The sequence below is a fragment of the Clostridium sp. AF36-4 genome (assembly GCF_003435975.1).
Lineage (GTDB): Bacteria > Bacillota > Clostridia > Lachnospirales > Lachnospiraceae > Eubacterium_F.
Window position 1 is genome coordinate 115,343 of sequence record NZ_QTVH01000002.1, and the last position, 57,671, is coordinate 173,013.

At 41.6% G+C, this 57,671-nt stretch carries 49 protein-coding genes and 2 tRNA genes (2 of these 51 running past the window's edge); 46 read left to right on the plus strand and 5 right to left on the minus strand.

Translation table 11 applies throughout. The features are described from left to right. Positions 1-208, minus strand: partial view of a hypothetical protein gene (locus DW005_RS01735; RefSeq protein WP_117477925.1) — the 5' end (the start) only. The gene continues 344 nt to the left of window position 1, outside the view; only the first 208 of its 552 coding nucleotides appear in the window; its start codon is at positions 206-208; its stop codon lies off the left edge, out of view. 161 nt (positions 209-369) lie between these two features. On the opposite strand from DW005_RS01735, the gene DW005_RS01740 reads away from it, so the two are divergent. The 6 genes from DW005_RS01740 to DW005_RS01765 all read left to right on the plus strand — a co-directional run bounded on the left by DW005_RS01740 (position 370) and on the right by DW005_RS01765 (position 5,240). Further along, on the plus strand, positions 370-2,385 hold the full coding sequence (locus DW005_RS01740; protein WP_117477926.1) for a beta-L-arabinofuranosidase domain-containing protein: 2,016 nt from the start codon (positions 370-372) through the stop codon (positions 2,383-2,385). A 59-nt stretch (positions 2,386-2,444) separates the two neighbouring features. Further along, a tRNA-Gly gene (locus DW005_RS01745) sits at positions 2,445-2,517 on the plus strand. A gap of 261 nt (positions 2,518-2,778) precedes the next feature. Further along, entirely contained in the window at positions 2,779-2,922 is a 144-nt protein-coding gene (locus DW005_RS01750) for a DUF6364 family protein (RefSeq protein ID WP_022377879.1), read from the plus strand. A gap of 42 nt (positions 2,923-2,964) precedes the next feature. Then, positions 2,965-3,396, plus strand: coding sequence for a hypothetical protein (locus DW005_RS01755; protein ID WP_117477927.1), 432 nt, complete (start codon positions 2,965-2,967; stop codon positions 3,394-3,396). Between the two features lie 77 nt (positions 3,397-3,473). Continuing rightward, positions 3,474-3,545 (plus strand) — tRNA-Gln (locus DW005_RS01760). A gap of 99 nt (positions 3,546-3,644) precedes the next feature. Then, positions 3,645-5,240 (plus strand): peptide chain release factor 3, encoded by a 1,596-nt coding sequence (locus DW005_RS01765; protein WP_022377877.1) that lies wholly within the window; start codon positions 3,645-3,647, stop codon positions 5,238-5,240. Between the two features lie 67 nt (positions 5,241-5,307). Here DW005_RS01765 and DW005_RS01770 read toward each other — a convergent pair whose 3' ends face one another. From DW005_RS01770 to DW005_RS01785, 4 genes are all read right to left on the minus strand, one after another. After that, a complete protein-coding gene (locus DW005_RS01770; protein WP_181974911.1) occupies positions 5,308-6,936 on the minus strand; it encodes a GDSL-type esterase/lipase family protein in 1,629 nt (542 codons plus the stop codon). A 120-nt stretch (positions 6,937-7,056) separates the two neighbouring features. Next, a complete protein-coding gene (locus DW005_RS01775; RefSeq protein WP_117477929.1) occupies positions 7,057-7,842 on the minus strand; it encodes a hypothetical protein in 786 nt (261 codons plus the stop codon). Next, positions 7,836-8,531 carry an ABC transporter ATP-binding protein gene (locus DW005_RS01780; protein WP_117477930.1) on the minus strand — a complete coding sequence of 232 codons (696 nt, stop codon included), beginning with the start codon at positions 8,529-8,531 and terminating at the stop codon, positions 7,836-7,838. The genes DW005_RS01775 and DW005_RS01780 overlap by 7 nt, the downstream gene beginning before the upstream one ends. Beyond that, the gene (locus tag DW005_RS01785) at positions 8,528-8,896 is read right to left on the minus strand and encodes a GntR family transcriptional regulator (protein ID WP_117477931.1); all 369 of its coding nucleotides are present in this window, start codon (positions 8,894-8,896) and stop codon (positions 8,528-8,530) included. The genes DW005_RS01780 and DW005_RS01785 overlap by 4 nt, the downstream gene beginning before the upstream one ends. Positions 8,897-9,525: 629 nt before the next feature. Between DW005_RS01785 and nifJ the strand changes: the two genes are divergently transcribed. From nifJ to DW005_RS01990, 40 genes are all read left to right on the plus strand, one after another. Continuing rightward, positions 9,526-13,083, plus strand: coding sequence for a pyruvate:ferredoxin (flavodoxin) oxidoreductase (nifJ, locus tag DW005_RS01790; RefSeq protein ID WP_022377872.1), 3,558 nt, complete (start codon positions 9,526-9,528; stop codon positions 13,081-13,083). Between the two features lie 181 nt (positions 13,084-13,264). Further along, complete coding sequence (locus tag DW005_RS01795) at positions 13,265-15,667, plus strand: right-handed parallel beta-helix repeat-containing protein (protein WP_117477932.1); 2,403 nt, start codon at positions 13,265-13,267, stop codon at positions 15,665-15,667. A gap of 61 nt (positions 15,668-15,728) precedes the next feature. Then, positions 15,729-16,211, plus strand: coding sequence for a transcription elongation factor GreA (greA, locus tag DW005_RS01800; RefSeq protein ID WP_117477933.1), 483 nt, complete (start codon positions 15,729-15,731; stop codon positions 16,209-16,211). A 27-nt stretch (positions 16,212-16,238) separates the two neighbouring features. Next, the gene (lysS, locus tag DW005_RS01805) at positions 16,239-17,708 is read left to right on the plus strand and encodes a lysine--tRNA ligase (protein ID WP_117477934.1); all 1,470 of its coding nucleotides are present in this window, start codon (positions 16,239-16,241) and stop codon (positions 17,706-17,708) included. 243 nt (positions 17,709-17,951) lie between these two features. Beyond that, complete coding sequence (locus tag DW005_RS01810; RefSeq protein ID WP_012739894.1) at positions 17,952-18,179, plus strand: DUF6462 family protein; 228 nt, start codon at positions 17,952-17,954, stop codon at positions 18,177-18,179. Between the two features lie 9 nt (positions 18,180-18,188). Beyond that, on the plus strand, positions 18,189-18,662 hold the full coding sequence (locus DW005_RS01815) for a DUF6462 family protein (protein ID WP_022377867.1): 474 nt from the start codon (positions 18,189-18,191) through the stop codon (positions 18,660-18,662). After that, positions 18,655-18,954 (plus strand): DUF6462 family protein, encoded by a 300-nt coding sequence (locus tag DW005_RS01820; protein ID WP_022377866.1) that lies wholly within the window; start codon positions 18,655-18,657, stop codon positions 18,952-18,954. The genes DW005_RS01815 and DW005_RS01820 overlap by 8 nt, the downstream gene beginning before the upstream one ends. Positions 18,955-19,488: 534 nt before the next feature. After that, positions 19,489-19,638: a hypothetical protein gene (locus tag DW005_RS01825; protein WP_015567903.1), complete on the plus strand. Its 150-nt coding sequence runs from the start codon at positions 19,489-19,491 to the stop codon at positions 19,636-19,638. Next, positions 19,625-19,879, plus strand: coding sequence for a hypothetical protein (locus tag DW005_RS01830; protein ID WP_055062764.1), 255 nt, complete (start codon positions 19,625-19,627; stop codon positions 19,877-19,879). Before DW005_RS01825 ends, DW005_RS01830 begins: the two co-directional genes overlap by 14 nt. Before the next feature lie 51 nt (positions 19,880-19,930). After that, positions 19,931-20,851, plus strand: a complete 921-nt coding sequence (locus DW005_RS01835) for a ParM/StbA family protein (protein WP_050755693.1) — start codon at positions 19,931-19,933, stop codon at positions 20,849-20,851. An 8-nt stretch (positions 20,852-20,859) separates the two neighbouring features. After that, positions 20,860-21,309 carry a hypothetical protein gene (locus DW005_RS01840; protein ID WP_055196091.1) on the plus strand — a complete coding sequence of 150 codons (450 nt, stop codon included), beginning with the start codon at positions 20,860-20,862 and terminating at the stop codon, positions 21,307-21,309. Positions 21,310-21,314: 5 nt separating this feature from the next. Next, positions 21,315-21,488, plus strand: coding sequence for a hypothetical protein (locus DW005_RS01845; RefSeq protein WP_015516967.1), 174 nt, complete (start codon positions 21,315-21,317; stop codon positions 21,486-21,488). 235 nt (positions 21,489-21,723) lie between these two features. Continuing rightward, positions 21,724-22,512, plus strand: a complete 789-nt coding sequence (locus tag DW005_RS01850) for a hypothetical protein (RefSeq protein ID WP_242989335.1) — start codon at positions 21,724-21,726, stop codon at positions 22,510-22,512. Positions 22,513-22,603: 91 nt separating this feature from the next. After that, complete coding sequence (locus DW005_RS01855) at positions 22,604-27,982, plus strand: SpaA isopeptide-forming pilin-related protein (RefSeq protein WP_181974912.1); 5,379 nt, start codon at positions 22,604-22,606, stop codon at positions 27,980-27,982. A gap of 69 nt (positions 27,983-28,051) precedes the next feature. Next, a complete protein-coding gene (locus tag DW005_RS01860) occupies positions 28,052-28,399 on the plus strand; it encodes a helix-turn-helix transcriptional regulator (protein ID WP_021894481.1) in 348 nt (115 codons plus the stop codon). 14 nt (positions 28,400-28,413) lie between these two features. After that, positions 28,414-29,409, plus strand: a complete 996-nt coding sequence (locus tag DW005_RS01865) for a DUF5688 family protein (protein WP_055225152.1) — start codon at positions 28,414-28,416, stop codon at positions 29,407-29,409. Between the two features lie 109 nt (positions 29,410-29,518). Beyond that, positions 29,519-30,058: a JAB domain-containing protein gene (locus DW005_RS01870; RefSeq protein ID WP_117477937.1), complete on the plus strand. Its 540-nt coding sequence runs from the start codon at positions 29,519-29,521 to the stop codon at positions 30,056-30,058. A gap of 4 nt (positions 30,059-30,062) precedes the next feature. Next, the gene (locus DW005_RS01875; RefSeq protein ID WP_117477938.1) at positions 30,063-31,040 is read left to right on the plus strand and encodes a DUF3991 and TOPRIM domain-containing protein; all 978 of its coding nucleotides are present in this window, start codon (positions 30,063-30,065) and stop codon (positions 31,038-31,040) included. 393 nt (positions 31,041-31,433) lie between these two features. Continuing rightward, complete coding sequence (locus DW005_RS01885) at positions 31,434-31,955, plus strand: multidrug transporter (RefSeq protein ID WP_117477939.1); 522 nt, start codon at positions 31,434-31,436, stop codon at positions 31,953-31,955. A 4-nt stretch (positions 31,956-31,959) separates the two neighbouring features. After that, positions 31,960-32,292 carry a plasmid mobilization relaxosome protein MobC gene (mobC, locus tag DW005_RS01890; RefSeq protein WP_117477940.1) on the plus strand — a complete coding sequence of 111 codons (333 nt, stop codon included), beginning with the start codon at positions 31,960-31,962 and terminating at the stop codon, positions 32,290-32,292. Continuing rightward, on the plus strand, positions 32,279-33,721 hold the full coding sequence (locus DW005_RS01895; protein WP_330669159.1) for a relaxase/mobilization nuclease domain-containing protein: 1,443 nt from the start codon (positions 32,279-32,281) through the stop codon (positions 33,719-33,721). Before mobC ends, DW005_RS01895 begins: the two co-directional genes overlap by 14 nt. A 29-nt stretch (positions 33,722-33,750) precedes the next feature. Further along, a complete protein-coding gene (locus DW005_RS01900; RefSeq protein ID WP_006858864.1) occupies positions 33,751-34,935 on the plus strand; it encodes a hypothetical protein in 1,185 nt (394 codons plus the stop codon). A gap of 9 nt (positions 34,936-34,944) precedes the next feature. After that, positions 34,945-35,349, plus strand: a complete 405-nt coding sequence (locus DW005_RS01905) for a hypothetical protein (RefSeq protein WP_006858865.1) — start codon at positions 34,945-34,947, stop codon at positions 35,347-35,349. Next, on the plus strand, positions 35,349-36,467 hold the full coding sequence (locus tag DW005_RS01910; RefSeq protein WP_117477941.1) for a PcfB family protein: 1,119 nt from the start codon (positions 35,349-35,351) through the stop codon (positions 36,465-36,467). The genes DW005_RS01905 and DW005_RS01910 overlap by 1 nt, the downstream gene beginning before the upstream one ends. A 6-nt stretch (positions 36,468-36,473) precedes the next feature. Then, entirely contained in the window at positions 36,474-38,669 is a 2,196-nt protein-coding gene (locus tag DW005_RS01915; protein WP_117477942.1) for a VirD4-like conjugal transfer protein, CD1115 family, read from the plus strand. Positions 38,670-38,788: 119 nt separating this feature from the next. Then, complete coding sequence (locus tag DW005_RS01920) at positions 38,789-39,505, plus strand: L-2-amino-thiazoline-4-carboxylic acid hydrolase (RefSeq protein ID WP_117477943.1); 717 nt, start codon at positions 38,789-38,791, stop codon at positions 39,503-39,505. Positions 39,506-39,674: 169 nt separating this feature from the next. Then, positions 39,675-39,887: a PF20097 family protein gene (locus DW005_RS13730; RefSeq protein WP_022313298.1), complete on the plus strand. Its 213-nt coding sequence runs from the start codon at positions 39,675-39,677 to the stop codon at positions 39,885-39,887. Between the two features lie 292 nt (positions 39,888-40,179). Then, complete coding sequence (locus DW005_RS01930; protein ID WP_117477944.1) at positions 40,180-40,566, plus strand: electron transporter RnfA; 387 nt, start codon at positions 40,180-40,182, stop codon at positions 40,564-40,566. A gap of 53 nt (positions 40,567-40,619) precedes the next feature. Continuing rightward, positions 40,620-41,462 (plus strand): hypothetical protein, encoded by an 843-nt coding sequence (locus tag DW005_RS01935; RefSeq protein ID WP_117477945.1) that lies wholly within the window; start codon positions 40,620-40,622, stop codon positions 41,460-41,462. Positions 41,463-41,474: 12 nt separating this feature from the next. After that, positions 41,475-41,885 carry a DUF4313 domain-containing protein gene (locus tag DW005_RS01940; protein ID WP_117477946.1) on the plus strand — a complete coding sequence of 137 codons (411 nt, stop codon included), beginning with the start codon at positions 41,475-41,477 and terminating at the stop codon, positions 41,883-41,885. 12 nt (positions 41,886-41,897) lie between these two features. Next, positions 41,898-42,410, plus strand: a complete 513-nt coding sequence (locus tag DW005_RS01945) for a PrgI family protein (protein WP_117477947.1) — start codon at positions 41,898-41,900, stop codon at positions 42,408-42,410. 90 nt (positions 42,411-42,500) lie between these two features. Then, positions 42,501-44,882, plus strand: a complete 2,382-nt coding sequence (locus DW005_RS01950) for a VirB4-like conjugal transfer ATPase, CD1110 family (RefSeq protein WP_117477948.1) — start codon at positions 42,501-42,503, stop codon at positions 44,880-44,882. A gap of 84 nt (positions 44,883-44,966) precedes the next feature. Continuing rightward, the gene (locus DW005_RS01955) at positions 44,967-46,898 is read left to right on the plus strand and encodes an NlpC/P60 family protein (protein WP_347461335.1); all 1,932 of its coding nucleotides are present in this window, start codon (positions 44,967-44,969) and stop codon (positions 46,896-46,898) included. Positions 46,899-46,948: 50 nt separating this feature from the next. Then, a complete protein-coding gene (locus DW005_RS01960) occupies positions 46,949-47,845 on the plus strand; it encodes a hypothetical protein (protein WP_008395327.1) in 897 nt (298 codons plus the stop codon). 27 nt (positions 47,846-47,872) lie between these two features. Further along, on the plus strand, positions 47,873-48,091 hold the full coding sequence (locus tag DW005_RS01965; protein WP_117477949.1) for a DpnD/PcfM family protein: 219 nt from the start codon (positions 47,873-47,875) through the stop codon (positions 48,089-48,091). After that, the gene (locus DW005_RS01970) at positions 48,088-48,456 is read left to right on the plus strand and encodes a hypothetical protein (RefSeq protein WP_117477950.1); all 369 of its coding nucleotides are present in this window, start codon (positions 48,088-48,090) and stop codon (positions 48,454-48,456) included. Before DW005_RS01965 ends, DW005_RS01970 begins: the two co-directional genes overlap by 4 nt. Before the next feature lie 14 nt (positions 48,457-48,470). Next, entirely contained in the window at positions 48,471-56,003 is a 7,533-nt protein-coding gene (locus tag DW005_RS14385; protein WP_117477951.1) for a helicase-related protein, read from the plus strand. A gap of 13 nt (positions 56,004-56,016) precedes the next feature. Further along, complete coding sequence (locus DW005_RS01980) at positions 56,017-56,634, plus strand: class D sortase (protein WP_117477952.1); 618 nt, start codon at positions 56,017-56,019, stop codon at positions 56,632-56,634. Continuing rightward, positions 56,627-57,025 carry a hypothetical protein gene (locus DW005_RS01985; RefSeq protein WP_117477953.1) on the plus strand — a complete coding sequence of 133 codons (399 nt, stop codon included), beginning with the start codon at positions 56,627-56,629 and terminating at the stop codon, positions 57,023-57,025. The genes DW005_RS01980 and DW005_RS01985 overlap by 8 nt, the downstream gene beginning before the upstream one ends. 3 nt (positions 57,026-57,028) lie before the next feature. Continuing rightward, positions 57,029-57,671, plus strand: partial view of a SpoVG family protein gene (locus DW005_RS01990; RefSeq protein WP_117477954.1) — the 5' portion only. 47 nt of this gene lie beyond the right edge of the window; the window shows 643 of its 690 coding nt (coding positions 1-643); the start codon lies at positions 57,029-57,031; the stop codon falls past the right edge of the window.

A 57,671-nucleotide genomic window follows, 5' to 3' on the forward strand; every position in this document is an offset into this window, starting at 1 on the left:
GTCCAGGCTCCATAATTAAGTATTCATTTTCATTTACGACATACCGGTCTGTTTGGTCTGCAATGGAAAGTGTTCCGTTTGTTACTATGATTAATTCATTTTCCATTAGTTCACGTGACATATGAATCCAATCCGGCGAACCTGCCTCAAAGAATCCATTGAATTTATAGTGTACCTGCGCTGCCGTTGATATTCTAATATCTTTCATTTTTTAACGCTCTCCCTGCTTGATTTTGCGATTAATATGTTGTTAATATATAGTATAAGATAATTATCTTACTTTTTCAAACAAAACATAACCCTTTTTTTGTTTACTTATTGTCATTTTTATGTAATAGTAAGGATACAAAAACAAAGGGAGGATTTTTTATGAATCAGGATATTTCAATTTGTGTTTTGACGGAGAATGAGATGGGCTGGACTGAACCATTTGAGTTAGACAAAGTACAGATTTTAGACAATTATTATTTGTCTGCTCAGAAGTCGGATATAGCTTTCTTGAAAAAAATGGATACTGCGCGCCTACTGGCTAGATTTCGAACGACAGCAGGGATTGATACAAAGGGTGTCAGACCGTATGGCGGATGGGAAGATAGTTTGCTTGGCGGTCATTGTGTCGGCCATTATCTTACGGCTCTTGCACAGGCGGTGAAGGTGACTGGTGATAAAGAACTGAAAGAAAAATCTCAGACGTTAATTGCCGGTTTGGAAGAATGTCAGAAGAAACTTGGCACCGGGTTCCTTTTTGGGGCAAAAGTGGAAGATAAAGAGAATGTTGAGAAGCAGTTTGATATTTTGGAGGGAAAGAAAAAGGGCGAGACGTGGGTTCCATGGTATAATATGCATAAGGTTCTTGCCGGTCTTGTAGATACTTATAAATATACGGGAAATGAAACAGCTCTTTTGGTTGCGGAAAAATTGGGTGACTGGATTTATGAGCGTGTGAGTAAATGGGATTTAAAAACGAATCAAAAGGTATTGGAGACGGAATATGGCGGCATGAATGATTGTTTGTATGAACTGTATTCCTACAGTCATAATAAGCACCATTTGGAGGCGGCGCAGAAATTTGATGAGAAAGCACTTTTTTTGATGGCTGCGAAAGGTGAAAAAAACTGCCTGGATGGAAAGCACGCGAATACCCAGATTCCTAAGTTTATCGGTGCGATTAAGCGATATAATGTGTTAAAACAGCTGGGGGAGGCAAAACAGGAAGATGAAGCATATCTTGTGGATGCTGAGAAATTTTTTGAAATGGTTGTCAAACGACATTCTTTTGTTACCGGCGGCATCAGTGTGATGGAGCATTTTCGGAAAGATTATCATTTGGATGAGATTCGTACGCAGACAAATTGTGAGAGCTGTTGTGCGCACAATATGTTAAAACTTGCAAAAGAGCTATTTAAGGCAACAAGGAAAAAGGAGTATGCCGATTATTATGAGACAACTTTGCGGAATGCGATTATGGGAGCGGTAAAAACGGAGAGTGGAGCAGCATCTTATTTTACGCCGATGGCAACCGGGTATTACAAAACGTTTGGTGAGGAGGAGCCTGAGAAGAATATGTTCTGGTGCTGTACCGGAAGTGGCATGGAGAATTTCACGAAACTGGGCGACAGTATTTATTTTCGTGCCAATGATACGCTGCTTGTAAATCAATATGTCGCTTCAAAAGTGACTTGGGAGGAAAAGAATCTTGTGCTTACACAGAAGTCGGATGTGACAAAATCAGAGGAGATTTCTTTTGTGTTAAATGCATTGCATGACAAAGAAATATCGGATGTGGCGATTGCGCTTCGGATCCCGGATTGGATGCATGGGGAAGCCACGATTTATGTAAATGGCGCGGAGAAAATGACAGCAGCCGGTAATAGCGAGTATGTTTTATTGGAGCGTAACTGGGAGGATGGTGATGTGATAATGGCAAAATATCCGATGTCAGTGGAGTCTGTTGGACTTTTGGATCAGGATGCCGTGTTTGCTTTTCGGTACGGACCGACGGTTCTGGCTGCAAAACTTGGAAAAGAAAAGATGGGAGAGGCGACATGGGCGGGAATTGACCTTACCGCACCTCTTTATAAGGTAGTAGGAAATGAGTGCCGGAAAGACACAATTGCGTATGGTGAACCAAAAACGACAGAACTGCTTGATAATGAAACGCTGACGATTCAAAAAGAGACCTCTGTGAATGAGTTTGTCAGTCATATAGAACGTTATCTAGTACGTGATACGGAAAGCGAAACCTTGTCGTTTCATCTGAAAGGAACGGATGCTGATACGACATTTGAAAATGGACTACAGTTTGTTCCGTTTAATACACTAAATGATGAGCGGTATGGTATTTATTGGTATTTTGATACTGAGAAAAATAACGATAAGGAATGAAAAAAACTTCTTGACATGCAGGCAGTTATTCAGTATAATAGCACTTGTGTTTAAGAAGTGCGCGAGTGGCTCAGTTGGTAGAGCACAACCTTGCCAAGGTTGGGGCCGCGGGTTCGAGTCCCGTCTCGCGCTTTCATATTAAAAAAAGAGTGACTCTAAAAAGGAGCCACTCTTTTTTTTCTTCGAGCCCTCGGCTAATTATATAAGCAAAAAAGGAAGTTCAATTCGAGAGAGACTATAACGCAAAGCGTTATCCCGTCTCGATTCGATTGAACTTTCTTTTTTTTGTGAAAATTCCACAGAAAATAGTTGAACTCTACGTAAAAAGTGTGTATAATATAACCATATTATGTGTATAATTTACACATAGAATGAGGATTGGAGGGCTGATAGATGAAAAAACGGGTCAATATTACGTTAGAAGATAAAGTGATTCAGAGAATTGACCAGTACGCAGATGAGCATTATACCAGCCGTTCCGGTGCAATTACGATGTTGATTGTGGAGGCTACGGAGGAGCCAAAACAAAAGAAATAATGGGATACTTTGGGTTAATTGTTCAGAAAAACGGAGGATATTGTGAAAGTTACGATGGATTACGTGGTGGGAAATACCGCCATACAAATTGTGAATACGGGGAAAAAAGTAAAAATTGTTGACGTGGAAAAACAGAAGAAGAAAAGAAAGTTTATTAAACAGTGGATTATTGCAAGTGCAGCATCCCTTGTTTTGATTCTAATTTGTTTCCAAATTGTTCGTATGGAAAATCAGGAAGTGCTTTTGAATAAACAAGTGTATAAACTGGCGTCTCAGATTGATGTATTAGAAAAAGAAAATTTAGCACTGAAAAAGCAGGAGGCAGACGTGACAATTTCATATGATGATTTGTTTGCGCGTGCAAAGTCGTTAGGCATGAAATTTCCTACGAATTGTCAGGTTCAGACCTACACGGTAGAGAAGAGTACAGCAGTGCGTTTATATGGTGAAAAAAACCATAAATTGGGTAAATAAAAATTTTTTTGAAAAATTTAAAAATAATGCTTGCATTCCGAAAAGGATTCATGTATAATATCGCTTGTGGTTGTGATTGGGCTATCGCCAAATGGTAAGGCACTGGACTCTGACTCCAGCATTTCAAGGTTCGAATCCTTGTAGCCCAGCTTGAAGAGCTCTGATACATATGTGTCAGAGCTCATTTGTTGTATATCGATTGAAAATCAGCGGATGGATAGCATATCCATGACAGAATGGAGGATTTTATGAGTGATTCACAGAGACAGGAAATCGAGAAAAGACGTACTTTTGCGATTATTTCCCACCCGGATGCCGGAAAGACGACATTGACGGAGAAATTTCTTTTATATGGAGGAGCAATTAATCTAGCTGGTTCGGTAAAAGGAAGAAAAGCGGCGAAACATGCGGTTTCTGACTGGATGGAAATTGAAAAGGAAAGAGGTATTTCGGTAACAAGTTCGGTTCTGCAGTTTAATTATGATGGTTTTTGCATCAATATTCTGGATACACCGGGACATCAGGATTTCTCGGAAGATACTTACCGTACGTTGATGGCAGCAGATTCAGCCGTGATGGTAATTGACGGCTCTAAAGGTGTTGAGGCACAGACGATTAAGTTATTTAAGGTTTGTGTCATGCGCGGGATTCCAATTTTTACGTTTATTAACAAGATGGACCGTGAGGCGATGGATCCGTTTGAATTGATTGACCAGATTGAGAATGTGCTTGGTATCCGCACTTGTCCGGTGAACTGGCCGATTGGTTCCGGAAAGAACTTTAAAGGTGTGTATGACCGTAACACAAAGACCATTTCCCGATTTATTGCGGGGGACAATGGACATAAAGTAGAGATGGTAGAGGCAAGTCTTGGGGATGCCGGTTTGGATGATTTGATTACGAAAGAATACCACGATATTTTAGTTGATGAAATTGAATTGCTGGATGGAGCAAGCGATGCCTTTGATTTGGAAAAGGTTCGTGCCGGACAGCTTTCGCCGGTATTTTTTGGTTCGGCACTGACAAACTTTGGTGTAGAAACCTTTTTGCAGCATTTCCTGGATATGACAACATCTCCGCTGCCTCGTACATCCGGTGGCGAGGTGGTAGACCCATTCTCGGATGAATTTTCGGCATTTGTATTTAAGATTCAGGCAAATATGAATAAGGCCCATCGTGACCGAATTGCTTTTATGCGTATCTGCTCCGGTAAGTTTGAGGCAGGCATGGAAGTTATGCATGTGCAGGGTGGCAAAAAGATTCGTCTTGCACAGCCACAGCAGATGATGGCACAAGAGAGAAAACATGTCGAGGAGGCATATGCCGGTGATATTATCGGCGTTTTTGACCCGGGTATTTTCTCGATTGGAGATACATTGTATAAAGGAAAAACGCCGGTTCGCTTTGAAGGAATCCCAACATTTGCACCGGAGCATTTTGCAAGAGTCCGTCAGGTGGATACGATGAAGCGTAAACAGTTTATGAAAGGAATTTCACAGATTGCACAGGAAGGTGCGATTCAGATTTTTCAGGAATTTAATACCGGCATGGAAGAGATTATTGTGGGTGTTGTAGGCGTCCTGCAGTTTGAGGTGCTTCAGTACCGTTTGGAAAATGAGTATAATGTAGAAATCCGTATGGAACAGCTTCCGTATGAGCATGTACGCTGGATTGAAAATAAGGATATCGATGTAGCGGCACTTTCGGTTACGTCCGATACAAAGAAGGTAAAAGATCTGCATGACAGACCACTCCTTTTGTTTACCCATCCGTGGAGTGTTCAGACGGCGCTTGACCGAAATGAAGGGTTACAGTTAAGTGAATTTGGTGCGACAGAAGAATAGAATAAAAAAGGCGTTGGAATCATAGTTGATCTCGAACGCCTTTTTCTATATTACTTATCAATTGTATTTATTGGAAAAGATTTAAGTCAATGGCATTTGCCATCACCTGATAGCCATTATAAGGATGGATGCCATCATCTTTGTTTGTATATTTGGCTAATAAATTTTGCGGATTTGCCGGATCGGCAACGGCATTTTCAAAATCAATGATGCCATCTACGCCAGACTCGGATGAACGCATCCACTGATTGATAAGTTGTCTTACTTTTTCTGAATTTTCACTATAAAAACTGCTTGTGCCAAAAGGAAGGATTGGTGCACCATAAACTTTGATGTTGTTTTTATGACAAGTTTCAATCATCTTTTGATATTCCGGCAAAAGCAAATTGTATTTGTCCGTATTTTGAAGCTTATCCAAATCATTGACGCCAAATAAAATTATACAGTAAGCAACACCGTCGTGTTCTAATAAATCACGGTTGAATCGGTTTTTTCCCGCATCCGTTGGATACGAGCCGAGAATGGAATTTGAACCAATTCCCTCGTTTATAACAGATACATTTTCGGTTCCTTTATTTGCTTTTAACCGTTTGGCAAAGTAATCTCCCCAGCGAGTGTAGGAATCTGGTTTTTTGCCCAAGTAGGTGGCATCGGTGCCATAGCCATCGGTAATGGAATCACCAAAACAGACAACCGCTTTACTTCCATTTGCAGAGAGAAGAGATGCGTCTGCTAAAAAGAACCAGCTGGTTGTTTTCTTATAATTACTAAAAGTATTGGCTGAAACTTGATTACCGGAGACCTGGTAGGTTGTAGCACGGGCACCGCGGTGTCCGGTAATGTTTGTGGTCGGCGTTTCACCAAAAAAAGTGGAAATGGCTACATTTTCCAGTGCTTCTACGGGAAAATCAATAGCGTCAGTTTGAATTACCTTTCCTTTTGGAATAATAAAATTTTCTTTTCCTTCGAATGTTACGGTGGCATCTGTATCGGTGTTGATTTCAGGATTCGATGCCTTCACCTGCTTCGCTATGTGCATTGATTTAATCGTGACATCCCTTCCGCCATATTGGTTGCTTAAGCGGAAACGGATTTTACTTCCGGTTGTAGTTACTTTAATAACCTGTCTTACTGTAGAATCTTCTAAAGCAATTTGAGGCATTGCGTTGGATGTAACATCGCATTTTTCTTCTGCTGTACCCCAGGTAGTAACCCATGTCGGGGTAGGAGTGGCGGTTGGCACTGGAGTCAGTGTTATAGCGGGAGCCCTGTTTGGTGCCTGCGAAGGCGAAGCCGTACTGGATGGGACAGCCACATTTTTTTGTGGTGTAGCTTTTTTTGCAGCAAGAACTGTGATGCGGCAGGTAAGTTTACGGATTTTTTTCCCATGTTTGTAACGTGCAAGAAGTGTTGTCTTTCCCTTTTTTACTCCTTGAATAACAGCATATGGTTTTCCGGTTTTCTTTTGTTTTACAATTTTCGCAATTTTTTTGTTCCCTAATTTCCATGTAACTTTTGTTTTCTTTGCAATTTTTTTGATTGAAACCTTTGCTTTCTTTCCGGTATAAACCGAAACTTTTGTTTTGCTAAGTGCTGGCTTTTTTGCTGCATTAGCGGTAGTACCCGGAACTGTTTGTGACAGAGTGCTCATAAAAAGAGCCGTCAACAACAGAGGGGTGTAAATTTTTCGCTTCATAAATGCGATACCTCCATTTTTTTTCTTCATTGTACAATACCAATAAAGAATGTCAACGGCTCAGAGAACAATGCACCAATATATTCAATATTTATGCCATTTTATGCAAATATATCCGTATTATTTAATGTTTAATTTTTTTGCTGTAATCAGGTAAGTCAGTAAATAGAAGATGACTCCCAAAGCTCCATACAGGAGGCAGAACAGCAAAAGGACAACATGGATGGAGTCAATCACATCAGGGAATATCAGGATAAATGGGATTGACAACAACGAAATAACAATCTGTAATCCCTGAGAAAGTCCAAGGAAAGCACCAATGCTTAATGCGACACGGTGAGTCTGTACTAATTGACCAATCATGATGGAAAGGTACATCATCAAAATTGAGAACGAAAGGCTGATCAATATAAAAATTCCAAACAAAACCAGTGCACTAAAGTCGCTCAAGTTAATTGTCTGTAAAACGAATTCAATGCTGTGAATGATATCAGACATTGTAATTGGCGTAGCAATTAATATAACAATAAACATAGAAATCAATGCAATTCCACAGGCGAGGATATACCACACAAAGGAAACCAGCCATTTGGCAAGTAAAAGCTGGCCTGTTTTGGCGGGAAGGGTAAATGTTAAATATGCTTCCTGGGAAGTCATGGTCTTATAAAAGCGTATGGCAATTAACACCTGAGTTACAATGAGCAGGCCAAACAGCAGCAGACAGTAACCTATGATGCCGCTTCCAAATACAAGAGAAAGAGCATCGGCTGTATTTTCATCATACGGTTGTGAGCCCAAAGACATCATCAAGCTGAAAATAGGTGTTAAAACAACGATGAATCCAAACATTGGAATAAATAAACGCATCGTATCTTTAAATTCGTGTTTAATTAATTTTTTTAGCATCGGAACACCTCCCGGAATAATGTATCGACCGACTTGCCCTGCTGTTCGCGGATATCATCTACGGATGACTGCAAGCGAATCTGGCCGTCCTGCAGGAAAATAACATCATCTAAAATGCTCTCAACATCAGAAATCAGATGTGTGGAAAGAAGCACAGAGGCATTTTCACTGTAGTTCGAAATAATCGTCTGTAATATGTAATCTCTGGTTGCCGGATCGACACCTCCGATTGGTTCATCCAGACAGTACAGATTTGCATTCCGGCTCATAGTCAGAATCAACTGGACTTTTTCCTGTGTTCCTTTTGACATGTGTTTTAAACGCATATTTTCGACGATGTCTAGGCGTTTTAACATTTCCTCAGCTTTGTTTTTGTCAAAATCTACAAAAAAATCATCATAATAGGAAAATAAGTCTGATATTTTCATCCATTTAGGAAAAATTGTCTGGTCCGGCAGATAGGAAATGTGCTGCTTAGTAATAACGCCGGGACGTTCCCCTCCAATAAAAAGTTCGCCGGAACTTGGTGTGAGCAAACCGTTTATCAATTTCAAAAAAGTGGTTTTTCCGCTTCCGTTCGGACCTAAAAGCCCAACTATTTTTCCGCATTCAATCGTTACATTTACATCTCGTAATGCCGGTTTAGGACCGAAATTTTTGCAGATGTGTTTTGATTCTAATAAAATCATAAATCCTCCTTCCTTTGCTTGCGCAGGCAGGCAATGCATTCTTCTTTTGAAAATCCTAATTTTGCAAGAGCCTGATAACAGTTTTCTACAATGCCGTCCGCTAATTCATCACGCATGGACCCAATCAGTGATTCATCACTTGTTACGGTTCGCCCATTTGTCCGGCTGCCAATCAAAAGCCCCTCCTGTTCAAGAGCTGCGAGTGCTTTCTGCATCGTATTTGGATTTACCGCAGCCTCAGTGGCAAGTTCCCTTACCGAGGGAAAACGCTCACCGGGGCGGTAGTGACCGGACAGAATCTGTAACTTAATCTGTTCTACCAATTGTATATATATGGGACGTTCCTTTGATAAATTCCAGGACATAGAAAACCTCCTTTCTTATTAAGCTAAATAATTATTGTACTACTGTATTAAGTACGTAACACAATAGTACAGCGGAGGGATGAATATGTCAAGAGATGTTTGACATTTTGTGCTTCTGTAATTTGTTGAGAAAAAACTTTGCGGCTCGTGGGCGTTTCCACTAGACAAATGCGTAGGGGTATCGGCATGCCAAATACGCATGCTTGATACCCACGCATTTGTACCCACGAGCCGCAAAGTTTTTTCTCGATAAATTATGAAGACACAAAAGTTGTACAAACAATCCCATAATTTTCAGAGAACATACTTATTAGTTTTTGGTAAAGGAGAAGATTACGTCAAAGGAACAATGCCGTTTTTAGATTTCTAGTAAATTATTAAGAAGCGTTCGTGGTTTGTGGGTACAAACACGTGGGTTTCGTGCATGCGTATTTGGCATGCCGATACCCCTACGCGTTTGTTTAGCGGAAGCGCCCACAAAATGCGAACGCTTCTTAATAATTTACAAAAATTAAAAACGCATCATTGTTCCTTTGACACAAACTCGACATTTTTCGTCCTTTACTTTTCTTTTTTTTAGTGATAAAATAAAAACACGAATGAATAAATTTAAGGAGGACATTACAAAAATGGCTAGAGCAAAACAATCCATGGATGGTAATACCGCTGCAGCACACGTGGCATATGCCTATACAGAAGTAGCTGGTATCTATCCTATTACACCTTCGAGCCCGATGGCTGATTCCGTTGATCAGTGGTCAGCAGCAGGACAGAAGAACATTTTTGGCAGCAAAGTAAAAGTTGTTGAGATGGAATCTGAGGCCGGCGCCGCTGGTACTGTACACGGTTCTCTTGCAACAGGAGCTTTGACAACGACATTTACGGCTTCTCAGGGTCTTCTTCTTATGATCCCGAATATGTATAAAATCGCTGGTGAGATGTTGCCAAGTGTATTCCACGTATCCGCACGTACGGTGTCTACACATGCTTTGAATATTTTTGGTGATCATAGTGATGTATATGCTTGTCGTCAGACTGGTTTCGCTATGCTTGCTGAGACAAACCCACAGGAAGTTATGGACTTGAGTCCGGTTGCTCATTTGGCAGCTTTGGAAGGAAAAGTTCCATTCATTAACTTCTTTGATGGTTTCCGTACTTCCCATGAGATTCAGAAGATTGAGAAATGGGATTACGAAGATTTGAAAGAAATGTGCCCAATGGATGCTGTTGAAGCATTCCGTAAACATGCATTGAATCCAGAGCACCCAACTGCACGTGGTTCTCACGAGAATGGAGACGTATTCTTCCAGCATCGTGAAGCATGTAACAAGGCTTATGATGCACTTCCTGCTGTTGTAGAGAAGTACATGAACAAAGTAAATGAAAAACTCGGTACCGATTACGGTTTGTTTAACTACTATGGTGCACCGGATGCTGACCGCGTAATCATCGCTATGGGATCCATCTGTGACGTAGCAGAAGAAGTAATTGATTACTTGACAGCAAAGGGCGAGAAAGTTGGTCTTGTAAAAGTTCGTTTGTATCGTCCATGGTCTCCGGAAGCAATTCTTAAGGTGATTCCTAAGACTGCTAAGAAGATTGCTGTACTTGACCGTACAAAAGAGCCTGGTGCTCTTGGTGATCCGTTGTATCTGGATGTTGCAGCTACTCTTCGTGAGGCAGGTTTGAATGATATCATTCTTACCGGCGGACGTTATGGTCTTGGTTCCAAAGATACACCACCATCATCTGTATTCGCTGTATACAAAGAACTGGAGAAAGACGATCCAAAACCTCGTTTCACAATCGGTATTGTGGATGACGTAACAAATTTGAGTCTTCCGGAAGTGAAACCGGCTCCAATTACTTCTGCACCGGGAACAAAAGAGTGCAAGTTCTGGGGACTTGGTGGAGATGGTACTGTAGGTGCTAACAAAAACTCAACAAAGATTATCGGTGACCACACAGATAAATTTATCCAGGCATACTTCCAGTATGACTCAAAGAAAACAGGTGGTGTAACAATTTCCCATCTTCGTTTTGGTGATAATCCGATTAAGAGTCCTTACTACATCAACCAGGCTGACTTCGTAGCATGTCATAACCCGGCTTATGTAACACAGGGTATGAAGATGGCTCAGGATGTAAAACCGGGCGGTGTATTCATGATTAACTGCCAGTGGTCTGATGAAGAACTCGGACATCACTTGAACGCTGAAGCTAAGAAATATATTGCAGACAACAACATTCAGCTTTACACAATCAACGCGATTGATAAAGCAATTGAAATTGGTATGGGTAAACGTACTAACACAATTTTGCAGTCTGCATTCTTCAAACTTGCTGATGTAATGCCAATTGATGATGCGATTAAGTTCATGAAAGAAGCAGCTAAGAAATCTTACTCCAAAAAAGGTGATGCTGTCGTAGAAATGAACTACAAAGCAATCGATTGTGGTGTTGACGCAATTCATAAAGTAGAAGTACCTGAATCTTGGAAGAATCCGGAAGCAGATGCTCCTGCAAAAGAGAAGACCGGACGTCCGGAAGTTGTTAAGATGGTAAATGACCTTCTTGAGCCAATTTCTAAGATGGATGGTGACAGCCTTCCAGTATCTGCATTCGCAGGTAACCCGGATGGTCAGTTTGAGACTGGTGCTTCCGCATATGAGAAACGTGGTACAGCCGTTATGGTTCCTGTATGGAATCCGGATACATGTATCCAGTGTAACAACTGTGCATTTGTATGTTCTCACGCTACAATTCGTCCATTCCTCCTTTCTGAGGATGAGGTGAAAGCAGCACCTTCAAACATCAAACTTGCTGATACAAAGCCAAAAGCCGGCGAATATAAATTTGCAATGAGCGTATCTCCTTTGGATTGTATGGGATGTGGCGAGTGTATTACCGTATGTCCGAAAGCTGCTGATGAAGCCATCAAGATGGTACCTCAGGAGTCTCAGGCAGACGAGCAGCCGGTATTTGATTACTTGGTAGCTAACGTTGGTAAGAAAGACAGCGGATTTGCTGATACAACTCCAAAGGGAAGCCAGTTCAACCAGCCACTTCTCGAGTTCTCCGGAAGTTGTGCAGGATGTGCTGAAACATCTTATGCAAGACTTGTTACACAGCTCTTTGGTGAGCATATGTACATTTCAAATGCAACAGGATGTTCTTCTATCTGGGGTAACCCGGCAGCAACATCACCATATACAGTAAACAAAGATTCCAAGAAGGGACCGGCTTGGTCTAACTCCCTGTTCGAGGATAACGCAGAGCATGGTCTTGGAATGCACATTGGACAGAAATATCTTCGTGACCAGGCAATTGAATTGGTAGAAGAGATTGCTGCTTCCGATAAAGCATCGGCTGAATTTAAAGCTGCTGCTGCTAAATTCATTGAGACAAAAGATAATACAAGAGAGAACTCACCTGCTGCAGAAGCATTGATTGCTGAACTTGAAAAAGCTGCAAATGCAGGATGTGAGAAATCCAAAGAAGTTCTTGCCAAGAAAGATTACCTTGCTAAGAAGTCCGTATGGATCTTCGGTGGTGACGGTTGGGCATATGATATCGGATTTGGTGGTCTGGATCATGTACTTGCATCCGGCGAGAACGTAAACGTAATGGTATTCGATACGGAGATGTACTCCAATACTGGTGGTCAGGCATCCAAAGCTTCCAATATCGGTGAAGTTTGTCAGTTTGCTGCTGCCGGTAAAGAGATTGGCAAGAAGAGCCTTGCTGAAATCGCTATGAGTTATGGCTATGTATATGTAGCACAGATTGCACTTGGTGCTAATCCTGCTCAGGCTGTAAAAGCAATTGCTGAGGCAGAAGCTTATAACGGACCATCCCTGATTATCGGTTATGCTCCATGTGAGCTCCACGGTATCGCTAAGGGTGGTATGAACCACTGCCAGGATGAGATGAAGAAAGCTGTTAAGGCTGGATACTGGAATCTGTTCTCCTTCAACCCTGAGTTGAAAGCAGAAGGAAAGAATCCATTCACTCTGACATCCAAAGAGGGAGATGGTTCTTATCAGGACTTCTTGAACAACGAGGCTCGTTATACTCGTCTGATCAAGCCATTCCCAGAGCGTGCAGAAAGACTCTTCAAAGAGTCCGAAGAAGCAGCAAAAGCTCGTTTCGAGCATTTGCAGAAGCTTGTTGAGCTTTACAAATAAGAATTTGAAATTTTCTGTTTATCGAAAATTTTTGAAAAAGGGGACCATCTCAACAGATGGTCTCCTTTTTACATAAAAAGTATGATTCAAAAAAAAGGGGAAACAATAAAAAAGTGAAAAAGTGACACATTATTTTGATATATTAGGGGCTATCAAGGATTAACTGAAAGGACGAGAGAAAATGAAAAGAAAATGGAAATTATGGATGATAGCATTTGTATTATTTGTTATGACAGATATAATGATGCAGAGCAATCAAGCAGAGGCAAAAAAAAGAACATTTACGGTGAGTTCCAAAACGATACCATGTAGTTCATCTTATCGGCAGAAACCGTATTATAATAAAAAAACAAAACAGTATTATATGATAAACTCCTATATGAGGCGTTTATCGACAACAGGCGGAACGCTGAAATTAAAAAAAGGAACATATAAAATTCCAGGTACAATTTATGTACCGTCTAATGTTAAAATTGTCTGTGCAAATGGTGTTAAAATCAAAAAAACAAAAGCAACAGGAACAAAGAAAGTAAAATCAACTAAATTTTTGTTCCAAATGATTTCGGAGGAAAAGGCATCGGGAAAACAAAATACAGGAAAATATGCGGCATCAAAAAATGCATCCATTCAGGGAAATGGGAAAGTGATTTTTGATATGGGAAATGTGAATGGAGCAACGGCGGTTTTTGTTGGTCATGCATCCGGTATTACTGTGAGTGGTGTGAGATTTCGAAACAAAAAAGGCGGCAGTTATATTTGGATTGAAGGTTCTAAAAATATTTCTGTCCGGCAATGTGTCTTTGAACGAAAAAAAGATGTGTCCGGTTTGAAAAATCGAATGGCTGTAAGGCTTGAAACAAGCAATCAGACAACATCGGATTTTTCTGGTAAATGGTACAAAAAAGACAATACTGTGAACAAAAAAGTAAAGATTGAGAACAATCAATTTCTGGGGGCGGATGTTGGCATCGGTACGACGAAATCGGTTGTATTAGAAAAAAATAAGCAAACAAAAGAATATTATCAGAAAAGCATTACCATTGCAGCAAACACATTTACAAATACCAAAAAGGCTCCCATATATGCTGTCTTGTGGAAGAAACCGACAATAAAAAAGAATGTAGTGAAAAGAAATGGGGCGGAGAAACGTGCCAGTGCGGGAATGCTTGGGTTTGGAGTAGAAGAACCATCCTTTACTGCAAATCAAATTAGCGGGTGTTCTTATGCTGTGAAATTTGATAGAGCAAAAAATAGTGGGAAAGGGAAAAAATTTCCTTCCGTTATGTCTGTGATAGGAGTAACTGCGGCGAATAAAATAGCGGCTACAAAAGTAGATGATTTGAGCCATTATTATGTGCCAAATGAAACGGCGAGAATTCTTTATTTTCGCAATAGAACGGAAAAAAATTTTACGATTACGACAGCTACAGAACCGTATCAGGAAAAATACACGGATGCCTCTGATTATACAAAGCGGAAAGTGTATTATACACTTATGTCTTATATGGAACAGCTTGAGTATGCCGGTGGTGGAACGATTACTGTCAAGGCCGGCAATTATGAGGTGACTAATAATATCTGTATTCCATCCAATGTGACGATACGGATGGAAAATGGGGTGACATTTACGAAAAAAGGAACGACAGCAACCGATATTTGTTATGCCAAATCTATTTTTACCATTGTGCCGCCATCAAAAGATGGTACGGTTAAGACAATTTCCGGTTACAATGGTTCACATGATGTGAAAATTATAGGAACGGGAATGGTTCGCATGAATTGTGCGAATGTGAAAAACTGTATGGCGCTTGTTATGGGGCATGCAAGAAATATAACAATCGAGGGCATTACATTTCAAAACGAATATGGTTCGCATTTTATGGAATTAAATTCTTCTTGCAATGTAACGATTGAAAAGTGTACATTTGAAGGATTCAAGGTGTTGGATAAAAAAAGTTATAAGGAATGCATCAATGTGGATGGCACCGATTTGAATACTGACGGATTTAATTATGATTGGTCGGCTCATGATAAGACAATTTGTAAAAATATTTTAATACAGAACACTACCTTTAAAAATATTGGAACTGCGATTGGTAGTCATACGTATTCTGCGAACGGCCAGACACAGCTTTATCATGAAAATGTTAGAATTTTAAATAATACATTTGACGGTACCTATAATGCAGCAATTCGTGCATTAAATTGGAAAGATACCGTGATTTCAAGAAATTCATTTTTACGGCTTCAGGTATTAGAAGATGGCGTGTTAAATGCAAATGGAAATCAAACAAAATACGTGGCACTTCTTTTGCGAGGTGTGGTAAATCCAACGGTGACTGGAAATGTATTTGAGGATTGTAAGTATTATCCGATTCGTGTTGTGATGCGTGATTCAGCTACCGTTGACGGAGCTGTGAAAGCGGGATATGGTGACACGATATCTTCTGTCTCGGATGTAAATTGGAGTGCGATGCAGAAAAATACAGTAACAAACGTTGCGGAAAAATATCAAAAAATTGTTGTGCGCGAAAATAATGACCAGTCAGACTCAGATGCAGAGAAAAAAGCGTTTTTGCAGTAATTGACAAGCCGGCGGTGTTACGCTATAATTAAATGATGTTAAATTCGTAGGAGGTAAGACCATGGCTGAAACAAAGAAAAACATTTTGACGTATGAAGGTTTGAAAGCGTTAGAGGACGAACTTCATGAATTGAAGGTAAATCGTCGGCGTGAGGTTGCTCAGAAAATCAAAGAAGCACGTGAGCAGGGTGACTTGTCCGAGAACGCAGAATATGATGCAGCGAAAGAAGAACAGCGCGACATCGAACTTCGTATTGAAGAGATTGATAAAATTTTGAAAAATGCAGAGGTTGTTGATGACAATGACGGCGATTCGAGCGTAATCAATGTTGGCTGTACAGTAACCATCAAAGATTTGGAATTTAATGAAGAAATGGAATATAAAATTGTGGGTTCCACTGAGGCAGATAGTTTGAAAGGTAAAATTTCAAATGAGTCACCGGTTGGTAAAGCTTTGATTGGCGCACAGAAAGGTGAGACAGTAGAGGTAGAGACACCTGCTGGTATCATTAAGTACGAAATTTTGGATTTCCGTAAGAACTAGAAGAAATAGAGAAGTGAGGATTAAAAAGTGGCAGAAGATATTAATCAGTTGTTAAAAGTTAGAAGAGAGAAATTGCAGAATCTTCAGGAGGCGGGAAAAGATCCTTTCAAAATCACAAAATGTGATGTAACCCACCACTCCATGGAGATTAAAAATAACTATGATGAATTAGAAGGAAAGACTGTGACAATTGCAGGACGTATGATGTTTAAGCGTGTCATGGGAAAAGCTTCTTTTTGTAATACGAGAGATTTAGAGGGTGATATCCAGGCTTATGTGGCAAGAGATAACATCGGCGAAGATTCCTATAAGGATTTTAAAAAATACGATGTGGGTGACCTTCTTTGCATTACCGGTGAAGTGTTCAAGACAAAAACCGGTGAAATTTCGATTCATGCATCGAATGTTACATTGCTGTCAAAGAGTCTGCAGATTCTTCCTGAGAAATTCCATGGTTTGACTGATACAGATGTACGTTATCGTCAGCGTTATGTGGATTTGATTATGAATGCGGAAGTAAAGGATACGTTTATTAAACGTTCCCGTATCATCAGCACCATTCGTAAATATCTTGATGGCGAAGGATTTATGGAAGTGGAGACCCCGATGCTTGTGGCTAATGCCGGCGGTGCAGCAGCACGTCCATTTGAGACACATTTTAATGCACTTGATGAGGATTTTAAACTCCGCATTTCCCTTGAATTATATTTGAAACGCCTGATTGTCGGCGGAATGGAAAAGGTTTATGAGATTGGCCGTGTATTCCGTAACGAGGGACTTGACACCAGACATAACCCGGAATTTACTTTGATGGAATTGTATCAGGCATACACCGATTACCACGGCATGATGGATTTGACAGAAAATCTGTACCGCTATGTGGCACAGGAAGTTCTGGGCACAACAAAGATTACTTATAACGGAATTGAGATGGACCTTGGCAAGCCGTTTGAGCGCTTGACGATGGTGGATGCCGTTAAGAAATACGCAGACGTTGATTTCAACGAGATTTCCACATTGGAAGAGGCACAGGCAATTGCTAAAGAAAAAGGCATTGAATATGAGCCACATCATAAAAAAGGTGATATTTTGAATCTCTTCTTCGAAGAGTTTGTTGAGGAGCACTTGATTCAGCCAACCTTTATCATGGATCATCCGATTGAGATTTCTCCATTGACAAAGAAAAAGCCGGATAATCCAGATTATGTAGAGCGTTTTGAGTTCTTTATGAATGGCTGGGAGATGGCAAATGCGTACTCCGAGTTAAATGATCCGATTGACCAGCGCGAGCGTTTCAAAGCACAGGAAGAACTTCTTGCACTTGGTGATGAGGAAGCAAATACAACAGACGAAGATTTCTTGAACGCACTTGAAATCGGCATGCCGCCAACCGGAGGAATCGGTTTTGGTATTGACCGTATGTGTATGTTGCTTACGGACAGCGCAGCGATTCGTGATGTGCTGTTGTTCCCGACAATGAAGTCTATTGATAAGTAGGAATGCAGGAAAATCAAGGGTTTCAGAGCTTGGATGTACTAAAATATATAGTTGGTCAAGGGGTTTTGACCAAGATTTGACCAATTTTTGGCATAGTCAAAAAAAGATTAGTACAGGTTAGTACAGATTGCTTAGTCTGAAAAATTAAAGATTGTATTACTTAGAGGACATTTTCTAAAGAAATTTAGAAGATGTCCTCTTTTTGCGTTATAGGAACAATTGAAATACCGAAAGGAGAATAGCATGGAACACACAAAGACATATCAGGAATTTAAGAAGAATGGTAATACAAAGTTTGTAAGATATAGCGAAGGAGCAGAAATGTATCATATGAGCGTATCAAAGTTTATGCAAATGGCTAAGGATGCCAAAGCAATCTATAAGTTAGGACAGTTAGTACTTGTGAATTTAAAAATATTTGATGAGTACATTGAGACATTCCATATAGTTGATGATGAATTTTATAAGTAGGTGAAAAGGATGGTAACACAATTACAGCCGGATGTTAGGGCTTATCTTCATGGTGGGGAGGTAATAAAAAGATACATAAGGGTCGAAGAGGTGGCTCATGAATATGGATTTAGTGTTGAGGAAACTGAATATATAGCTAAGGCTGCAAGTTCTTTATACAAGCTTACCCGTATTCATTTGGTAAAAAAGGAAAGGTTTGATGAGTTTATGAAACACATATATAAAGTGCCGGGAACAAATAAGCAGATAATCAAAAAGTTTGCGAGAATTGGAGAAGCTTCAATTATATACAGTATAGGAAGGCATAGGTTTATCGAGTTGGCTAGAGCAGCAGGTGCTACATATAAAATAAATGAGGGGACAGGAGGGACTGTACTAGTTAATTTGGAAATATTTGATAATTACATGGAGCAATTCAGACAACCTGTAAGACCTTTGAAAGAGCCGTTATACGGACAGGAAGAAGGTGAATTGAATGAGTAACTCATATAAGTTCTATTCAGATACAAAAGACATTATGAAAAAATATGTAAATGCTACTGAGGGAGCCATTATTTATGGTATAAGTAAATCAAGGATTATGGTTTTGGCTTCAGAAGCAGGGGCAGTATATAAGGTTGGAAATTCAGCATTGATTAATACAGATATTTTTGAAATGTATTTGGAGAAATTTAAGGAACCAACAAGACCATTGCCCAAACATATTTGGAATAAATTGTCAAGCGAAGATAAAAAAGACCACAATAGTACCTGTTTTGACAAAAAAGACCCGTGATTGTCACTTTCGGCATTATAGAAACTAATGTAATATATGGACATTCCAAGAAAAACTTGGGATGAACAATTTAATAATCAGTTACAGATTTGCAAAGTAGTTTGCACTGCAGAGTATCTGTAGGTAGTAAATTTACGGGGCATGTACCTGGAAGATGAAAGTCACAGCTATCATATTAGTAGCCTGATGGATCGAAAGATGAAGGGTGAGAAGTTGGATGGAAATCTGGAAAAAGGATTCGGCATGTTGCGTAAGGATAATCAACCACAGAGGGCGAGAAGTTTGTCCTTATCCTCAAAAGGCTAAAAGAGGAGATAGTGCTTCTGATAATTCAGAAGGGCGTCGTGAAACACATTTTGTGGCTCGTCTGTAACTCCCGGAGGTGAGAACACCTCTTTGTACACGGGGCGATATAGGAGTCTAGAAGACTGGCGTGTACCTACATGCTTAGCATTAAGCATAGCCATGTAGACTATATCACTTCCAAATTCAAATTTTGTCTATATGGCAACTAATTTGAAGGAGGATAAAGTGATGATGGGATTTAGCATAGCATTTATAATTATTGTTCTTATTGTATTGTATTCATTAGCAAGGACAGCAGGTGAGTCGGACAGGATATTGGAAAATATAAGAGAGCAATCACTCCTTGGAAGGGAGGAGAGCTCTGGTGGGAACAGTTGAAAAAAGAGATAAGCATAAGAAACGCAGATTTGTATCTCCAGAAGAAAAGCTTGAAAGAGAATTAAAAGATTGTATGCATTGTAGATTCTTCTGGGGACATAACAACAGATGTGCCAATGGAACATGTTGTAAACCATCTAAGAAAAAAGAACAGAAGCTTCCAGCGGAATGTGTCGGATGTCCATATTATCAAGGGAATGGTTATTGTTTTCCTTGTATGCGAAAGCTGATAGGAAAGTAGGTGGTTAAGATGTTCAAGTGGCTGTTTAAGAAGAAAGGATGTGCAAAACATATGAATAACAAGTTAGAAGTAATCGGCATTGATCATGGTTGGTCAATGATGAAAACAATTTCTCAGGTATTTGTCACAGGAGTTAAGGAGATTACAACAACTCCGGCACTTTTCGGCGATGTACTTGAGTATGAAGGAAAGTTCTATAAGGTTGGAACTGTGAGGCAGGAAGTAAAGGATACAAAGGTCGAAGATGACAGCTTTTATCTTCTCACACTTGCAGCAGTTGCTAAGGAACTTAAAAGAAGAGGTCTTGCAGAGGCAAAGGTATTCCTTGCCGTAGGACTACCACTTACAAGGTTTGGAGCAGAGAAGAATGATTTTATCAAGTACCTGACAAAGAATAAGCGTGTAAGCTTCAAATATGAGAATGAGCCGTATTATATTGAAATGGATGATGTGGCAGTATTCCCTCAGTGTTATGCAGCAGTAGTGGACAAGATTCCTACAATGGCAAAGAAAACGCTGATAGTAGATATCGGTAGCTGGACAATCGACATTATGCCGGTAATCAACAAGTCACCGGATGAATCAAAGTGTGTGACGATACCAAAAGGTCTTATTACCTGTATGCGTTCTATCAATGAACAGTGTGTAAGACAACTTAACGGAGAGGTAGACGAGTCAGAGATACAGAATATCATGCGATATGGCAGGTCAGATATTGATGATGAATACTTTGCCATTATCAAGGCAGAGATAGAGGATTTTGTTGATAAGGTATATAACTCAATCCGTGAGTTTGGGTATAACTTAAAGACTACACCGATTGTATTTGTCGGTGGCGGGGCAGTTGTGATGAAGAATTTTGGTAGTCATGATGCTAAGAACATTTCCTATAACCTTGATGTAAAGGCAAATGCAAGAGGATATGAGCAGCTTGCCACAATGGGACTTAAAAGCACTAAGCGATTATCATAAGGAGGCAGATGATGGGAAGAAGACTTGAATATGAAGTAAAAACTTCTGTCCGCCTCAACATGAGCAATCCTCAGCATGTGAAAATCAATGATGTGATTCAGAACCTTGATCCGAAGATTTTCAAATCTAAGAACCAGTTCATTATAGATGCGATTCAGTTCTACATTGATAATTATGGAAAAGAAACTTTTGTTATCAAGAAGAAGGAAAAAGAGAGGGCTGAATATATCCGGTCAGAAGATATTGATGACATTAAGGAAGAGGTCATTGAAGCAGCAACCAATGAGGCTAGAAAAGAGGTAATAAAGCTGTTAGGCGGAGTGATATCCGGGATGAATGTTGGTCAGCCGGTAATAATGCAGGCAGCCAATAGTGAAGCACAAGAACCTACAGAAGATGTTATGGACGATGCAGATGTTGCAGGACTTGCAATGGGATGGATGTCGAAAGGAGACTGATTATTATGAGAAGAGTTATGGGAGCCGTAGGAACAGTAATTTTAGAGATACTCAAGTGGATATTGAGGATAATTCTTGGAGCGTTGAAGCTGGTCTTAGGACTTGCCAGAATAATTCTTCTTCTATTCGCTATGGTGGCAAGGATATTTCTTTCATTCGTAAGAATGGGCACATTCTGAGAGGAGGTGAGCGTATGCAGGTAAAGGGTTTATTCTTAAATTACAAGAAAAACAGAAGACTTATGCAGTATTTCTTTAAAATAAGAGAGCTGGTATAATGAAAGGAGTTTAAGATGCACAGAATACGGGACAGTCCTATGTGTCCCGTGCATTACAGATAAATAGTTCACCGCAAGGGTGGATGGCACGGAACACAAAGCCCGTCCCTCTTGCGGAGAAGGGATGGGTGATTACTATGAAGAAAATAAGTATTATCTTATTATCCGCAGTACTGGTCTTTTCAATGGCTGCCTGTAATGGTGGTAAGGAAAAGGCTGATAATCAGACAGAGAAACAGATGGAAAGCGTAAAACCAACTGAAGAAGTAGCAATGGCAACGGAAGCTGTTACAGAGGTCACAACCGAAGCTGGAAGTGAAGAGACAGAGAAAGATATTGCCGAGGTTAAGGATTCAGAAGAGAAGACTGATAAGGAAGATAACCAGTCTGCTGATAATGAAACTGCTTCAAAGCAGAAAGAAAAGTCAGAGCAGGATGACGAGCCGGAACAGAAAGCTCCTGCAAGTGGTAATAAGGAAGCTGGTGGAAATCAGAGTAATGCAGGTAATGGTGGTCAGACTACAGACAGTCCGAAAGACAATGTGAGCAATCCACAGCCTGCATCCGTGGCGTACAGTCCACAGAATGTTGTGTCACTTGCAACAGCAAAGTGTCAGGCAGGAGGGATGATTACCACACAGCAGAATTTACAGAATCATTTGAATGACGGCAGTATCACGCAGGAAGAGTACAATGAGTACTATCCTTACGATGGTATGGAAGGCTCTTATTATAGTGTGTTTGTAGAGACAGACCTCAACAAAGCAAGTACCATTGATGGACAGCGGTTATCATCTGAGGATGCAATCGCAGAATATATTGCAAGTATGTTACTTTTGGAAACAGATCCGGTATTCTACATCAGTTATGATGGAGTTTACACGACAGGCGGCACAAACTATTACGAGTTTCGATGTCACAGATAAATAAAAACGAATAGAAGCAGAAGGAAGAAAGATGTAAGCCATAAACTTATGTCTTTCTTTTTTTATGCGTAAATTAAGGAGGAAAGAGCACATGAAACAGAAACTAAAGCGTTTTATGGCAGGATTTATGGCTATGCTCACACTGGTTGGAACACTCTTTACGAATGGAACAACAGCATTTGCAGCCAGTCCGCAGGCAAATATTGCGTTCTGGAATGCGTCAGTCAAAAATTCCGGAGAAGTAAGTGAGCTGAAGCCCGGATATAATCATGGTAAGATTCTGTATTCAATTCTTGACGGAAATTCTGCATATTGTATGAATTTCGGATTAAGAGCAGATGGCGGTCAGCTTATGAACAGCTACGATGATGCGAGCACATCAATGTCAGCACAGCAGAGAAAGCTTTTAAGTTACTGCCTTTATTATGGGTTTAACAGTACACAAAAGGCGGCACCAAGCAATAGTCAGTGCAATGAGTATATCGCAACTCAGGCAATGGTATGGGTTATTGTAGCAGATATCTTTGGAACCGGAAGTGGTGATTCGGCAGCAAGAAAGCTCTGTAACACAGCACCAAGTCCTGATTCTTCATACAGCTATTATGAGAGACTCAGGGACAATATCAACAGTTCCTACAATGCAACGCTTCCAAGTTTTGCATCACGCAGAACCAGTGAGGCACCAACTTATGAATTAAAGTGGAATGAGGGAAGTCAGAGATTTGAAACAACATTATCTGACAGCAATGGTGTTTTATCGGATTTTGATTTTGGCATCAGCGGATATTCTGTTGATAAGAATGGCAACAGTATTACAATCTCTTCAACGAGCGTGAATACTACAGCTACAACAGGAACATTCACATCCAATGCTGGCAAGGTTGAGACAACATCAAGCTGTGTATTCTGGCTTACAGGAAAGAGCGGATATCAGGAGTTTATTTCTGAAAGACCGACAGCAGATCCTATCAAAGCATATATCAAGGTCAAGACAGAGAATATCGGATATGGTGAGCTTACAAAGACAGATGAGTCAAGCGGAGTGAAGCTTTCCGGTGCAGTCTATGGAATCTATTCTGACAGCGGATGCACAAACAGAATACAGACCATGACAACAGATGGAAACGGATATGCAAAGTCAGCTGCACTTGTCGCAGGTACTTATTATGTAAAAGAGATTACCGCACCAAAGGGATATGTCCTTTCCGGTAAAGTTCATACACTTACTGTAAAAGCAGGACAGACAACGGGAATCTCTGCAACAGATAAAGAGCAGCTTGGAGCAATCACAATCTATAAAGAGGGTGAGGTGCTTAGCTCATGGAATGGAAGTAACTTCACTTATGAGAAAAAGAAGCTTTCCGGAGCAGCATTTAAGGTAACTGCTGGAGCAGATATCTATAAGGCAGATGGTACAAAGGTGTATAGTGCTGGCGATGTTGTGGCAGAAAGCCTTACAACAGGAACTGACGGACAGGTGGTATTATCTGACCTTCATCTTGGAACTTATGTGGTAACTGAGATTAAGAGCATTGACGGGTATACAATCAATACCACACCTCAGACAGTAGCAGTTGAGTATAAGGACCAAACTGTGACAGTACAGTATGAATCAACTACGATTGAGAATACAAGACAGAAAGCCGATGTATCTGTCGTAAAGAAGGACTCTGACACAGAGAATCCTCTTGATGGTGGCAAGTACACACTTTATGCCGGAAATGACATCAAAAACTATGCCGGACAGGTTATTGTGACAAAGGGTACAGCTCTTGAGACAGTAACTACAGGTGAGGACGGAAAGGCAAGCTACAGCGTGGATCTGCCAATCTCTAACGGATATTATATCTCAGAGACACAGGCACCATACGCTTATATCAGAAACCAGTCTGATGTGTATAGTTTCAACTTCAATGTATTGCCTGAAACACAGGCAAAGGCATCATTCAGCCACACATTTAAGAATGACAGAACTACAGCTAAGATTCACATTTACAAGGTAGATAAGGAATCGGGCAAGGCAGTTCCACAGGGTGATGCAAGCCTTGAAGGAGCAGTTTATGGTCTTTATGCCAGAAACGATATCGTGCATCCGGACGGAGCAACAGGTGTTGTATTTAAAGCAGGGGACTTAGTTGCAACTCTTACAACAGATAAGAATGGCGAGGCAGAGGTAAATAACCTTTATCTTGGCAACTATTATGTGAAAGAAATCACACCATCAGAAGGCTATCTTCTTGATGAAGAGGAGCATGATGTAGTATGCGACTACGAGGGAGACTTAGTAGCAGAGGTATCAAGAAGTACAACTTCCGCAGAGCAGGTCATCAAGCAGCCATTCCAGCTTATCAAGGTATCGGACAATGGCGATGATACTGAAGCAGGACTTCTTGCAGGAGCAGAGTTTACAGCTTACTTAAAATCATCTTTACCTGTAAAGGAAGATGGAAGCTATGACTTTGATAAGGCAACTCCAGTAGTAATCGGTGAAAATGGAGCCACAACAATCACATCAGACGACAAAGGACATGCAGTATCCATTGCAATTCCTTATGGAACTTATGTGGTAGTAGAGTCAAAGACTCCGCATAACATGAAGACAATCAAGCCATTTGAGGTAAAAATCAGCGAGAACCATCCTGACAAGCCTCAGACATGGAGAGTATTCCTTGACAGGGAGTTTACTGCAAAGCTTCGTGTAATCAAGAAGGATTCCGATACAAAGCAGACAGTACTTGTACCAAATGCAGAGTTTAAGATCTTCAATATTGATAAGAATGAATATGTGAAGCAGTACACAACTTATCCGTCAAAGGTCGAGCATACTTCATTCTTTACTGACGATGATGGAGATTTAATCTTACCTGAAGCACTTAAAATCGGTAACTACCGTATTGAGGAAGTATCTGCACCATACGGATATGTTGTAAATGATAAGTATGTCAGCATCTCTGTTGATACTGATACAGCATTTGAAACAGATGGTGATACAAATGATGCAATCATTACTGTGGAATATTCCGATGCCCCTGCAGTCGGAGAAATGACTGTAGAAAAGAAGGGTGAGGTACTTGACGGATTCAAGGGTGGACTTCTTGCAAGCTCATATGAGAAAGAGTTTGTTTATAAGGAAGGCTCACTTGCCGGAGCAAAATTCAAAGTTTATGCTGCCGAGGATATTTACACAGCAGACAACCAGAAGGATGCAGACGGAAACCGCATTAAGTATTACAGCAAGGGAGACCTTGTGACAACTCTTACAACTGGCAAGGATGGAAAGGCAACAGCTAAGAATCTTCCTCTTGGACAGTACAGAGTTGTGGAAGTGGAAGCTCCATACGGATATGTATTAAATCCGAATGAGCAGAAAGTGACATTCACATATGTGGATGATAAGACACCTGTTATCAAGGAAAGCCTTACTTTCTCAGATGACAGACAGAAGCTTGATATGTCAGTGACTAAGCTTGATGCAGAAGATAACACACCGATTGCAGGTGCAGTATTTGGTCTTTATGCAGACGAGGATATCAAGAATGTAGATGGCAAGGTAATTATCGAGAAAGGCACACTTCTTGAGAAGACAACATCTGATGAGAATGGAAAGATTGCTTTTGTTAAGGATTATCCATTTGCAAAATATGTTGCAAGGGAGCTTGTAAAGCCTGCCGGATATGTGACAAATGAGGAAGCAGTAAACTTTGATACAAAATATCAGGGACAGGATGTTAAGACTGCTGTATATAACAGCAAGTATAAGAACACTCCTACAACCTTTGAGTTTACAAAGACAGATATCACAAGCGGTGCAGAGCTTACAGGTGCAACACTTACTGTACTTGATAAGGATGGAAATGTGGTAGACACATGGACATCTGATGCTAAGGAAGCACATGTAATCAAGAGACTTGTAGTTGGAGAGACTTACACTCTTCGTGAGGAATTTGCTCCTTACGGATACCTCAAGGCAACTGATATCCAGTTTACAGTAGAGGATACAGGCAAAGTGCAGCATGTAGAGATGAAGGATGAAGTACCTACAGGTTCCATTGTCATCAATAAGGATGGCGAATTTGTAACAGATACTACTCTTATGAAGGGTTACTGGTATGACTTTATCTTCAATTTCTTCAAGGACAGCCTTGCAGGAGTAACTTTTGATGTATATGCAAAAGAGGATATCGTAAGTGCTGACGGACTTGACACTGTATATCATAAGGCAGGAGACAAGGTGGCAACCATCGTGACAAATGATAAGGGTATCGCAAGAATTGATGACCTTCCACTTGGCAAGTATTATCTTGTTGAGACAAAGACCATTGATGGATTTGTATTAGATGATACACCGATTGAGGCAGACCTTTCCTATATCGACCAGAATACAAAGGTTGTTTTCGCAGGAATGGATGTGACAAATGAGCGTCAGAAAGTGCAGATTACTGTTACAAAGACTGATTCAGAGACAAAGAAAGAGCTTGAAGGTGCTGTATTTGGTTTGTATGCGAAAGAAGATATCGTAAATAAGGATGGAAAGGTTATTGTCAAAGCAGATACACAGATTGAGAGAGGTGTTACTGGAAAGGATGGCAAAGTAACATTTACCTCTGACCTTCCGCTTGGACAGTATTATGTCAAAGAGATTGAGGCACCAAAGGGCTATGTGAAGTCTGATAAGATTTTTGATGTGGATGCTTCATATCAGGGAGATAAGGTAAAGGTTATCGAGTTTAAGGCAGCATTTGAAAATGCACCGATCAAGGTAGAGATTTCAAAGACTGATATCACAGGCGAGAAAGAATTACCTGGAGCAAAGCTTTCAGTTATTGATGCTGATGGAAAGCTTGTTGAGAGCTGGACATCAGAGGCAGGAAAGACTCATATGATTGAGAGACTTCCTGTCGGAAAGTACACACTCAGAGAGGAATCTGCACCATATGGATATAAGGTGGCAAGTGATGTGACCTTTGAAGTAAAGGAGACAGCAGAAATCCAGAAGGTATCCATGAAGGATGAGCAGGCAGTCGGTAAGATTGTCATTGAGAAAACTGACAAAGTAACCGGAAAGCCAATCGAGGGTGTTGTATTTGAAGTAAGAGATAAGGACGGAAAGGTGCTTGATACACTCACTACTGACAAGAATGGTCATGCAGAGAGCAAGGAGCTTCCTATCTGTACTTACAACGAGGATGGAACTTTTAAGGAAGATATCCATTATACAGTAGTTGAGACAAAAGCAGCTGACGGATATATCCTTGATGAAACAGCCCATGATGTAACTCTTCGATATGATGACAATGCACCGGATGTTGTTGTAGCAACTCTTAAGCTTGTCAATGTACCGACAGAGCCTAAGCTTCCACAGACAGGCGACAATGCAAATCCGCTTCTTTATCTTGGAATTGGTGCACTTGCACTTATTACAGGTGTTGGAGTCGGACTTCGTGGAAGAAAGAAAAAGAATAAACAGTAATAATTAACCTTGCGGGGAATGTAAGCCAGTGACTTATGTTCTCCGCTTTTTTGATTTGGAGGACAAACAGTGGTAGGAGAAAGAATCAGATATTACAGAAAACGACAAAAAATGACACTCAGGGAACTGGGCGAGAAAAGTGGTTTTGAAAATAGAGGTGATGTAAGAATTGCCCAATACGAAAATGGTTCAAGAGTTCCAAAGACGGGAACGTTGAACAGGATTGCAAAGGCACTTGGTATTCCGCCAGAAGAATTATTCTGTGAGAACTGTAGAAAGTGCATGTTTCTCAAGAATTATTACAGAAAGAAAAGAAAATCTCATACCACTTTTGATATGGGAATCGAAGAAGACAACAGTTACAGAGAACACAATAATCCCGATGATGAGGGAATTTTATATGACAATTTAGATTAAGGAGGAACCGTAATATGATGAATTACGAGATTTTTAAGGAAGTAGTAAAAGAAAAGTTTATGGATTATATGCCTGAGAAATTCAAAGGAATGGAGCTTGTGGCAGAGCCAGTGGAAAAGGTGAATGTGACTCTTGATGGCATCATCTTAAGAGAAGAAGGCAGGAACATTTCGCCTACGATTTATATCAATGACATGTATAAGAAGTATCAGGACTGTGGTGATCTTGAGGAAACACTTATGGCTGCATGTGATTTTATGGAAAGGGCATATGAGCAGGCTCCGGTTGTTGATGTGGACAGCATTATGAAGGATGCTAACGAGAAGATTGTATTCCAGCTCATCAATACAGAGCAGAATAAGACATTTTTGGAACAGGTGCCGCACAGAGAGTTCCAGGATCTTTCTATTGTGTATAAGGTAATAATCAGTGCAGATAAGGATGCGGTGCAGAGTTCAAAAATTACAAATGAATTTGCGAAAAGACTTGGAATGAGCGAGGAACAGCTCTTTAAGTGTGCAGCGGAAAACACAAGAAGACTCTTCCCACCTGTCGTTCGTAGCATGAATGACATTATGAGAGAAATGTTTGCAAGAGATGGGATGCCACAGGAGATTGCAGATATGATGATAGCTGAGATTCCACCAGAGCAGACGATGTGGGTGATTTCCAATGAAAAGGGTATCAATGGTGCAGCATCCATGCTTTATGAGAATGAGCTTCATGAGCTGGCAGAGAGTTTAGAGAGTGACCTTTATATTCTCCCTTCGAGCGTGCATGAGGTTATTGCAGTATCTTCAGATATGGGAAGCCCTGAGATGCTTGCACAGATGGTAGTCGAGGTAAATATGCAGGAGGTGTCTTTGGACGAGAGACTTTCCAATCAGGTATATCACTATGATAAGGATTTAAGAAAACTCACACTTGCAACTGATACACCTAACAAGAGACTTGATGGTATCGTTGCAGAACCTCCCCTTGTATATGATGCGAAGGAAAAGTCCAGATAGGAGGCAGTTATGGAGCAGGAACTTACAATGGAAGAACTCATTGCTCTCATAAACAGCCAGAAAGGTGATTTTGTTATCCGTGTCGAGTTTGGAGAGGAGGCGGTGTCTGATGCCAAAGAAGAATGACTTCAAGCTTGATGTGGTTTCGGTAAGACTTGTAAAGGATGCTCCGATTTATTCGGAGCACACTTTTAACAATCCGGCGGATATAGCTGCTGTCATGGGAGACTGTATGTGCCAGTTTGACAGGGAAGTAGTGTGTGTGGTCAATCTAAGGTCAGATTTAAAACCTATCAATGTGCATTTTGCAAGTGTTGGTTCTTTAAATGAGGCAATGGCACATCCGAGAGAGCTGTTTAAATCAAGTATCCTAAGCAATGCGGCAAGCATGATGTTAATCCATTGTCACCCATCCGGGAACGTATTTCCAAGTAAGGCTGATACCATGATGACAGACCGCATGAACAAGCTGTGTGAACTGATGGGAATACCGCTCATTGACCATATCATAGTCGGTGGAGACAATCGTGAATTTTTCAGTTTCAGGGAAAAAGGCACGATTGATAATCCTAAGATTACCCTGAGCACAGATTACCGGACACTTGATATCAAGTCACCGCTTGTAGCAGAGCAGGGAAAGGCAAGGTGAAAGCATGGATGGAAGATTTACGGATGAAGAGCTTGCCATAGCAAAGAGTGTTGACCTGTGTGCAGTTGCAGAAAGTCTTGGGTATACAGTAAAGAGGATTGGCAAATACCACACTTTAAAAGAGATGGATTCCATCCGCATTTACAACAGAAGCCATTGGTACAGATGGTCAAGGCAGTTTGACAAAGGCAACAATGGCGGCTCACAGATAGATTTCTTACGGGTATTTTGTGGAATGAGTGTAAAAGAGGCTGTGTTCTGGCTTCTGGACTTTGCAGGATACAGAAGAATCGAGAATCCTGTAAAGCAACCACTTGTTCATCAGGTATCACAGAAGCAGGCAGAGGAGAGAAAGCCGTTTGTCCTACCGGAACCGGCAGGAGATAATTCCTATCTTATTTCATATCTGAATCAGGAGAGAGGAATCAGCAGAGCAGTCATAGATCTTTTTTTAAAAGACGGACTGATTTATGAGAGCAGGCATTACCACAATGTTGTTTTCAAGGGAAATGATAAAAATGGAGTGACAAGATTTGCAAGTATGAGGGGCGTGTTTGATAAGCAGGGCAAGCCATTCAAGTGTGATGTCACAGGCAATGATAAAAACTATGGATTTAATGTAGTAAATGTTAACAGTACAGAGCTTGTAGTATTTGAGGCAGCAATCGACCTTATGAGTTATGTTGATATCTTCACGGATTATGAATCAAATAAGCTGGCACTTGGAATGCTTGCAGATGCCCCGCTTGAGACATTTCTTCGGGAACATCCGCAGATTACTTCCATCCGGTTCTGCCTTGATGGAGATGAGCCGGGACGGAAGGCGGCAGCTGAACTTATGAGAAAGTATTATGAGCTTGGATATGAGGTAGAAGACTGCCCGCCTCCAGCCGGATATAAGGATTACAACGAGTGGCTTGTAGCGGCAAAGCTTAATCTGAACAGGATGAATAAGCGAGCAGATGAACCAGTCAGGGCATGAGAAACCGGATTTTGATGTGTGGGGGCAGAAAGCGCCCCCAAAACAGCAAAGTGGGGGCAGAAAGCGCCCCCAAAATGTCAAAGTGGGGGCAAAAAGTGCCCCCACAATTTGGACACGACAAAATCCGGACTGAAGTAAAAATAAAAGTGGGGGCAGAAAGCGCCCCCAAAATAACAAAATGGGGGCAGAAAGCGCCCCCAAAGTAGCAAAGTGGGGGCAAAAAGCGCCCCCACTTTCATAAACAGAGGGTTTTAGGGAGATTTTCTCCCTAACTAGATGGCATTAGGACAGAGATGTCTCTAATGCGTATCTAGCCGTAAACCTAAGAGATTCAGACAGGCGTGTGGGTGGAAGAGATATACAAAACACGGATAAGGGAGGTGCAGGAAAGCAATGGATAAAGAACTTACAATAATCGCAGAACCAGAGGAACTTATTGCCTGGGCAGACACATTTGATATCTTACTAAACCCTTCGATAGAAGATGCTGCAATTCTGCTTAACTATATGGAAGGACATGATTATGCCATTGGCATAGATTCAGATGGGAAGATGTACAGGCAGGATGTAGCTGAGGAGAATGGTGAAATTGAACCATACCCGATAGATGATGTTATAGATATTGTCTGTGAATGGAACTATGAACTGATACTTGATGCGGAAGCACACAGGAGTGATCCAAAGGATTTTAACGACTATAACGAGTATCAGAGCAAGTATGAAAGTCTGAAAGCAGATGAAAAGAGACTGGACAGATTGTTTGATAAAACCTGTTATGGTAAGGAACTTATAGAAGTTGCCACAGAGCTTGCAGACAGGGTTATTGCCCAGCTGGGTAATAAAGAACTGGAAAAAGTTGCTGTAACAGTAGCAGAAGGAGTAAGAGAATACAGTACGGGTAAGAGAGGAAGGTGATTCTATGGCGGATAAAGTTCATTGTATAAGGAAAACACTAAGACTTATGCCACAGGAAGCGAAGGTACTTTCTGATAAGGCAAAGGCAAATGGAATGAATGAAGCCGAATATATCAGGCTTCTAATCAGTCAGAAACCAAATGATTATCCGGAAGTAAGGAAACTTCTTAAAGAGCTTATCAATGAGATAAACCGAATCGGCATTAACATCAATCAGATTGTATTTAACAGCAATGCACAGCTGTATTCCAAGAAAGATAAGGAACAGCTTGTGACATATATGAAAAAGCTGAATCAGTCTGTCAGCGAGGCGGTGGTAAAGATTGGCAATCAGTAAGATACTTCACATGAAGGACAGCGGGAATTCTTTTCATGCAAGGCATTTGAAACGGGCACTGGATTATGTGATGAATCCTGAGAAAACGCAGGGAGGAAGACTTGTGGGAGCTGTTAACTGTCAGGCAGATATGGCTTTTGAACAGATGATGGATACAAAGAAGCAGTTTGGAAAAACAGACAAGCGACAGGGGTATCACATCATTCTTTCCTTCAAAGAGGATGAGGTGGAACCGGACAGGGCTTTTGAGATAACACAGAAGTTTGTAGCAGAATATCTTGGCGATGCCTATGAAGCGGTATTTGTGGTTCATGATAATACAGACCATGTTCATTCACACATTGTATTTAACAGTGTAAGCTTTGCGGATGGGAAAAAGTATCGCTACGAGAAAGGTGACTGGGCAAAGTATATCCAGCCGATTACCAATAAGCTGTGTCAGGAGTATGGTCTTTCCATTATAGATGTGGAGGATGGCAGCAAAGAGAAAAAGCATGAGAATTATAAGGATTGGAGCGAATATCGTGAAGGCAGCTTTGTGTGGGCAGATATGATAAAAAGAGATTTGGATGCCTGCATTTTACAGGCAAATGATTTCAGTGGATTTCTGGAGCTGCTGTCGGAAAAAGGATATGAGGTCAAGCAGGGAAAGTATCTGGCAGTCAGACCACAGGGGATGACAAGATTCAGAAGATGTAAGACTCTTGGCGAGAATTATTCACAGGAAGCTATTGTGGAGCGTATTGCTAAGGAAGATTTATCTTTTTACCAGTCACAGAATGAGGAAAAACAGGCAGCGATAGTAAAGTGCTATGTCAAAAGATACCACAGGGCGAAGATGTCAGGCTTGCAGAAAAGATATTATGCAAAGCTTTACCGGATTGGAAAGCTGAAAAAGAAGCCATACAGTCAGGTATGGAAGTATAGGGATGATATCCGAAAGATGCATAAGCTGCAGGAGCAGTATCTATTTCTGGTAAGGCATAAGATTGAGAGTGCGGAAGAACTTGTGTCGGTACTTGATAATCTGACGGATAAGAAGAAAGAAGCATCAAAGGAAAAGAGTAAGACCTATAAGGCTAAGGAAAGATTCAAAGATATTTTTGACAAGGCTGAACAGATCCGGGAGCTTAATGATGCGGAATCGTGTTATCAGAGTGGGGATACCTTCTTTGAAGATGAGCACAATGCATGGGAAAGGCTTAACACTGAACTTTTAGCACAGGGATACAGTGTGGAAGAGGTCGAGAGTCTTAGAAAGAAATATGAGAGCAAGTATGCACAGGACTGTAAGGCAGAACGGGCGGTATCAAAGGAACTTAGCCTTGGAAGATCAATATGGAAGGAACTTACTGTATCAGCTTCGGCAGAAGAGAAGCAGTATGACAAAGAAACAATAAGAGACAGAAAAGAACAGCCGGTACGTTAGGCTGTTTTTTTAGTGGTTAGGAGGCATATATGGAAGAAAAAAGAGAGCCATTAAGTGAAATGGCGATTGAGAGAAAGATACAGATTCTTCGTAATAAGCATATGGACAGTGAGGTTATTGCTCTTGTCAAAAGCGATTATGAATATGGACTGACTGATGATGAAATCGGTCTGTATCTTAACAAAAGTTATGACATTGAGCAGATGAAGGTGTTATCAAAATGTCTGCATAAGGGTGTATCAGAAGAGTTGTTAACGCTGCTGAAAGATAGCAGGATGGCAGCACCTAAGATGCAGACAGCATTGGATTACTATGAAAAAGGTGTGCCGATTGATGCAATCAGAGAGGTAGTCCAAAAAGATGATACAGCAGTAAACATGCGCAGGATGTTTGATGTCGTATTAGATAAGCTTAATAAAGCTAAAGAGCAGGTGCCACAGGATTTAGAGTATGTGAAAAGTCTTGTAGCCCAGATGGATGAAGTGGTCGAAAAAATCAATCACCAGAATGAAAGGTATGATGCCCTGAATAAGAAGCTTTCTGAAATAGAAACTTCCAAAGATGATGAGGAAGTCAGGGAGCGTCTGGTCAAGGAGAACCAGGATAAGGATGCTCTTATCAACAGTCAGCAGAATGAACTGAATAAGGCAAGCAGTACGATTGCAAGACTCAGGGATGATATTGAGAAAAAGGATAAGGAGATAAAGCGTATGGGAGACAGAATAGAGTCATTGGAAGATAAGATCATAAGTGTTGCCACAGAGAATAAGAAAGAGGCAGAAAGTAAGGCAGAGCCGCAGGAAAGCCAGTCCGTACCACAGGCAGAAAAAAAGATGGTTGATACAGTTGCAGTTCCGCAGAATATGCAGGCTGTGGCAAACGGGATTCCGGTCTATTATCAGATTCCGGTAGTTGATGGTACTGGAAATGTGGTGCAGAGACTTCCGATTGAGCGAAGTGTGAGAAAGAGCAGCAACAGCGGAGTGGCAAGTCTTTTTGCAAGACTGTCATTTAAGAAAAAGTCAAGAGCAGACATTGTAAAGCTGGTTGCATCGGGAGACCTTGTTCCGGCGCAGCTTGTGCAGATTAAGAGTGCAATAGAAAAGGGACTTACTGAGTCACAGCTTGTAGAGCTCATAAACAACAACATTTCAGCGGAAAAGATGAAGGAGATCATTGAGATTGCTGTGCTTGAAAACAGCATGGCAGATTAGGAGGAACTTATGAATTTAGCAGTAGTAAATGAAGCAGTAACAGAGATGAATGGTGTGGAGCATCAGTTTACAGAGGAAGAGAAAAACTTTGTTGTCCAGTTCGCATTCAGAAGTGGCAGCAAGGAAGACACGATTTCTCTTATTGAAGCTTTGGCACATTCAGCGGATAAGGCTGAGTCGGACGAGATTATGGTCACATACAGGTCTAAATATGATATGAAGCCTGCATGGGTGGAACAGGTGGAAAACCTGCTTGTGGCACTTGAAATGTATCGTATCGAGGAGGAGAAAGCAATCAATCATCTGGCAGATATTTTGACTGCTTATGGTATTGATGTATCAGCCGAGGAAATCCGTACTACAGAGACAGAAACGCTTAAAACAACAGTCAGAGAGAAAGTGGAGGTGCGATAATGGCAGAAGAGATTCAGGAAGCGGTGCAGATCATCCGTGTAGCTTATGATGGCATTGAGATTGCCATGAAGGTAGGAAGCGGCGGCATTGCTGCCATGCAGAAGGCAATAGATTTCTTAAAAGGGATGCTTGATTATGAAAAGTCACTTGGCAAGACATCCATGAGAAAGCTGCTCATAAAGGGTGGCGATTTACAGGTGTTGCAGTTTAATACCGAAGATATGAAAAAGGTTGAAAAGATGGCAAAGAAGTATGGAATACTCTATTCAGTACTTCCGGACTGTAACAGGAAAGACGGACTGAGTGAGGTAATCTTTCATACAGAGGCAGTTCCCCGTGTGAATATGATGATACAGAAGCTCAAGTTTGGTAAGATTGCCACATTTGACGATTATCTGAAGAATGGAGATGAAAAATCCCTTGGCAAGCTGATGGATTTTTTGAAGAAACAGCAGGGAAACGAGAAAAGCCACACGATAGAAGGTGATAAGGTTAATTCCGCCATTGACGGACTGATTGAGAAGGTCGGAATGTTTGCAATGGAAAAGAAAGCTATCAGTGTGGATCAGGTCAAAGAGAATTTCAGTATCAATGGTGAGCAGGCTGAAAGTGTTATCAGACAGCTAGAGACAATCGGTGTGCTTGGAAAGAAAAATGAGGATGGCACCCATACAGTCATGATGGACAAGGATGCATTTATCAATCGTGTCAGAGGCTATCAGGACCTTGCTGAGAGAATGAGGGCAGTTGCAGCATCAAAGAATGCGAACTTATCAGATGTGACTATCAGTAAGAAGCTGATTATCGAAGAAAATGACCATGCTGTTAAGACCAGAGTTCCCGGCACATGGGGAGAAGAGGCAAGATATGTATGGCTCCGTAAGGAAAACATCATGGAGATTCATGGTGGAAAGACAATGCTTACCTTCCTTGATTCCACCAAGGATTATAAGCTTTACGATGAGCAGAATCGTGTGGTGACAACCCAGAAAGGAACCGAGCTTTATACTCACTACGACAAGGTGGAGTCATCTGTCAGGGAGCGTTACGAGAAAGTGCAGAAGCAGCAGAAAAAGACCACACAGAAGAAAACTGTTACCACAAAGAAAGCGAGGTAGCAGCCTATGCAGACAACAAAGAAAATGCCGTCACTGATATTCATCCTTGTGGGTGCAGTGTTAGCAGGGTACCTTGGTTATCTGATAAATGGTGCGTGGTCGGAGGGAGTGGCATTTAATGAATTTATGAACAGATTCAATGAAGTATGTGCTGCTCCCTTTGCAAACTATTACAATACGAATACTATAAAAGCGGTAGCCATTGCATTAGGAATCTATGCGATGGCTATTGTTATGTATTACACCAGCCAGAGAAACTATATGCCCGGCAAAGAATTTGGTACGGCAAGATTTGAAAATCCGAAGCAGGTCAACAAGATACTTGCAGATAAGGATGAAAATTTCAACCGGATACTCAGCCAGAATGTGAAGATGTCGCTGGATTTCAGGAGACTCAAGCTCAATGGAAATATACTTATCTGTGGTGGTTCCGGAGCAGGAAAAACATTTTATGAAGTAAAGCCGAATCTTATGCAGATGCCGCATAACTGTTCCTTTATCTGTACCGATCCAAAGGGAGAAATCCTTAGAAGCTGCGGGCAGATGTTAAAAAATAACGGATATAACCTGAAAGTCATTAATCTGTTAGAGATGGATAAATCAGACTGTTACAATCCGTTTTCTTATATCAGAGAGGAAACAGATGTGGTCAAGCTGATTACAAACCTTATCAGCAATACGACACCAAAGGGAGCAACACCAAGTGATCCGTTCTGGGAAAAGGCGGAAGGATTGTTCTTACAGGCTATCTTTTATTATGTGTGGCTGGAGGTACAGCCGGCAAAGAGAAACTTTGAGACAGTACTGAAACTTCTTGGAGAAGCAGAGGTTACCGAGCAGGGAAAGGCATCAAAGCTGGATGTGCGTATGAAGTTTTTAGAGGAAAGTTCCCCACTTGGAGCCAATCATCCGGCAGTCAAGCAGTACAACAAATGTATGAGAGGTGCAGGAGATACAGTCCGTTCCATTATCATAAGTGCCAACTCAAGACTTGCATTTCTTGAGAATAAGCAGGTTTTACGATTACTCTCAAAAGATGAGCTTAATCTGTCCGATATCGGTATTGGAGTGAATGGGGATGGAGAGACAAAGACAGCACTCTTTTGTGTAATCCCGGATAGTGACAAATCCTATAACTTTATTATCGGTATGTTATATACGCAGATATTTCAGGAATTGTACTATCAGGCAGACTTTAACTGCGGAGGCAGACTGCCAATCCATGTGACATTTATGTTAGATGAATTTGCGAATGTCGCATTGCCAGATGACTTCTGTTCGCTGTTATCGACAATGCGAAGCCGTGAGATTTCAAGTATCATCATCATTCAGAACTTTGCACAGCTAAAAGCACTTTTCAAAGATACCTGGGAGACAATTCCCGGTAACTGCGATACTTTCATCTATCTCGGTGGAAACGAGCAGAGCACGCACAAGTATGTGTCAGAGCTACTTGGAAAAGGCACGATTGATAAGAAGTCAAGTGGAGAGACAAAGGGCAGACAGGGAAGCTCTTCAAGAAACTATGATGTATTAGGAAGAGAACTGTTTACACCGGATGAAGTCAGAAAGCTGGATAATAAGAAGTGTATTATTTTTATCCGTGGATTTGATCCAATCATGGACAATAAGTTCATACCATTCAATCATCCGATGTTTAACCAGACAGCAGATGGCAAGGGAGAGCCTTATGTTCATCAGATAAGAGGAGCAGACAATCTTATCGGTCCGCCATTTGAGATTTTGTCGGACAAGGCAGTTAAGTATTATGAAAAACTGAAGGATAAGGGCGAGAATGTGTATATTGATTCTCTTACCTATGAGCAGTTTATGATGCTTGGTGATGCAGAATTAAGCAGAAGATTCTCCATGCAGGATGAGGCAGAACAGAAAGCAAAGATTGACAGGGAGCAGGCAAATGAGCTTGAGTATGTTGATGAGTCACAGAAGTCAGATGCTTCAGAAAGTGCTAACGCTTCTAGTGGAAGTGCAGGTGCTAAGCCTGTAAGGAATCCTGAGAGGGAAAAGCCTAAGTGGGAGGATACCATCACAAATCGAATGCTGCACTGGTCATATACACCGGAGCAGAAAGAGGAAGTGAAGAAAGCACTTGCCGCAGGCGTTCCGAAAGCAACGATTCTTACTTACTTCTATCCGGAGGTTTCTGTGGAGAAGATGAGTTCTTACAGAAAGAAGCCGTAAATGTTATCGCATAGGCACAGGAAATGTGGTATACTGTGCCTATGCGAGATTAAAGAAACTTACAAATCGGAATTTTTATAAAGGAAACAGGCCAATTGCGATAATATAGGAGAAAATGTATGCACGGATATTACCAAAAAAATCTAAAAAAATGGCATAAAACTTTAAATTCTTACATGAATTATATCAGCTATGAACTAGAGTCGCTTACTGGGCAGTCTTATGATACCCTCATTCAAGAAATTTGGACAAACTATCAGGCGGAGATGTTAGAAAGATTCCCTTACATTGGCGGAGATGCTGCCAGCGGAACAAAGAACCTTATCGGAGCTTACATGTTTGTGAGCATGGGTGAAGTATTAAAAAAATATGGTGTTACGACAGCGCAGAGCGGTCACCTGATGATTCTGATTTATGAGCGTCAGTTTACAAAGATTCCGTCTTTTTTACGGAACATCATGGGTAAAATCTTTACTAATCCCCGATTTCTTACAAAAATGTTCCTAAAAAAGGATAGGAAGAATGCATTAAACGCTGCGCAGAATCCCGGAAGTTTCGAGACACAGACACAGATTCCACCAGAAAAGGGGTATGATTTCAGTTATCACAACCTCGTTTGTCCGCTAGCGGATTTTGCAAAAAAATACGGATATGAAGAATACATGCCTTACATCTGTAATCTGGATTATGTCATGTTCGGTATTCTGGGTGCCCCACTGTACAGAGAGCATACCTGCTTTGATGATGGTGATTATTGTGATTTCAAGTTGAAACTTTCTGCCAAACCGATGGACTATGATCCACCGGTGTTCACGCAGGGGAATGGTTACAAATAGCTAACTCCCACATTTTAATCTCAGCCGTCCTAGGTTTTCCATGAGCCTTGCAATCCTATAAACAGGAAAACCATTCCTATCTATCAGCTCTTGTGAATCTCAGGAACGGCTGTCAGTACTTCTTAGCTGCTGTTATCAGCCTTGTGGAATTTATAGGAGGTAAAGCAGAATGAAATGTCCATATTGTGGTGAAGAAATGATAAGAGGATACCTAATGAGCTCACGAGACATTACTTTTGCAGTTGATAATCTGACAAAAGTTTTTCGCATTAAAAAATCGGACGATCTGGAATTGAGTAAAGGTTCAGGCGGAATCCCTCATTGTGAAGCTTATCGTTGCAGTAGTTGCAAAAAGATTTTGATTGATTATGCGAATAGATAACTTCAAGTTTGTCTGACTCATAAATAATTTAATAACAGGATTACAAGCACTTTAGCCAATAACAGGTTAGAGTGCTTTTTTCATGCCATATAAGGAGGTGGTTGAAGCACAACGCATCGGGGAAAGCCCGATTAATCATTACAACAGGCATTGCCTGATAATCATATAGTAAAAACAAGGACAGAGAGGAATGTATATATTCCATTCGGAAATCAGCCGGATTGGAATGTGTACATTCCTTTCTGGCTTTTTCCATATCTGTCACACATCAAGAAAAAGGAGATTTTTAATCATGAGAAAAGAACAGATTACAGTAACTAATAATGCAGAAAACAAAGATTTGGAGGGAAAAGGCATGAAGCAGAGATTCATTCATTTTAAGAAGAGAATGGTTCCGGCAGTATCCGGAGCACTTATGGGAGTAATGCTTATGAGCACTACTTGTTTTGCAGCAGGTACAGGTACTTCCGCAGTAACACAGCCGCTTGAGAACTTAAAGACACTTATCATTGCAGTCATTGGTGCAGTTGGTGTCATCATTCTTGCAAAGAATGTTATGGAGTTCGCACAAGCCTACCAGCAGCAGGATTCATCTACAATGAATTCCGCTCTGAAAGGAATTGTGGCAGGTGTCATGATGGCTGGTATTTCAACAGTTCTGACATTCTTAGGCTTCTAAGATGGGGAAAAAGAGTTCCCCTTTTAGTAAAAGGAAAGAGGTGAATAACAAGTATGGATATTTTTAAGCTTGGAGACAAGATCCTTGCACTTCTTGAGGCGGTGTTTGGGTTTTGGAACAATCAGATATCCCTGGTCTTTGCAATGCTTGGACAGTCACCGGTCAGTTTCAAGGGCGGAGGTCCCTGGGCAGTCATTGAGGGTATTGAGCCGCTCTTTGTAGCGGTCGGCTCTTCCCTTGTTGTGCTGTTCTTTGTTATCGGTTTCTGCTCGGAAAGCATAGATGTAAAAGATGAGATGAGGTTTGAATCAATCTTGCGTATGCTTATCCGACTGGGACTTGCAGAATGGTTTGTTGCAAATAATGTCACGATTATGAAAGCATTTTTTACTTCCATAGGAAATCTGGTGGGACTTATATCTGCCGGGACAACGACGCAGCTTGCCATTGACAGTACACAGGCAGACATCATTAAGGGACTCGGATTTGGTGAGAGTCTGGTAATGCTGATACTTACAGCTTTGCTTGCAATCATCATTATTATCTGTGGATTCTTTATCATTTACACAGTGTATTTCAGGTTCTTAAAGATACTGATTATTGTGCCGCTTGGTGCGATTGCATGCTCCACAATGGCAGGAAACAGAATGGTCAGTCATACAATGGCTACCTACTGCAAATATTTTCTTTCGTGTGTGTTTGAGGCAGTAACGATGGCACTTGCGATTGTGGTATGTAATGCATTTATCAATGCAGGACTTCCGGCATTTACAGGAAGTTATGCTGACTGGGCACAGACACTTATATATCTGTGTGAAATGACATTTACGATAGCAATGACTGTTGGAAGCGTGAAGGGTGCACAGACACTTACTAGCAAGGCATTTGGATTATAGAAGGAGGCAGAAATGGATAATGAAAAGAAACAGGTTACTTATAATTCAAGTATAACCGGAGAAACGCAGGTGACATTTGATATCCAGCAGTATATGAATAACAGGGCAATGTTTATTGGTCTTATGTGTAATGAAGATGGATATGAGGAGCCTTTTGGGGATGTGACTGTGAATTTGCCGGTTGCAGCACCAAATTACTGCGGATATCTGAATGTGAATGACATGCCGGATATTGAAAAGTTTATTACAGACAATGACATTGGAGAGTTTACAGGATTCACGCAAAGGAGCGGTTTCTGCGAATATCCACTTTATCTGTTCAATGTAGATAAGCTTAGGGAACTGTGTCCGGATGGAATGGATAAGTATGAGGCGAATATTGGAATGACAAGAAAGCCGGAAACAAAGGATTTATCAAGATAGGAGGCAGGGACAATGGTAATCGAAGTAAACAAGGATATAGACCGCTATCAGGAATCGGTTGCGATGGGACTTACTGCAAGGCAGCTTATATTTTCCATTGCAAGCGTAGTGGTCGGTGGCGGTATCGTCCTTCTTCTTTACAAGTATATCGGTCTTACGGGTTCTGCTTATGTGGCAATTCCCTGTGTGGCACCGATTGCACTTGGCGGTTTCTATTCCTTTAATGGGATGAATTTCTACGAGTATATGGGAAAGAAACTGCATTTTATGTTTGGAAACAAGGCACTTATCTATGTATCAACAGAGGGAGAGCCTGCAATAAAGCAGTTAGAAGCAGAGCAGAATGAACAGGTAAAGAAGAAAGGCAGAAAGGCTGAACCGGAGACTGTAACAGCTGATTCGGCTGTAAAGAAGCAGGAGGAGTTTGAAGCAATGAAGAAAAAGACAAGAAATATGCTGCTTGGTCTTGTTGCAGTAATTATTGCAGCAGTAGCAGGCATTGCAGCATATAAGGCGATGCATTAGATAAAAAGTATCTGACCGAAAGGTCGGGAACGCAGCCCGCAGGGTGAAGTTCCCGGCGGGCTTTCATTATAAGAAAGCGAGGTTAGAGACATGGGTTTATTTACAGACGGATTTAAGTTACTGAAAAAGGCGAGCGAGCCTTTGTATAAGACACCTAAATCCATTCAGGAAACCATAGAGATTATGGCGGTGGCTGAAAACGGCATTTTTGAAGTGAGCAAAAATAAGTATTCCAAATGCTACCGCTTTCAGGACATCAATTACACGACAGCAACCGAGGATGAGCAGATCGGTATTTTCGAGAGATATTGTAAGTTCTTAAATTCGCTGGACTGTAATTATAAGATTACGATCAACAATAAGAACAAAAACATGGATGAACTCCGTGATAAGGTTCTGATTGCTGAGAAAAACGATGGCTTCAATAATTACAGAAGAATTTACAATGACATCATTGAGGAGAAGATTATTGAGGGCAGACAGGGGATTGAGCAGGAGAGATATCTGACGATCACGATTGAGAGAAAGAACTTCGAGGAGGCAAAGGCACAGTTTGCAACACTTGAGGCAACGATACACAAGGCTTTCATTGAGCTTGGGGCAGAGATTGTGCCGCTTAATGGAAACGAGAGACTGAAAGTGCTCTATGACTATTATCACCTTGGAGATGAGGGCAGTTTTGATTTTGATATCAAAAAGGCAAAGAAGGTCGGGGCAGATTTTAGAAATGATCTGTGCAATGGGATGGTGAAATATTTCCCGGACCATTTTGAGGATGAGAGTAAATTCTGCAAGGCACTTTTTATTAAAAAGTATCCGAGCAGTTTATCAGACAGATTCATCAATGAGATTACTTCCCTTCCGGTTCATTCTATCACGAGTATTGATGTGGTGCCGGTTCCAAAGGATCTGACCACAAAGGTGCTTCAGAAAAAATACCTTGGTATTGAGTCGGATATTATCAAGCAGCAGAGAGTTCGTAATAAGAATAACGATTTTTCTACGGAAATTTCATATGCCAAGAGAACGGAGAAAAAAGAAATTGAGGAAATCATGGATGACGTCCGTGAGAATGACCAGTGCCTTTTCTTCGTGGGAGTAACCATTATTCTTATGGCAGAAAGCAAGAAGGAGCTTGAGAGTGTATGTGAGACTGTGGAGACTATCGGAAAGCGTAACAGCTGCACGATTGATACACACTACTTAAAGCAGAGGGAAGCTCTCAACACAGCACTTCCGATTGGTGTAAGGCAGGTGGAGACAATGCGTACACTTCTTACCCAGTCACTTGCGGTGCTTATGCCATTCAATGTGCAGGAGCTTAATGATAGCACAGGCAATTACTATGGCATCAACCAGATCAGCAAGAATGTGAATATCGGCAATAGAAAGAAGCTGATAAACGGAAATGGATTCGTTTTCGGAGTGCCGGGTTCCGGTAAATCATTCTTCTGCAAGATGGAAATGGGCAGCGTATTCTTGTCGGGAGATGATGAAATAATCGTTATAGATCCAATGAACGAATACTTTGATATTGCTGAGACCTATGGCGGAACAGTGGTAAATATGTCTACCTACACGGATAACTATGTGAATCCGCTGGAGATGGATGTATGGAGCCTTGATCCGAATGATTCCAAAGGAATGGTAAGAGAAAAGGGCGAGTTCATGCTTGGTCTTTGTGAGCAGTGTATCGGGGACAGCTTAAATTCAAGACAGAAGTCAATCATTGACCGCTGTGTGAGAAAGCTGTATATCGACATTGCAAGGAGTAAAGAGAAGTATATCCCGGTAATGAGTGATTTTTACGATATCCTTATGGCACAACCGGAGGATGAGGCAAAGGACATTGCATTGTCACTAGAGCTTTTCGTAAATGGTTCACTTAACATCTTCAATCATCAGACAAATGTGGATGTGGATAACAGATTCACAGTATATGGCATCAGGGACTTGGGTACAGAGCTTAGTCCAATCACAATGCTTGTTATGATGGAGTCCATTCAGAACAGGATTGTTGAGAATGGTAAGAGAGGCAAGGCAACATGGCTCTATATTGATGAGTTCCATGTCCTGCTTAATTCCGAGTATTCTGCAAAATATTTACAGCAGCTCTGGAAGAAAGTAAGAAAGCAGGGAGGTCTTTGTACTGGTATCACGCAGAATGTAGTCGATCTGTTGCAAAATTACACAGCAACCACAATGCTTGCAAACTCAGAGTTTGTGGCACTTTTAAAGCAGGCAAACACGGACAGTTCCAAGATGGCGGAAGTTATCGGGGTATCAGAGGCACAACTTCGATTCGTAACCAATACTGCATCGGGAATGGGACTTATCAAGTGTGGCTCTGTGGTGATTCCGTTTGATAATCAGATTAGTAAGGATACAGACCTTTACAGACTGTATAACACCAATATTCATGAGAAGATTGCAGAACAGAAGAAACGTGAAATGCAGAATAATGTCGAATAATGTTGATAGAGGTCGCAATTTGCGACCTCAAAGCATAGCCATCCGGGAAGCTGGGTGGCTGTTTTGCATATTGAGTGAAAGAAGGTGAGAACATTGAAGATAAAGAAAGTGGATGACAAACCGATGGTCATTCACACCAAGGAGAAAGCCAAGATTCATGCCCACGAGCCAAAGGGAGCCAAGATAAAAGGCAGCAACATCTATACAGTAGAAAGAGATCCTAAGACTATCAGTGCAAAGGTATCTGATGATAAAAAGAAGTCCTATCGCAAGAGTACCATTCATCAGTCAGAGCCGAAGAATAGGGGACTATCAAGATTTAAGCGAAACTATAGAGAATCAAACACTTCCATCAAGACCAAGAACACCAATCTTCACATAGCAGGAAGAACAGGTACACTTGCAGCCGGAGCAGTAACAGAGCAGGTGGAAGGCGGGCAGGAGGTATCGCAGGCAGCATATCTTGCATATGAAGCAAGCCGACCTGTTACCGGAACTGTTTCTAAGGGTGCAGCACTTTTCAGGAAAAAGGCGGCAGCCGAGGCAAGGAAGCGTATCAAGAAGGTAGATGCAGGAAAGAAGCTGGCAAAAAAGACAGCAAAGAAAGCTGCCAAAGATACTGCAAAGACTGTAGCTAAAGAGACAGCAAAAGAAACAGCCAAGACTACTGCCAAGGTTGCAACAAAAACTGCTACAAAGGCAGCTGCTACAGCGGCAGGAACAGCGGTTGCACCGGGAGCAGGCACGGCAATCGGCATGGCAGCCGGATATGCTGCAGGTGTGTCCATAGAGGTCAAGGATGAAAAGATGACCAACCGGAGCAGAAAGATAAAATTCTTTCTGGATAAGATGAAAACACAGGAGAATCAGACAGACAGCGTGGCAAAGCTGGTAAAGGATCTGATTGTGCGAAAAGCGATTACCTGGGTAAAGGCAGCTGCACCGATTATCGGATTGGTGCTTTTATTACTTGTTCTTGTAGTTGCCATGATTGCGGTTCCGGTTATAGCGGTGATAGCAATCCTTTACAATTCTCCATTTGCTTTATTTCTGCCACCACTTGAATCAGGAGATACCGTGCAGACAGTAACGAGTGCTTATGTGCAGGAGTTTAACCGGGATGTTAATACGAAAGTGAATGAGCATACCGGATATGACCTTGGAGAGCTTGTATATGTGGATTATGAAGGTATGGAAGAAAACCCAAGCAATTACTATGACATCATGGCAGTCTATATGGTCAAGCATGGTGTCGGAGATACAGCAACAGTCATGAATGATACTTCAAAAGGCTGGCTGCAGGCAGTTGTAAATGATATGTGTTCATACACCACAAGCACCGGAACAAAGGATGTGGAAGAAACGGATGCAGACGGCAGTGTAACTACTGTCACAAAGTCGGTTCTGTATGTGAATGTCACACTAAAATCGTACAGGGATATGATTTCGGTCTATGGATTTAATTCTGATCAGGTGGAAATGCTTGAGCAGATCATGAGTCCGGAGTTTATGGGACAGCTTGGATATGCCGGAAGCGGAAGTGGCGGCGGAGGCGGAAGTCCTGGAGTAAGCTCCATGACTGAGGATGAAATCAATGCCATCCTAAACGGAATTACAGACAGCAGGCAGAAAACAGTCTGCTCCTATGCACTTCACAGAGTTGGCTTCCCTTATAGTCAGGATTTAAGAGACAGCGGTAACTATTATGACTGCAGCTCCTTAGCCTATTATTCATGGAAGGATGCAGGCGTGGATATTAGTTACGGCGGTGCAACCACAGCGGCAGCGGAGGCACAGGGACTGGATGAAGCCGGAAAGACAGTCTCCTTTGATGAGTTACAGCCGGGAGACCTTATCTTCTACAGTTTTACAAGCAACGGAAGATATAAGAACATCAGCCATGTGGCAGTATATGTCGGAAATGGCAAGGTGGTAGAGGCACTTAATGAAAGTCTTGGTGTGGTCTACAGGGATGTGGCAAGCACAGGAAAGATTGTTGTGATTGGAAGACCATAACAGAAAATTTGCTGAGAGGGCATAGTCCCTCTCTGAGACTGGAGGTAAGAATGGATTTAAAAGATATGATACTGGTAACAGAAAACGACAGGGGAACAGAGATAAATATGCTGATGACTCTGGATGATTATAAGAGTTTTATAGCAATTGATGACATGTCAGAGCTTGCAGACCATCTGTTGCAGCTTGGAAGGACACTTGGTGAAGCAGATAACTTCACAGAGTATTACAGGGCAGCAAATGTAACTGTATCTGCGAGATTCTGTCTGGATGATATTCAGCTGGGACATTTTCTTCAGGGATTTTATAACGATTCCAAAAAATTTCGGTTTGATAAAGAAGCCAGTTCTTCTGAATGTGTTGCAAAGCTTAAGGAGATTGGAATGACCGATAAGGGCTGGGTGGATGATTTTAACCTGCATTATGAAATGGAGAACCGCTCATTTGAAAGGGGACAGACATTCCATAACTTCAATGACCATGATTACATGGTGCTTGAAGCATTATCACCAAGGAATCTTGTGGTGATGGATATGAAGTCAGGTTCCCTTACAATCGCCCTTGGTGCGACAGAGTATAAGCGTTATCCGAAGGATGAGAAGCCTACAAAGGACAATACCACAATCGGGGTATCGTGGGAGCACGGCATTTATCTAGGTTCCACACTTTCAACTACAAATTTCAAGGCATACAAGAGGGAGTATGGCACACCGGAAAAGATAGAGGATATCTATGATTACAGGGCAAAGCTAAAGCAGAAGTTCTATTTTTATCAGGATATGTCAAAGGATGATGATGTACCGAAGAAGCTGCAGAATGACTTCCTTCACCAAATGTATGAGGATTTTGGAACGATTGAAGAGGATTGTTTTTACGACAGGCTGGAAGATGGAAAGTACGATGAAGGCTTTAAGGAAAGACAGGTAAAGGAAGAAAAGAGCCGGTGATGAGATTTTTACAGGAGGCGATATCATATGGAACAGGAATTTGATGTTGAGATAAAAGAAGTGCTTTCACGAGTACAGAAAGTAAAGGCAGAGTCGCTTGACGATGCCATCAATAAGGCAATGGATATGTATTATGCAGAGCAGATAGTCCTTGGAGCAGAGGACATGAAGGGAGTTGATTTTGCACCTATCAGCGAAGGTCAGCTCCCTTCTTCATTAAAAAAAAACGGAGGAAAAGCAAGATGAAAAGTGATTCAACAACAGTAATTAAGAACATGGAGTTTTTAGTAAAGGAACTTCATAAGGAGTGGGACAGATCGGGTGCTTCTAAGGCATCCGTTATTATTTCCCTTGAGGAAGTAGATGGTATCAATGATAAGTTAAAAGAGATTATCTATCAGACACAGAAGTCAGTCGATGAGGATGAGCTGACCTTTAAACAGAGCATTGCAAAGTCCAAGGAGTGCTATGTGCTTCTTCGTGTGGTGCGTAAGATTGCAAAGAAAAAGGATAAATGCGAAAAACAGGCAATCGACAATAAATTTGCAATCGAGCTGGATAAGGATGAGTTAAAGCTATTTAAGGGATTGTTTGCAGAGATGTTTAAGTAGAGGAGGACAAAGGTATGGGCGTTGATATGAAGGTCAAAGCGATATACGATTCTGAAATTGGTAACATCACAAGATCAGAAAAGAACTGGAAGGATGTGTTAAAGGTCGCAGGTCAGTTATACCGCTATGAATTTGACAATATCGTTATGGTAACAGCTCAGAGACCTCCGGAAAAAAGCACACTCATGGCAGATTATGATACCTGGAAAAAGGTGGGAAGATATGTAAAGCGTGGTGCGAAAGGCTGCGCCATCTTCCCGTCAAGGGCACTGAATCCACGCATGAGGTATATCTTTGATATCAGTGATACCGGAGGGAAGAATGTTAAGTTGACATGGGACCTTGAGGGAGAAAATCTTAAAGATTATGTGGATTTTCTTGTGTCAGAAGGTCAGATTGAGCAGTACGATAACAGCGACAGGGAGTCTCTAAAAAATATATTAAAACAGTTTACAGGAACAGATGTTTGGTTTATAATAAAAGAAGAGTTCGGAGACCGAATGACCGAGCTTATGCAGCTATCAGGTAGTGTGATAAAGGAAGAAAGTAAGAAACGCAATGGCTTACAGCAGGAAATGGACATGGAGCAGCTTGTATATGCAAGTGTCATGTATGCTGTAGGGACGAGATGCGGATTTGACTTATCTGTGCAAGAACAGGATTTTAGTCAGATCGTAAATATCAAAGACGAAGAGATCATTTACCGTCTTGGTTCCATTGTATGCGATGTCTCCTGTAGTGTTCTTAGAGAATTTAGTCGTAACTTAAAGGCAATCGAGAGCGAAAGGAGAATTGGATATGTTAGAAGAAATGACTTACAAGGAAGTGGATGGACTGCTTTATCCGCAGATAGAGATGCCGGACGAGATGGAGGATCTCACGAAGCTGGGCAAATACGGAAGGATGGCGATGAACTATCTAAAGGAGAACGAGCCGGCAAGATACAAGACGCTGATGAGATTCGGGAAGATGTACGAGAAGATGTCAGCGGTAGAGGCGGAAGCGAATCAGCTGTACGACCAGTTAGAGATGCAGTATCTGGCAAAGCACAAGCCACAGAATCCGTCATCGACAATGGAGATGTGGAAGATAAGAGAGCAGGCGAAGATGCAGGCAGAGGAAGTGGTACTGAATCAGATAGTGATGCGATTCCACTAGAATCTGATGATACAGAACTGAATAGGGAACTTGATGAAATCAATTCATTGGGTGTTAGTAAGGAAGCCGAATATACACAGGCTTCCTTTTTTTTCGACCAGAACGGGCAGGCAAGCATTGGCACCATTCATACTGAGGACGAAAACAATAATCAGTTTATGCGTCAGTTCGAGCAGGACAGAAAAGCTGCATTAGCAGGTAAATACAATTACCTGAATCCCAAAAAGTCTGCAACAGTACCAAGTGAGTATATCAAACAGGTGCTTATGAGAGGTACAGGTTTTATCGGTGGTAAGGGCAGGGTATGCAAGATTTTTGAAACAGAGATTGATGCAGGAACCAGAGCAAAGCGTATCAAAGCAGAATATGGTCAGGGAGGTGCAGGCTGGCCGGTTGACGGACTAGGACTGCACGGATATGACACATTTCATGGGAATGGACTGCGTTTTCAGTGGCGAGATGAGGATGGAGAGGTTGAAGGATATGTTTCGTGGAAAGATATCGAAAAAGAGCTTGGTGTACTTATTCTTACAGGGGAATACCAGCCTGAGACACCTCGTATTGATGAGCTTGCGATGGACGGACTCCGTGAGGATGATGAGGTCATTGATGCCGAATACCGGGAAGTGGAACCGGAAGGGGCAGAATCAGAGATTGATGATTATGCAATACCGGATGAGCCGGAGAGCTATGCTTCTAACAGAGATTATGTAAGTGCAAAAGGCATGACACCACAGGAAGCTGCCGATGAAGACCGCATGGTAACACAGGCAGAATATGGTGCCGAGATAGAAGCTGAAACATCTGAAAAAGATCCATCAGAGCTTAAGTATATTACACCGATTGATTATGCCAAGCGTATTGAGGAGCTTGATGAAGACCTGCGTGATGCGGCGGAGATTCTTGTAACAGATTGCAGCTGCTACACTCCGTTTAGGGCATTCCTTATGGATGTGGTGCAGTCTGATTTTGCATTTATGCCAAATAAACTTGACCTTATCAGGGATATTGCATTAGGGACAGATAATGCAGAAAGAAAGGCATATTCCAACAATAAGTATGGTCTTGTGGAGTACTCAATCAGAAGCGGTTATGTGAAGATCAGCTATAAGAACAGGAATGGTGTGCGTAAGGAAGGTGCACTCGACTGGCGTGAGTTATACGAGATTTTATCCTATATGGTAAAACAGCCATTTTACTGCGGAGAAGACCAGAAGAAGTATTATCAGGAGACAAAACAGAAGGCTGACAGGGATAAGATGAATCCGGTCTATAAGAGATTCTTTGATATCGAGGATAGTGTAAAAGCCAATCGTCTTGAAACCAGGGAAAGAGCAATAGCGAATGGCTGGGAAACCAAGATTGATGAGAATGGACATGTGGTTTCAGATGATGCAGTACAGAAAAAACACAACTTCCACTACAACCTCTGGGAAATGGAAAAAGGCGGAGCTAAGACCAGATACCAGTGGAATATGGATGCAATCCGCACTCTAAAGCAGATTGAATCAGAAAACAGGCTTGCCACACCGGGGGAGCAGAAAGTTCTGTCGAAGTTTGTCGGATGGGGCGGACTGTCACAGGCATTTGATGAGGAAAACGCAGGCTGGAGCAAAGAGTATGCAGAGCTTAAAGAACTTTTATCTGATGAGGAATACAGTGCGGCAAGGGCAACAGTAAATAACGCCTTTTACACTTCACCGGAGATAGCCATGTGCATGAATTCGGCACTTGTCCAGTTTGGTTTCAGAGGCGGCAATGTATTAGAGCCATCCATGGGTATCGGTAACTTCTTTGGAAGTATGCCGGAAACAATGCATGAAGCAAAGCTGTATGGAGTGGAGCTTGACAGCATTTCAGGAAGAATTGCAAAGCAGCTTTATCAGAATGCCAATATCAGTATCACAGGATTTGAGAATACCACATATCCGGATAACTTTTTTGATGTGGTTGTCGGAAATGTGCCATTTGGGGATTATAAGGTATTTGATCCGAAGTACAACAAGTATAACTTCCGTATCCACGATTATTTCCTTGCAAAAGCACTTGACCAGGTAAGACCGGGAGGCATGGTTGCAGTAATCACCACAAAGGGAACACTTGATAAGGCAAATCCTACTATCCGAAAGTATCTGGCTGAAAGGGCAGAGCTTGTGGGAGCAGTAAGACTTCCGAATACTGCATTTAAAGATAATGCAGGAACCGAAGTGACAGCAGATATCCTGTTTTTGCAGAAGAGAGAGCGAAAAATTGATATTGAGCCTGACTGGGTACACCTTGGTGTAACTGGGAATGGCATTGCAGTCAACTCTTATTTTGCAGAGCATCCGGAAATGATGCTTGGGGTTATGGAGTATGACACAAGGATTTACGGACAGGACAGCAGATATACAGTCTGTGTGAATGATGATGAGAACTTCAATATGTATGAAGCATTAAACAAAGCTATCGGTAATATCAAAGCACAGATGACAGATTTTGAGAGAGTGGCAGATGAGGCGGAGCAGACGGAGGAAGTTATCCCGGCTGATCCGGATGTGAGAAACTACACTTACACATTTTTTGAAGGAAAGCTCTATTACAGGGAAAATTCCGAGATGGTAAGAAAAGAAGTATCACAGACTGCCGAGGAGCGAATCCGAAGCCTTGATGAAATCAGACAGATAACAAGAGAGCTGATTGATATCCAGATGGATGGCTGCAGCGAGGAGGAGCTTTCTGATAAACAGAGACTTCTTAATGTAAAATATGATGCTTTTGTAAAGCAGTATGGAGCCATTACTTCAAAAGCAAACAGAATAGCTTTCAGGGATGACAGCGATTACCCGCTTCTTTGCAGTCTTGAGGAAGTAAATGAAGACGGGGAGGTGAAAAAAGCGGATATGTTTTATAAGCAGACGATTAAGGCAAAGACTGTCATAGACAGAGTGGAGACGGCTGTTGAAGCATTAAATGTATCCGTCAATGAATTTGGATATGTGAATCTTGCCTATATGCTCTCTATCTATGAGCCGGATATTACTAATGCAAAGGAAGAGCTTGCAGAAAAGTCCGGGCAGACAGTGGATGAGATAACATTTAGTGATGATGCTTTGGCAGAGCTTAGAAGGGCAGTTCTTGTGGAAGAACTGGATGGACTGATTTTCCTTAATCCCGAACGTTACAACGAGAACAATCCTGATATCGGCTGGGAGACAGCAGACGAGTATCTTTCCGGCAATGTGAGAGACAAGCTCCGTGTAGCAAAGGCTATGGCAGCTGATACAGACAATCCGCAGGCAGAAAGATTTGCAGGCAATGTGGCAGCACTGGAAAAGGTGCAGCCGGAGTGGATTGAAGCTTCAGATATTGATGTAAAGATTGGTACGACATGGATTGAGCCGCTTGATTATGAGCAGTTTATCTATGAGCTTCTCAATACACCAAGAAGAGCAAGGGCAGTCAGAAGCCAGTTTTACAATACAGGCATTCAGGTACACTTAAATAAGATGAGTATGGAATGGTTCATCGAGAATAAGAGCATGGATAAGCATTCAGTGGCAGCTACTAAGACTTATGGTACAAGCCGCATGGATGCTTATTCTATTTTTGAGGATACGCTGAATCTTAAAACTGTAACAGTAAGGGACAGGATTGATGACGGTGATGGCAAATATCATTACGAAGTCAATAAGAATGAGACAATGCTTGCAAGGGAAAAACAGAACATGATCAAGGAGAAGTTCAAGGAATGGCTGTTTGCAGAGCCGGAGCGAAGACAGAAATATGTGGAGTATTACAACGAGACATTCAATAACATCCGCCTACGTGAGTATGACGGAAGCCACTTACAGTTTCCGGGAATGAATCCGGCGATTGAGCTAAAGCCTCATCAGAAGAATGCGGTGGCTAGAATCCTTCTCGGAGGAAACACACTGCTTGCACACTGTGTCGGTGCCGGAAAGTCCTTTGAGATGATGGCTGCCTGTATGGAGCAGAAGAGACTCGGACTTGCCAATAAGACGATAATGGTTGTTCCAAAGCCGCTTATCGGTCAGACGGCATCAGAGTTTTTAAGGCTGTATCCGTCAGCAAATATCTTAGTTGCCACAGAGCGTGATTTTGAAAAGAGTCGCAGAAAGCAGTTCGTATCAAGGATTGCGACAGGTGACTTTGACTGCATTATCATGTCGCACTCGCAGTTTGAGAAAATTCCAATCTCAGCAGAGAGAAAGGAGAGAATGCTTAACGAGCAGATTGATGAAATCAGCTATGCGATTGATGAGATGAAAGAGCGTAACGGGGAGAGATGGACTGTAAAACAGATGGAAAGCCAGAAGAAAAAGCTGGAGGAGCAGCTTAAATCACTATCTGATGAAAGCAGAAAGGATGACCTTATAACCTTTGAGGAGCTTGGTGTGGACTCTATTATGGTAGACGAAGCACATAATTTTAAGAACCTTGCTATATTTTCCAAGATGAATAATGTGTCCGGTATCAGCAGCAGTGGAGCGAAAAAGTCAACGGATATGCAGCTTAAATGCCAGTACCTATCAGAGATAAATGATGGCAGAGGCATTGTGTTTGCGACAGGTACACCGATCAGCAATACGATGTGTGAGATGTATGTCATGCAGCTTTACTTACAGAAAGCGGCACTTGAAGAGATGGGGATTTATCACTTTGATTCTTGGGCAGCAAACTTTGGTGAAGTGACAACAGCACTTGAGCTTACTGTAGAGGGAAGCGGATTTCGTTTTAAGAGCAGATTTAATAAGTTTACGAATCTGCCGGAGCTTATGAATATCTTCCGTGAGGTAGCAGATGTGCAGACCGCAGACATGCTTGACCTTGATGTGCCAGCTCTCCGTGGCGGCAAGCCTATTATAGTGGAGTCGGAGCCTGACTGGTATGTGAAGCAGGTCATGGAAGACTTTGTTGTGAGGGCAGAGCGTATCAGAGGCGGTGGAGTTGATCCAAGCGTGGATAACTTTCTAAAGATTACCCATGAGGCAAGACTTCTTGGAACGGATGCCAGACTGATTGATAAGGATGCGCCGAACAATCCGGATGGAAAACTCAATAAGGTAGCGGAGAATGTATGGAAAGAATATGAGAAAGGAAATGCTGATGGTCATATAGGCTGCCAGCTTATTTTTTCGGACATCGGCACACCGGGACCAGATAAGGACTTTACCATCTACGATTATCTGAAAGAAACACTGATCCAGTATGGTATTCCGGCAGATGAGATAGCTTTTATTCATGATGCCAAGACGGATGCACAAAGGGACGCACTTTTTAAGGAGATGAGGACAGGTAAAAAGAAGGTTCTTATCGGTTCAACGGACAAGTGTGGAACAGGTGTCAATGTGCAGACACACCTTGTTGCAATGCATCATGTGGATTGCCCTTGGAAGCCTTCTTCTATTGAACAGAGGGAAGGACGAGGCATACGACAGGGTAATGAAAATGAAGAGGTGGCAATCTACAGATATGTCACCAAAGGGACATTTGATGCATACAACTGGTCGCTTGTTGAAAATAAGCAGCGATTCATCAGTCAGGTCATGACAAGCAAGGCTGTAAGCCGAAGCTGTGAGGATATCGACGAGGCAACACTTTCCTATGCAGAGATTAAAGCGGTTGCCACAGGCAATCCTTTAATCAAGGAAAAGATGGAGATTGACAATGATGTCCAGAGATTAAAGCTCTTAAAGGCATCCTATGACAATCAGAGATATGGCTTGCAGGATAACTTTATGATTAAGTATCCGAAGCTGATTAAGACAGCAACAGAAAAGCTTGCCAATGTAAGAGAGGATGTAAAGGCAAGGGATAAAGAGCTGATTGATAATCCGGAATTTGCCATTACCATAGGCAAAGTAACTTACACAGAGCGTGTGGATGGCGGAACGATGATGCTTGAAGCAATCAGTAAATGTAAGACCGGAGAGACAACTGTAATCGGTAAATTCCACGGATTTGAGCTGCTTGTGGAAAAGAACTTCCTTGGCATCAATTATATGGTGCTTCGTGGAAAGACAGAGTATAAAGCAGAGCTTTCCACAAGTCCTGTCGGCAGCATGGTGAAGCTGGAAAACCTGTTCAATGGACTCCATGAGAACATTGATTTCTTTGAAAAGAAGATTGAGCAGTACCAGAATGACCTTGAAGCATCAAAGGCAGAGTATGACAAGCCATTTGCGTACAGCAAGGAACTGGAAGAAAAGCTGGCTAGGCAGTGTAAACTGAATGCCCAGCTTGACCTTGAGAACGCAAAGGCTGTGGATGCAGACCTGAGCGGACCGGAGGAAGAAAGAGAAGCTGATGACAGAATGGAATCTGCAGCAATTGTAGCAGAGGATAAAGGTGCTTATCCAGCCGACAGAGAGGGCAGAACACGATAGGAGAGTGAATAATATGAGCATAAGAAAAGTGGTCGCAGGACTACTGATTGCAGCAGGGATTGCCATTATGGCAGTCCCTTTTTTCTGGCGGACAACCGGAGAAAAACAGACAGAACAGCTCATAAGTGAATTTGAGCAGACATTGGAGGATGATTACGATGAAGAAACAGATGTGGAGGAAGAGCAAACCTCCATTAGTAAAGAGGATGAAGCCATTCTTAAAGAAGGCGGTGTTATCGGCATCATTGAGATACCGGGCTTAGATATCAGGTATCCGGTAATGGAAGGAACCACAAGTAAAGTCCTTAATGCAGGGATTGGTCATATAGAAGAGACTGCAGGAATCGGAGAAAGTGGCAACTGTGTATTGTGCGGTCATAATGGCAGCAGATATGGCACATTTTTTACACCACTAAGTCAGATATCCATAGGTGATGAAGTAATGATAACCGACAAAAATGGGCTGAAGCATATCTATGAGGTAATAGAGACAGAGGTAGTAAATCCGTATGATAACAGCATCAAGACACAGGGTACAGAAAAAGAATTAACTCTTTTTACCTGTTCCCAGAAAGGAACCATGCGTTTTGTGGTCAGGTGCATTTATAAGGAGGCGGTGATGGATGAATAAGAGATACCGATTAGGTGAGATAGAAGAGGCAGTAGCAGAAATGGAAGAGCTAATTGACATCGAGGATGATATTGCTGAGATTGATGATGACTTTCAGATAGTCGTAAGCGGCTGGTCTGTGTATGTCGAAAGCCTGAATCTGACACTCAGACAGGGAATAGCCTGTGTATGGGATGCAGAGGAAGGATTATTTATGCCTGATTTTGATGTGACTATCGTGTATGAGGGGAACATTGAAACACAGGAGTGGCTCTATTACGAGCAGGATGGAATGGTCGTTACACTTGGCAACTGGCTTAATGGCAGATTGTCTTGTGAACAGATAGAACAGCTTTGGTGTGAGCTTATCATACCGGAGCAAAACAAAGAACAAAAAGAAAGCGAGGAATAGCATATGAAGTATTCAATTAAAGTAAACGAAGTAAGAGCAAAAGAGGGCAGCAACATCAAAGGATTTGCAACAGTAGTATTTGGTGATTCATTTAAGATTACCAATATTGCAATCCTTGAGAATAAGGATAAGGGAGAGCTTTTTGTATCAATGCCAAGATACCGCTCCAATGAGCGTGATGAAAGCAACGGTGTGATCTATAAGGATGTGTGCAATCCTATCACAGCAGAGTTTCGAGAGGAACTCTATACCAATATCCTTGATGCCTATGCAAGAATTAAGGAACCGGAGAAAGAGGAGACACAGAAGCAGGAGCGTACACAGGAAATGCCGGAGTTTTCCGTAACTGTAACACCTTATGAGAGGGAAGGTAGTAACATCAAGGGACTTGCACGCATTTATTTTGAAAACAGTTTCATCGTAAATAACATCAATATCGTGCAGGGCAAAGAGAAAATCTTTGTATCAATGCCTTCTTATAAGACAAAGCAGGTGGACGAGCAGGGCAAGCCAATCTACCAGGATGTCTGCTATCCGGTCACAAAGGATTTCAGGGAAAAACTCTATAATGAGATTATCTCTGAATATGAGAAAGCAAAGGATAAGAGCAACGAAAATGCAAGAGAGAGTGCAGAGAAACATCATG

Coding starts and splice junctions, on each gene's coding strand:
- DW005_RS01740 (WP_117477926.1), top strand. CDS start 370: ATGAATCAGGATATTTCAATTTGTGTTTTGACGGAGAATGAGATGGGC.
- DW005_RS01750 (WP_022377879.1), top strand. CDS start 2,779: ATGAAAAAACGGGTCAATATTACGTTAGAAGATAAAGTGATTCAGAGA.
- DW005_RS01765 (WP_022377877.1), top strand. CDS start 3,645: ATGAGTGATTCACAGAGACAGGAAATCGAGAAAAGACGTACTTTTGCG.
- DW005_RS01770 (WP_181974911.1), bottom strand. CDS start 6,936: ATGAAGCGAAAAATTTACACCCCTCTGTTGTTGACGGCTCTTTTTATG.
- DW005_RS01775 (WP_117477929.1), bottom strand. CDS start 7,842: ATGCTAAAAAAATTAATTAAACACGAATTTAAAGATACGATGCGTTTA.
- DW005_RS01780 (WP_117477930.1), bottom strand. CDS start 8,531: ATGATTTTATTAGAATCAAAACACATCTGCAAAAATTTCGGTCCTAAA.
- DW005_RS01785 (WP_117477931.1), bottom strand. CDS start 8,896: ATGTCCTGGAATTTATCAAAGGAACGTCCCATATATATACAATTGGTA.
- nifJ (WP_022377872.1), top strand. CDS start 9,526: ATGGCTAGAGCAAAACAATCCATGGATGGTAATACCGCTGCAGCACAC.
- DW005_RS01795 (WP_117477932.1), top strand. CDS start 13,265: ATGAAAAGAAAATGGAAATTATGGATGATAGCATTTGTATTATTTGTT.
- greA (WP_117477933.1), top strand. CDS start 15,729: ATGGCTGAAACAAAGAAAAACATTTTGACGTATGAAGGTTTGAAAGCG.
- DW005_RS01810 (WP_012739894.1), top strand. CDS start 17,952: ATGGAACACACAAAGACATATCAGGAATTTAAGAAGAATGGTAATACA.
- DW005_RS01815 (WP_022377867.1), top strand. CDS start 18,189: ATGGTAACACAATTACAGCCGGATGTTAGGGCTTATCTTCATGGTGGG.
- DW005_RS01820 (WP_022377866.1), top strand. CDS start 18,655: ATGAGTAACTCATATAAGTTCTATTCAGATACAAAAGACATTATGAAA.
- DW005_RS01825 (WP_015567903.1), top strand. CDS start 19,489: ATGATGGGATTTAGCATAGCATTTATAATTATTGTTCTTATTGTATTG.
- DW005_RS01835 (WP_050755693.1), top strand. CDS start 19,931: ATGAATAACAAGTTAGAAGTAATCGGCATTGATCATGGTTGGTCAATG.
- DW005_RS01840 (WP_055196091.1), top strand. CDS start 20,860: ATGATGGGAAGAAGACTTGAATATGAAGTAAAAACTTCTGTCCGCCTC.
- DW005_RS01845 (WP_015516967.1), top strand. CDS start 21,315: ATGAGAAGAGTTATGGGAGCCGTAGGAACAGTAATTTTAGAGATACTC.
- DW005_RS01850 (WP_242989335.1), top strand. CDS start 21,724: ATGAAGAAAATAAGTATTATCTTATTATCCGCAGTACTGGTCTTTTCA.
- DW005_RS01855 (WP_181974912.1), top strand. CDS start 22,604: ATGAAACAGAAACTAAAGCGTTTTATGGCAGGATTTATGGCTATGCTC.
- DW005_RS01865 (WP_055225152.1), top strand. CDS start 28,414: ATGATGAATTACGAGATTTTTAAGGAAGTAGTAAAAGAAAAGTTTATG.
- DW005_RS01870 (WP_117477937.1), top strand. CDS start 29,519: ATGCCAAAGAAGAATGACTTCAAGCTTGATGTGGTTTCGGTAAGACTT.
- DW005_RS01875 (WP_117477938.1), top strand. CDS start 30,063: ATGGATGGAAGATTTACGGATGAAGAGCTTGCCATAGCAAAGAGTGTT.
- DW005_RS01885 (WP_117477939.1), top strand. CDS start 31,434: ATGGATAAAGAACTTACAATAATCGCAGAACCAGAGGAACTTATTGCC.
- mobC (WP_117477940.1), top strand. CDS start 31,960: ATGGCGGATAAAGTTCATTGTATAAGGAAAACACTAAGACTTATGCCA.
- DW005_RS01900 (WP_006858864.1), top strand. CDS start 33,751: ATGGAAGAAAAAAGAGAGCCATTAAGTGAAATGGCGATTGAGAGAAAG.
- DW005_RS01905 (WP_006858865.1), top strand. CDS start 34,945: ATGAATTTAGCAGTAGTAAATGAAGCAGTAACAGAGATGAATGGTGTG.
- DW005_RS01910 (WP_117477941.1), top strand. CDS start 35,349: ATGGCAGAAGAGATTCAGGAAGCGGTGCAGATCATCCGTGTAGCTTAT.
- DW005_RS01915 (WP_117477942.1), top strand. CDS start 36,474: ATGCAGACAACAAAGAAAATGCCGTCACTGATATTCATCCTTGTGGGT.
- DW005_RS01920 (WP_117477943.1), top strand. CDS start 38,789: ATGCACGGATATTACCAAAAAAATCTAAAAAAATGGCATAAAACTTTA.
- DW005_RS13730 (WP_022313298.1), top strand. CDS start 39,675: ATGAAATGTCCATATTGTGGTGAAGAAATGATAAGAGGATACCTAATG.
- DW005_RS01930 (WP_117477944.1), top strand. CDS start 40,180: ATGAGAAAAGAACAGATTACAGTAACTAATAATGCAGAAAACAAAGAT.
- DW005_RS01935 (WP_117477945.1), top strand. CDS start 40,620: ATGGATATTTTTAAGCTTGGAGACAAGATCCTTGCACTTCTTGAGGCG.
- DW005_RS01940 (WP_117477946.1), top strand. CDS start 41,475: ATGGATAATGAAAAGAAACAGGTTACTTATAATTCAAGTATAACCGGA.
- DW005_RS01945 (WP_117477947.1), top strand. CDS start 41,898: ATGGTAATCGAAGTAAACAAGGATATAGACCGCTATCAGGAATCGGTT.
- DW005_RS01950 (WP_117477948.1), top strand. CDS start 42,501: ATGGGTTTATTTACAGACGGATTTAAGTTACTGAAAAAGGCGAGCGAG.
- DW005_RS01960 (WP_008395327.1), top strand. CDS start 46,949: ATGGATTTAAAAGATATGATACTGGTAACAGAAAACGACAGGGGAACA.
- DW005_RS01965 (WP_117477949.1), top strand. CDS start 47,873: ATGGAACAGGAATTTGATGTTGAGATAAAAGAAGTGCTTTCACGAGTA.
- DW005_RS01970 (WP_117477950.1), top strand. CDS start 48,088: ATGAAAAGTGATTCAACAACAGTAATTAAGAACATGGAGTTTTTAGTA.
- DW005_RS14385 (WP_117477951.1), top strand. CDS start 48,471: ATGGGCGTTGATATGAAGGTCAAAGCGATATACGATTCTGAAATTGGT.
- DW005_RS01980 (WP_117477952.1), top strand. CDS start 56,017: ATGAGCATAAGAAAAGTGGTCGCAGGACTACTGATTGCAGCAGGGATT.
- DW005_RS01985 (WP_117477953.1), top strand. CDS start 56,627: ATGAATAAGAGATACCGATTAGGTGAGATAGAAGAGGCAGTAGCAGAA.